The following is a 52,372-nucleotide window of genomic DNA, read 5'->3' on the forward strand; positions in this document are numbered from 1 at the left end:
TTCCATGCCAATGCCGATCACAATGCTGCCCTCAATATTCTTCACAGGGGGAACACTCCTGTCGTGGAGCCACAGGTAACTGTGGCGTCGAAGCGAAAACTACACCCGGTCTAACCGGAGAAATCCTCGTCCTTTAGGGCGAGGAAGATGTTAACAAGGATCAGATGTCGTTCGACCGTCATATCTCTGGGAAGCGTGCGGATACCCCGCTTCCTGCTCAGGTCAACGGTGCCGTTAGTCAAGAATGCGGAGGGAAATGCCTCCCTCAGTTCTGCAACAGTCTTGAAATCTCTAACCTGCATTTCACACTCCGATGTTCAGCATCAAGTTGAATCAGAGTAGAAAGCGCTCATGTAAAGCACAAACGACCTTTAGAATGGGTCGGGTGCCGGCATGCTTTTTTGGTTTGTAGGGCGGAGGTCAGGGCAGGGGCCGTAACCATCAAAAGCGTAATGCGGTAAAATCTGCCTGTTCTCGAAATATAGAGCCTCGTCTGGAGTCATGCCCGCTTCCTCGCTTACGCGTGGCCAATTTTCAGCGATAACTTCCACCTGATCGTTTATTATTTTCCGCGCATCGGTCTCCGAAATCGTAAAGGAAGCTGCCGCCTGGAGAGCATTCGTTAGCGTGGAAGCATTATTGCCGGGAGTGATGGCTATTGCCTGCCGTGCCTCATAATTTCCCCGCGCTTGCGGAGCGATGTCGTAAGCCGGAGTGAGCGTTAACGAGCGCCCATCCCAAAATGCTGCATGATTGCGGCAGTGATCATCTGTATTCCCGCACAGAATGTTGAAAGTGAGCCTAGAGAACATTTCTCTTAGGTTCCCCTCAGGATTGGAAAACCGTTCCCTTATGAATTCAGCGAGTTCCGTGTAGGCGACATGGCGTGAGCCAAGTTCATTTTCCTGCGTCCAGGTGAGCGCTGATACCATCGCTTTCCTAGCCCATTTCCCACCTGGTAAAAGGTCACGATCAAACCGCTCAACGAGAAGAACATCACGCCCCAATGTCTGGGCTATTTCAACCGGCGCAACATTGAGGCCTGCGTCGGCCGCCATTCGCATGGTCGCAAATTCACCCTTAACCATACCGAACGGATCATTTGTCGCCGAAAATTTAGCTATCATCTTCCTTGGCCGGCCGGTGCCTGTGCCTGCGTCACTGATCAATGCTTTGGGCCTGGCCCCTCCGATTGAGCTCCCATGGAGTATGGCCTTATCCAGCTCTACGGGGACACTTTTACCGGCCTGCACAAAGTCAGCAAAAGTGAGCAAATCCTGCAATGTCACCTCGTCATTGCCACGGTGAATGTATTCGGAGGAAGATTTTTGGAAATCCAAGGCCCCGATACGATCAGAGCCGGATTCCAGCATAAATGTCATCTCATCGAAGGCGTCTTCTTTAATCCCACGGCCTTTGTCTCCGGTGAGATTGTTCACAATCACTCTACGCCCCCAGTTATCTGGCAATGCGTCCCGTAGACTGGAAGCAAGACCATGATCAGCAGGGGGGCTGAACACACCTCTGCGGAGCGGCAGATCCCCGTCATAGATGGAGATCGATTTTTGATCTTCCCGGTAAGCGCCACGGTATGCGAAGGCATATCTCTCAGTTGCACCCTTTTCCCGCTGGACCTTCCCGGCAACAACTGGCTCCGTTTCCCCAGGAAGCCATATCCACACAAAGCAATCTTCTTTGGGGACCGCGCGGGAATGATATGAGTCAGAATTCATCATCAATCTCCGGTGTATGTGTCTCAATGCGTGTTGGGAAGATTGCGTCTATCTCACGTGCTCGCTCCAAGCGGTTTCTTGCTTCTGAGGCACTTCCGAATACATCCAGACCAACCATATGAGCGGCCTCTAGCACATGCCCCACTGCCACGGTTGGTCTGGCGCGTTCAATGGCAATAATCGTCAGTCGGGAACAGCCAGCACGGATTGCCAACTCTTCCTGCGTCCAACCCTTTTTTTTGCGACCAAGTTTTATTTCTATTGCCAGAGCCTCAATGCCGGCACGCGTGGTTCTGGTTAAATGCCTAAACTCTCGCTTCGGGTTAATGCTGCTCATAATTGTTTCCTATAAGATACCTAAATCACACTTAAGTATCTTATAGCAGACTTTAGTAAAGCATACACTTCCTTTGAGAAAGGTAATTAGAAAAGGTCAGGCGGGTCCACCTCTTCTGTCCACTCGGCGGCGCTTGCCATATCCACCAGCAGAGCGTCAGTCATCAGGCCGGGCACATCCAAGTCGACCTGCGGGTATTCTCCATAGGCGTAGGAGCGAATGACAGCACAAAGGCAAGGGAGCTGCTCAAACTCGCGCACAAGCTCGTCCTGATTAATGCCGGACAGTTCGCAGTCAGCAACACCAATGAGGTTTTCATAAAGCTTATTGGCAGTATCTTTTATATCACCCACAATCTGCAGACGATCGTACAGTTCGGCTTTCCGCTCCATCTCATTGCCAGCCGAAATAGAGGGCAGATCCTCATACCCTGAAACAGCAATCCCAACAGCATCAGGAGCCATCCCGCCAATGGTGGGGCGTTTATCTGCTGGCAAACCATCGACACAGCCTGACAGATAGGCAAGGCTGATGATGTGGCCATCAGCATTTTCGCCGCCTTTACAGAGTGCCGCAAAATCTTTGCAGGCAATCCGCTTCGCTTCGTTTACAAGTTCGCGAGCCTCATGCTCCAGCGCGACAAGATGTGGGTTCAGGTGGTTGTCAGACATGCTCGGATTTCCTCTTTTTCAGCAACAAGAGGGTACCCGGTCCAGATGCAAGGCACTATTACAGAGAGACCTTCACAGGTGAGGTCGCAAGAAATTAAGGGGGGGGCAATGACGAAGGCCACAGTAATACGCCGCTGCCAGAGCAATCGCTGAAAGGCGCGGGTTTCTTCCGTGAGGCACCGCCAGCCGCGCAGTTGTTTCCGGTGGAAGCCGATCCCTGGACCATCTGTCTCGGCGATATCAGAGCTGGTCTGGATCACCCTCCGCATAACCTGACAGAAACCAGATATCCAGTCGGTCTTTCTGCTCGGCGGTCAGACCGGAAAGGGCATTACGCAGAGTGCGCCACATAGGCCCATCATACCGGTCGATCGCGAGCATCCTGCCAGCGTTCTCTTTCTTTGTTGCTGAGCAGGCAAGGCGGGAAGGCGAACCCCGGCTTCTCCGGCCTTTATATGGTCAAGACGTGATAACGTACATTATCGCGTGTTATAAATAGAGGGAAAAATCCATGCTGGAGCGCCTGAGTAGTCCTTGCTTCAGAATTATACGCCAGATCTGACTGGTTGTTTGCTCGTAGGATAGAATGTGGCGCACTTAGATAGTTTAGATCGGGAATTCCTTAAGCATCTCAATGATATCAAGGGCAGTCATCCTCCGATGACTCTTTGTGCGCTAAATGCGATGGCGACCGGACAAAATTCCGGCCGCTCGGAGCAATCCATTTCATTCCACTATGCGCAATTACGGCGCAGGAGATTCAGATACATTTGGCTCTGGAGCCATATCGTGAACAAGAGACTGAATGGTTTCGAGGCAGAATGCGTTGTGGTTATCAGAAAGGATATCTGAGAATTCCTGACGCGACAAAGTCTTCTCAACACTCTGGCCGTCAGCAAATTCTATCGATACCGCCATTTCTCCACGCGCACCCCGTTCAATAGAAAAACCGGATATCACCATTTCCGCAGCCTCAGGGCTTGGCGCGATTGCATCACTATAACGGATGCTGCTTACCCCATCCGTGGCGTGAGGGATTTCTATCCCATATGCTCCCCAATGCGCCACACTCTTGATATCTTTGTAGCCTGTTCGAGTTATTTCTACATTGGGCGGAAATTTCGCGAATTCCTGCTCAGTCGGGTACATCGACCGGACACTTCTCATTAGATGATCACCGCACGGATCCAGAAAAAAGGAGGCGCTGATTCTATAATCCTGCAACAAGGACACAGAAAGCCGGCTTGAATAGACGCAAAGATCTTTTTCTCGTTTTATCAACTCTATTCCTGTGGCAAGCATGGCCTCGCGAACATTTTTAACTCCTTCGGATGAAAGAGTTTCTTTAAGATTTTTTGAGATGTCCGGGCTAGTCACGGGATACGCTCCTGCTTCTTGGTAAACATTCTACTTTCTTCCAAGATAGTAACCGAGGAGCATGCAAGGGATGCGGCCTACTTATACGCACACTAAGGCGCGGTTGGATCTGGTTCATCTGCCGCATGGATTTCAGGTTCGATGGCGGGTAGCGTTGTTACCACCTTGGCCTCCGGCCGTATGTCGATCCATCACCCACCGGCAGAATACATCGCAATCAATTAACCAAGCGTGTGTAAGAACACGTGCGGGACTGCTTCAAATCAAGAATGATCAGGGATTGGGAGATGACGCATCATCGGCCTTAAGGCCAGTGTCACGCTGCTGCCATTCCGGGTAACATTCAGATTGAGCATAATCAAACAACTGCTTCTCCAGATCAGACAGTGAGGTCGTATCACTTGTAATGGTTTCCTCATTCCCGATAAGCAAGTCATAGCGACCGTCTCCAAGTGCCGAGATGTAAAAGCTATCAGCATAAACCAAAAACGTTTGTTCTGGCTCGTCTTCCCACATAGAATCCTTGACAAGCCTTCCGAACTCCCGGTTCGTCATTTCTCTGCGAGACTTCACAAAGTCATCGTACGTCATGTCTGGTGTCCTAAGTAATTGTTGTGACGTTCGGCGCTCTCGCCCTCTCTGGAGACTTAAGACGGAGTTGGGCCTTGGGAGTGTTCTTGATGGATATTTCGTTCCACTGCAATATCTGGCAGAACTTCTGCGAAGAGATCGGCCAGTCGATCCTGGAGAGAATTGTCAGCAATCTCGCGCGCCTCAATGAGGTCGGTATCATAATTGATCTTACGAAAGCCAGCACATTCGGCATGTTCTCTCTTGTTAAACCGTGAAATAAACTTGGCTGGTGGCAGTGGGCCAGAGAAGTCCCAAAGCAGTCCATCCTTCAATACAGCGGCATGATCAGCGAAGCCATTTGGCCGGACTAACACAACCAGATCGCCACCAATAACTGATTGCAGTGCACCGGCCACTATAAGGCATCCACCATCGAATGGCCCGCAACCTACAGTGGTGCCCAGATCGCCATAAACGCTATCACGGATAGAGGATATCCGTTCTTCCCAGTCAGTAATGAGGGCGCCCCCAAGGCATCCCTCCTTCCTTCCTTCGCTTATTAGACTGGCCATCGCGCTTTTCAGCGTTGATTTCAACTTTATCAGCATAGACCAATCCTTTTGACAGAAGGTCATTTATCGAGATCATATGGCAGCGAACACACGCTCTCTGCCTTCATCAGGTGATGAAGATTAAGCTGGCATGATGCAAGAAAAAGTATAAAATCCAAAATTAGCTTCTGGGCGGAGGTTTATAATCTTACTGGCCCCACAATAGTAATCAGTGGTTTAAATGCGCTGTGAGGCACATCTAAATCTCATCCATGTACAGTTCAATTGAGCCTATATTAGCCCTTATGACTAAGTAAAATGGATAATATGGCAATATAAGTCAATTATAGTGCAGTTTTTGTATTGATATGGAATATTACTCCCCCGCCCTACCCTTTTATAGAAGTATCTAAGGTTTTTTGCACACCCTTTACTCATATTATTTTTGTGAAAATAATCTTCTAATTCAGTCACACCTCGGATGACATACTCATCAGTTGACACGATAGAGGTCCATTGGGCGCTTAACTTAGTCACTTGCATATTTCAGATCTAAGGTTTCACCTTAACTGTGATTCATTACCCACTTAAAGGCGGAAAAATGACATCCCAACTGAAAGCCTTAGCTGACGACGAACTTAATTCATTTTTTGATGCAAATCGTGCAGTAACATATAATGGTGATGAGGTGTCCTTTCGTCATCAGGGAGAAGCCCCTAATGATGCCTTATACAATATTAGGCGAATATTGTTTTTGGCTTCCAAACGATACTGCGACTATCTGACAGATTGTGGTGAATCTGTTGCTTCCCCTGCTCAGATGCGTGAAAGCCGTTCTCTTGATTGGCTGGGCGAACTTCCAGCTCAAATTACCCCTGAAGAGGCTGCCCTGCTGCATCTGTATGGTGAACTCGGTGAGAAATTGCATCTAGACAAGCCGGTTGTCGATGCTCTTAGAAGAGTATTTCCAGACAACAGCATGCTCTGTGCTGGAGATGTTCGATTTTCGCAGGAAGCATTTGACCTGCTACGCAAAGCAACTGGAATGGGGCCTGAGATATCTTTGGATCCTGCAGAATGGCCAGAATACGAACTCATTCAAGAAGCAGATTTACCGACCCCCTAGCAAGTAATCCGTTGATGTCTATCCCATTTCGATTTTTTAAAACAAGATCGGAATGGGAACCTAGGGAGCATTATCTTTTAATGCTCCCCAACATCCATTTCTCTTATAGACTACAGTGTGGGTGCATTCTCTGCCTTGACCGCAGGCAGAATATCATAGGTTTTGGGGAATAGTATTCTTGCGTAACCTTCATGGGCGTCAATAAACTCTTGTGGTATTGATATCCCCTCGCATCCTCTCAAATCGACCGACCGACTAACTCGCAAATCCCTTGGGAGTGCTTTTAATCCGGTACAGCCCTTCAGGGATAGCATGTAGACATTCAGGCCTTCTGGCAGATGCGTCAGAGATGTGCACCCATCCAATGCCATGTTCATCAGGTTAGGCATTGATTTAGGAAGCTCTATAAGATTCTGGCAATTCTCAGCGATTAGGATACGCCCGGTGAAATTAAAATCGTCAGGAAAACTGGTTACCCATTGGCAGCCACTTATATCAATTAGGCCGCCCACAGTAAGATTGCGTGGGAAATCTTGGAACTTTGTATCTCTCAAAGAGAGATTGTCAGGGATGTTAAGACCGGCCGGTAAAAAGCGAATGTTGGTGCAATCGTCCAGACAAAGGCTTTTAACATTTATGGTAGCAGGTATGTCTTGTAGAGAATGGCATGATTTGAACGAGGCTTTGCCCCCCACTATCAGATCGCCAGAAATACTTTTTAGGTTAGGACATCTGTCTGCGATTAGATCTCGACCAACCCTGACATGATCTGGAATAGCTGCAATTCTTTCACAATTTCGAATTGTCATTAGCAGCCCAACCTCCAGTCCTTTGGGTAAAACTTCGAGCTGCGGGCAATCATTGGCGTAGAAATTAGATTTTACCTTAAGACCTTCTGGTAGATCGCGCATTGAAAGACAACCCGACAGTAGCAAGTCCCTTTTTATCTCCCTGAGGCTGTTCGGAATTGAGGTGAGTGCGACACACCCTGTTACATCCAGGCTCTCACCAACAAAAAGACCATCACCAAGAGTTGCAAGTGATGTGCAGCCACGTAAAGTGAGGCTTCCGCATATGCGGTTCCGAGCCGATATACTCTTTATATTGACGCAGTTCATGGCATTAATGCTGAATGGGAACACCACTTCATCTGGGAACCCCACAAGCAGCGATCTCATTGTTTCTGGGATCAATATATTACAGGATTCATCCTGCAATCTTTCCATATCTTTTTCTGTAAGTTTTATCATAGGTTATCGCTCTTCCCTTTATGCTTATTGAGATTCAAGATAGCCGCGATGTCGGTTATGCTAAGGCGACGATAACCCGTTTTTATGCAAGATAAGACATGATTTGCTAACATGATTGAATACCGCATCGAACATAATCCAATTCAGGTCAAAGACCTACCTTGTCGCATACAACGTAGGAGAGTGTCGGGTTGGAAAATGCCTCCTAACACTATCTCATGCTGTCGGCCGGGCAGACTTGGAAACCCTTTTGTTTGTGAATCAGATCCTCAGGTCGCGGTTGACGCTTTTAGGAAGCTTGTCACACAAAATGTTGGGCATTTCGAGATTAGTCCTGGGCGCCTTCAGTTCGCAAAGAAAACTCACCCTGACACACTCTCTCCAGATTATGGAAGTTGGCTTAGAGAGCAAGCCATACCCAAGATCAGGACGTTTAATCTTGCTTGCTTCTGCCCCCTAGAAAGACCGTGTCATGTTGATGTACTGCTGGAGCTAGGAAAAAAAAGTCTCATTCAAGACGGGTTATTAATTCCGTGATCATACCTTTTGCCTCGTAGAGGCCTGAAGTGTGTATCGAGTTCATTTCAATGATTTTTATGGCCCCGGATACTCTTAACCTGCAAAAATCAATAACCATCGCATCTGGCCAACAAGGATAGTCTTTGAGCTTGGCTAAAAATGGTTTGATATCATGCGGGGAAATTTCCCCTCTTGCCTCTAAAGGCGTGTCTTTGTGAAAATACCTTGTGCATGCCAATAGAGGATTATCTGAATACGGCATTACGAAGCAACGTGTCTCATCCTGAATGTCCATTACAGGAGAGGCAACACATAGTTCATCAAGCGACAGCTTATAAAGCAAATGTAGTGATGGCAGATCACTCTTTTTGACCACCTGACCAGGAAAAACCTTACAGCCAGAGTTAGGCCTTAGAAACATCGGATCAGGTGCATATGGATGAACAGAGATGACACCGAAAGGTGCGATAAACGCATCTGGATTTAGGAGGTAATCATAACACTCGATTTTAGCCAATGCCTGCGACAAAAAGGCATAATTGAACTGGTATTCGCTGTCAGAGATAAGCGGGTAAAGCCCCAGTTTCTCCAATCTATATCGCATGGCGATAGAGGTTTGAAAAATAAGTTTTCTCTTTCTTAACTCAGGAATTAGAGCCTTAAACTCAAGACTATCAGGAGGGGTTCGGTCAAGACATACCGACAGGATATTGGTGTCGGGAATATCTGTCACGCAATGCTGCCAGAGCAAGGCAAAGTCCATTTTCGTATCCTGAAAACCATTGTAGATTAAATAGTGTTATTCCGGTCAGTCATGCTTATGCTTCTTTTTCATCATCCGCCTTGCGGCCCATGATCTTTTCCGTCCTGCAAGGTCTCTCATTTCTCCCATTTCACTCGCCTTGATACTCAGCCCACTACCCTGTGCTGACCGTTGCACCCTTCTCTCTTTTGGCGTGGAAAAAGTCAGAGGATCGGGCAGTTCTACTTCTATCATTTCTGAATGTGCCGGCCATATTTTAAATGCTTCGCAAAGTATCCTTTGAGCGATCTTATTTGCCGAAAAATTATGGGCATATATCAATGAAAGAGATTCAGATTGTCGACAAGCCAATGGTGATTGGCCATCACATCCGACAAAACCGGCGCTATTTAATGACCATATCCCATATTTTTGTGCCTCTTCCGAGTGGGTAAGCTCTGGTGGGAAAATTAACATCGTTAGAAAGGGGGAATTGTATCCCTCAGGGTTGGTATCCAGATCTTGGATATTAACACCCAGGACAAACTTAGGTCGAACAGGGTTCCTGTCTGTTTCTGCATTGTACCATGAAACAAAATCAGGATATTTTTCAGGTACAAGAAGACCATTCAACAAGTTAACCTTGACAAGTGCTCTCATTTTTTAATTTCCCCAATAAGATTGGCCAGTTTTGTGACAGCAATAGATTGACTAGGCCTTTTCCTGCCTTAAAAAGCCAGATATACCTGTGTAAGAACTCCTGTAAGGTGGAATTTAACCTTACTGCTATCTTTTAAAACCACCCTTTCTGTTAGAAAGGGTCATAAATTGGGCTTCTAAGAAAGAAATCACATCATGTTCTCAATCCTTTCATCCCCACCTGATGCTGAGGAAATCACCAGGCTATATAACAAGGCTCTGCAAAAGCAAAAGGCGAATAATGATTCCACTATTGGTGAATCAATGATTTTATATGCCCCCCCTATTGTCGATCTCTGTCTGCTACCTATCGCTATTCCCATGTCAATTGCAGAGAGTGTCATCACTGCGCCATTCAAAGCAATTGATGAATGGCTAAATGACAGCAATCCTGAGATCTACCAATACGCCAGTAAGAAAGAATCAAATGCTTATGATCCAGAGAATTACGGCCCATGTAAGACATACGTTGAGAATGTCCGTGCTCAAGGAAGAAATCTGACAGTAGGAGAAATCGCCTCCTTGCAACGGTATAAATGGACAGTAGACCAATCTTCACAAGCCCTTAAAGCTGTCACTTCAGTTGCAAAAGAGGCGCTTGGCTCATTTTTTAGGAATACTTAATCATCACTAATTTAGAGAGAAGCGGTTGTTCAGAGCAGAAAGCAGAAGCAAGTCACCTAGTAATTCAATCTAGGGGTATTTAAGATTGATGATTGAGGTTATTTGCTCCACCATTTTGTTCTTTTCGGCATCATCGAGTTTCTCATATGCTGTTTTCATGGCGGGTATGGTTAAAATAGATGAAATTATATCACTAGCTTCTGAAGAAGGCGCTGTCATTGAATGAGCATTATTACTTATGTATTCACACTTGTGGGTAGAATACTCTATAGAATTTAATTTTATCAACTCAACATATTTATAAGCTTCTTTTAATATTTCTTGATCGTCAATTAAAGTGGATCTTTTGACACTTCCTTCTATCTCATCTGTAGAAATAAAGAGAACAATATTATTATAACTTTCACCGCCGTTCTGAACTGCACTACGATATCTAATTCCCCAAACGCTCAATTCCTGACAATCTCTAACGAGTTCAGCTAAAACCTGTGTCGGGATATACTCCAAATGTGTGCGATCATCACCTGTAACCGGACATGAAATATTCGATGAGAAATTATGTAGAAATTTTATAGCCTTTTGGTCATTTATTTCATTGTCAGAAAAAAAGCTGCCAACTTCTGGCAGATTAGTCAAATCCAGAATTCTTATTGGCTTTATGGTTTCAAATACACCTAAAGACCAACTATCTTGATTTGTGGCACGTACTTCTACAAGTGCTCCTTCTCTGGTTTCTGAGGCGTAAAAGCAAGGTATCCCTGGTGGGTTCATTCTATTTGATTGAAGGGAACGGTTGCATGGTGGGGGACCCAATTCATTCACACTTGTATATTTCTCTCCATTTTTACTAATTCGCGACCGGTAGAATATCATTCCTACCGGGATATCCCTTACAAGTCTTTTCATATAAGGGATTAGAAGGTTAAATATTGCTTTCGGACTAAATAGTCGTGCTTTCTCTGCTAGATTTTGTGTGAATAATTTTGGAACTGCATCTAAATTAAATCTGCGATTATATTTTGTAAAGTTACAGAACATCCACCAATATAGGTCTAATTCTTTGTCTAGAGTTACTTTCCCGAAGTCAAGTGAAGCCCATTTTTTATTTTCAAGAGGTATATCGCAAATTGCTCTCAATAACTTCCCATCACTATCTCTCGGAAGTTCTAATTTTAATATGTTTTTTAGGAGGTACGGAGATGTATAACGGCCATGGGGAAATGGAGCATTTTCAGGAGCGTTTGCCACATAATAAAAGCCAACATAATCGCAGCATGTAAAGCTTTTGTTTACATGTTCAGCAATAAACCTAAATATTTCGCTTTGTTTCGCAGATGGGTCTGAAGAAAGACTACAATAATTGCATTTTTTATTTGAATTTCTATAAGTTATAAATTTCTTTATATGTTCATCCCCGAAGCATCCCGAACATATATACAAATCATTATTTGTGTTACCATGCATTATTTAGAATCTCACTAGATTTGGAATTTATAGAATACGAATCCTTTTTATATATCAGTAAAAATTAGTCAAATTTTAATCGTACTTTCATTGCCCCTCCCTAGGGAAAGGGAGGGGCAAATGTCAGGAAGACGCCCTTAATAGCATGAGGCCGCAACCAAAGGATTTAGCCCGACCAAACCCAAAGATTATTTGATTCCAGAGTTTTTTAGGCTCCGTGACGACAAGCAATCCTGTCATATCAATAATCCCAAATTTCGGTGTGCATCTTGGTCCAACTGTAAATCTAGGCAAAACATCAATTTTATAATCCGTTACGGCATTCTGAATGATCTCAAAACCATGCTTTGCCCCTTGGCGTTTGATCCATTCAGTCCCTGCGGACTGAGCGACATCTCTTCTTCTCAATCCCCTCTCTTTCATGGGGTATGACAAAAGATCATAGGTCACGACGTCTAAACGTCTGCTTTTCCCTGTCTCCGCGTTTTCTAAGGATCTGGTTGCATTCGCACGCAACTTAAAAGCCAAACGATCCCCGCTTTTAAGGCAAGGAGCAAATTCTTTTATTACATGAGGCCTGAACAGATCATTCTGCATAGGCGGCCTATGCGAAAGGGCAATGAAACTGCCCTCTCCCTCCTCCCGCCATAGGAAGTCTCGCTCTTGCTCACTATTCCCCTCTTTCGCAAACACTGACCACATGATGTTGTGCTGGGCAGAGCGACGTTGCCCGCTATCAGGAGACCTCCAAAAGCCTGATAAAGCTTGAGCTGTAGGCGAGTTGGAAAACTGCAGGCGACTTAGAAACATTAAACTTGTCCCCCAGGTGCGATATTAACAGCACGCATCCCAACTTCCCGTGTTTTGAAATGCCATCTTTTGCGATCAAAGGGTACATCTGTAATTATTTCCCCTTTCCCGCCCTCCTCAATCAGGACTTCAGCACGATCGTTGTTGCGCCAGACTGGCAGAGTAAGTTGAGACAGTGCTTCTTCTACAGTGTCCGCTTGAACGATCTTCGCTCCTAGGGGTGCGGCAAGGGGGCAAGATTTGCGACCAAGATAAAGGGTAAAATGCGGAGTATGCAGTGACTGGGCAATTTCCGGGAGATTTTCACCGCGTACCGCAATCCCATACAGCGCATCTGTCCGATAATCCCGTATGGAGATTATCGAGTTGAGTTTGCCTTGCCCTTGCTTCAGGGCTTCTGGCCTTGAGTTGGGCTTTCGGGCGGCTGGCGTGGGAATAGTCTGTATCGTGTGAAAATCTCTCATTGCCGTGCCGACATCGAATATGGCGACATCAATCCGCAAGCTGTCCAGTCTGGAGAAATCACCATTCCTTCGAATACCTAAAGCCGCGCCCATCAAGCCAACAATCAATGATCGGCCTGGCCACATGAGAGATCCTCTCCGCTCATGTCCTGCCATCTCCCCCATGGAGGAGATAGAGGCATTCAACGTGAATATCAGGAAGTTCTCCATTACGAGCCCCGAACGGCAGCACCAGCAAAAGCACTGATTTCGTCCAGACTGCCATGTTTACCGACTTCCAAAACGCAATCTTTTTCCCAAGACTGCCCGTAAGCCCGATCGATATCAGCACGAGTTTTTTCGAGCGCCTTTACAGATCTCTCCATGATATCGGTGCCATGGATTGCCTCAAAAAATGCACCAGAAAGATCACGTGGAGCCTGATTTCCATATTCAGCCAAAATAAAATGAGCTCTGGGATGATGAGCAAAGGAATTCTGCTTCCCTTTTGGCGCGGAGATCGCCAAACCCTTCACGAGTGCCTCAATTCCTTTAACAGCAAGATCTTTATCGCCTGCGAGATTTTCAACAAGAAGTTTAGAATCAACGCATACATATTGATAATAAACACCTGAGCCAAATTCTGCTTCACCAATATGGCCAGCGCCAGTATCGCCGAATGAATTATTTAGGTCATCCATGGCGCTAAACCAGTCTTCCTGCGTCTGAGCACGGTGAGTGGTAAAAGCATGGGCAACCTGAACTGCGGCTTCACGATTAAAGCTAGAATCATCGGCAAGCATCCGGCCGAACATGGCAATATCGACTGCACCATCAGCTCGGCGCATCACACTTTTCTTCAGATCCTTTTCTTTTGGTAATTCTTGGCCATTAGCAATTTTCTCGGCCAGATCCTGCGCCAGCTCCCATTCTTCGGGTGAAACAAACGCAAGTGTTGTAAGCACTTTGTCATCTTTTGAACGAGGTGTACTTTCAAGCTTGCCAAATATTGAAGCGACCTGCTCCGCTGCTTTTCGAGCAGTTTCTTCTGGTACGCTAAGCTCCAAAAGATGGTTCATCAGCCTTTCAGAGATACGCTTTGTGCGCATACCAATATGGCCAGCCAAGTCCAAGGCAAAGAATGAACTTTCACGAAGTGCACGCTTGATGGACTGAGAGGACATGCGCAGACGTGGGGATCCCCCTATGATTGCCTGTTTCGGGCGACCCTGATCATCGCGGTTAGGGTTGGACGGGCCAAAGCTTGTCAGAAGGTGGAATTGAACAAATCGTGTCATAGCTTTATTTCTCCGGGATGTAGGTTTTATGAGTATCTGGCGATGATCCAGTTCAGGAGCCGAAATAATCGAAGCACCAACGGGTCTTGACTGCATCGCCCCAATAAATCAGGTCGCCTGCCATGGATTCCACATTGCAGCGCTTGCCAGCCATATCAACGGCACGACGTAGGTAATCAACGAGTTCTTCGTCTTTGAATTCAGCACGGAGTATCTTATGAAAACGAAGAGGAGATAAAAGAGGCGGGTTGCCGCCGATTATCGTAGCCAGCGAACGGGAATCATCCTCTCTGATACAGGAAAGGATTTGAGACAGGCGTATAAGAGATCGCGCATTATGCGGTTGAAATTCAAGATCAGAAGCCAACTTCTGAACTTCTGGTTGAGAAAGTATCGTGACCCCATCACCGCGCCTCAAACAAGCAGCCAGGGACCGCGCGCGAGATTTCGTGTCGCGGGGACGAATATTATGATCCCACCATCTAAACGCGATTTCTGCCTTAGTTTCTGTAAGGGGCTGAGTGGATTTTACTTCAGTCATTGGACATAACCTTCTTCGACTTTTTGGAGGCAGGAATGGGAAGGCCCAATGCGTTGAAAATTGCCTCTCCTTGCTTTCCATACCCGTAAAGAGCCATGCCAAGGAATTTTCTGGCGAGAACGATACCTTTGATAGTTTCCACGTCTCTCAAAGCCATTCCTGGCAAGGCAATTTGATCGAACTGCTTTAATGCATGCTTCCTGAGCACTGTAAGCCAATGCAGGCTTATCTCCGTATCTGACAATGACTTTCTTATCTCTTCGTCATTGCCTCTCATAGCCGAATAGATAAGGAAGAAATCTTTCTCCGTAGCTAGAAAGAATTCTTCTTTTTGAGCTGAACGGTCTTCACCTGTGCCGATAACACTACGAAATGCAGATGTTAGGGCACCCGCTACGGATGAAGCTCCATCAATAAGGCATGTTAATACCTTAAGATCTTCTTTGCTGAGGTTAGATAGCCGCTGTTGCGAATAAATGTAATTTCGTGGTTTGGCATTATCCATAGACCAACCAGCAACAATAATTGACCCACCTCCTCCTCTTTCCCCTACCCATGTCCTTAAGGAAAGTGCGAGTTTAGACAAATCATCACTATCACGCTGGGCTATCGTTCCAAGCCAATTATGGTATCCATATTTCCCAGCCCCAGGATGCTTGGCACGCCAGTCATCTTTGGCATTCAGCTTGTAGTAAGGACTTAGGGGATGCTCCCATCCAACATAGTTGGTGCCATGAGTTTTTTGAATCACGCCGTTAATGCAGACACCATTTGAAACGAGGCGAATGCGGCGCGGCATACCAAAGAAGGCTTCAACGTTAAAGAGTTTACCCTTCGGTGGTGGCACAACGACACCGTCTTGAGAAGTTACCGTCTCACGCATCCAAGGTAATGCGTCAATGTCAGAGGGAGTGCCATATGGCGTGTTGGCCCAGACAAGATCCCATAAACCAACCTCAGGGTTAACAATGGTTGTTAGGGGGCCTCCACCACGCATTGATGTACGATTTCCAGACCCCCCTGAAGCTGCGCTAGATTGTAAGGAATAAAGAGCCATAGCCGCTTCTGGGAGCGTCAAACGATCATATCGGTATCGCCTGACCATGACGTCAGCATTATTTTTGATTGTCTGAGCACCTGCACTATCTAGGAAAAGTATGTCAGGTGAGAGCTGAACACCGTCAAGCTTACTTAAGTCTTGCAGAAACCTTGGGCCATCACCAAGAAGATTGAAGGCTTCTGAGTATTCCTCAAGTTTTTTGCGCAACCTGTCAGGATCTGCGGATTTCCTAGCTTTCCAATCCGAAAGGTTTTTAGGAGGATCAGCAAGATACACCAACCCGATGAGCAGTTCATAACAGGCTATATTGAGGTCAGTTCTAGGCCAATCAGGGCACACAACACCATCTTCGGCCATCTGCCATGGCGCGATAACTCGGTGACTGCCGTCTGAGCATCGCACTGGTATCCATGGATCAGTTATCAGATTAAGGTTCAAACACTTTAGCCTTGATCATTCCACCCAATCCAAGAAAAATTGAGCGTGGTTTGCACTTTCTCTTTGTTATAATCGAGATCAATATATATATGGCCTTCGCGCGTCAATCCTAAGAAAGGTATAATAAGGCCTTTTTTAAGGTCATAATTAGAGTTCGTAAAATGGCCTTATATTTTTTTTGACAAACCTTGAATTAAGTCAGGTTGTATAGTCTTACCATCTCCCCAAGACATCTATAGAATGATGCAACTCAAAATTCAGATAGGATAAAATGAAAAAGACTAAAAATAGAGATATGGTCAAAATCGATAGGGACGAAGCTTTAGCCCTTCTGGATCTTGTTGACGAAAGTATACGCTGGAGTAGTGTATCTATGATGGATTTGGATAGGTACGGTGCGGCATCAAATGCGATGTGGGCGTTAGTTAATATGATCGCAGGGAAACAAGACGTTGCAAAGGACTTATCTAAGAAAGCTAAAAAACATTATGCCGTATATTGCAAAAAACACGAAAAGAAAGCCAAGAAATCTTAGTCACCAAGTTTCACACGACAAGAGCAAACAACCTTGATTAAGAACCAGAATTGCTCCTTGTGCTTCAAAAGATCACACACTTACATACGCCACCCGATCTAGAGTTGTCGCTTTTATCTCAATAGAAAATGTGACTTAAGGGCTTCATAATTTCATTAAAAAACATCTGCAATCTATTGTTTTTATGACTTTTTAGACATTCCTAGACAATCTGAACAATGCGTGGCTTGGGAACTCAAACCCTTGATTGTCAGCGCAAAACAAACTCCAGCCCCATCCTCTAGGGGCTGGAATATCAGTATCATTATGCTGGAATATTTTGCTTTAAAGTGGCTGATTTAATTTTAAGGAAGATCTCCTTAAACGCTTGACGCTCAGCATCTCTCAATTTCGATGCCTCACCTTTAGCGATGATGACACAACCTAAAAAGACAAATTCCGCCGTGACATAATGTCTTGTAGAAGTTGCTAATTGCTCCATAGTTGAACTGACATGAGGTGGTGCAATTTTTGCCTTTACACAGTACTCCAGCACCTTCCCTTTGTAATTCCCATTTGAAGGATCTTCTAAACACGCATTAATGGAGATTTCTTTTTGGCCAGGCTCATTGTCAGAAGCCTTTGAAACTGGATCAGTCAGGATTTTATTGATCCCGATCTCCTCTTGATCACTTTCAGATAACTCAACTTGATAAATTTCAATCAATGCTAGGATAGCAGATCTTTGCTTTGCGAGCGCCTTATTTGAGCCTGTGGCGATCTTCGAAACTGTAAGCCCAGATTTTGTCCGAACAACAAGTTCCTGCGTTAAATTGGTCATATCGGTCGAACGAAACTCAACCGAAGCGATCAACTCACTCGACATGGCCAAAGCAGAGAGCAGTGACACCGCATGTTCCGGGAACCGAGCCAAAATTTCTAACACGAGATGGTGCCAGTCACGGTTCCCATACTCTATCGCCGTTGAGAGAAGAGATAGGGAAGTATTTCGCGTTAGAAGTCTTTTCCTGCACTCATCCATCAATCCTAAAGGTGCCTGATCTAATGTCCCATCAGTCGAAGCAGCCTTTATAACTCGAATGAGAACTCCATCTTCCACTCCGCTAAAGTCCATACCTGCCTTTAAGCTTCTTGCAACAAACCTCTGCATACGAAGCTTATAACCTTCACTAACCTTTTTATTGATTGCGCCTAAACGGCTTTCAATTTCCTCGGCTAGACGCCTCATATCTTCCCCACCGGGATATGGAAAATGCCTATGCCCATCGAGGTAAGCCATTATGTTATGCTGATTAACCATATCAACATAACGCCGTAATGGTGAAGTAAACCAAGAGTATGAAGGGGCTTGCAAAGCCATGTGCCCCTGACAGGTTGCAGAGATAAAAGCCTTACCCATTTCGTGCATCCTGGCGGCGGGTATGATCTTCAACTCAGCAATGAAAGCTTCATCATCATAGTTCTTTGGGATGTGATTTCTGAATAAAATTGGGATGCACTTATTGAGGCACCAACTAGCAACAAGAGAGTTTGTCGCGATCATAATTTCCTGAACAATAATGTATCCCGCAGTATCTGGATCACTTATCTTCAGATCTCGAAATATTCCACTTTCATCAATATAAACATCATTTCGCGAATCAAGACCAAGAGCTGCCATTCTTTGACGCATCAGCCTTATTGCGAGAGTCAAAGCGTCCCTAAGTTCAACGCTTAGTTCTGATTGACCATTTTTAATGGCTGTGGCCGCACCTTTCTGAGTATACCGCCCTAGATGTCTTAACCTTGCTCGTTCGACCTTTAAATCAATGCATTCTTCTGCGTTTGGATTGAGCTTAAATGTCACACCGAGAACGGGGATCAGCGTATTCCTTGGTGTAAGTGATATTCGGCTTACGACGCTTTCATCCGGTATCATAGGCTTTAAAATATTTGCACCGGAATAAACCGTGTGGACATTCTGTCTTGCTGATCTTTCGAGATTACTTCCTACATCAATGGTTGAAATATCCGCTATGCAACACCTAACAGTCCATCCCTCGTTATTCTTTCTGATTGAAAAAGCATCATCCAGATCTGAAGATGAGGCAGAATCAATTGTTATGCATTGATAGATGGGGTAATTTTGATCTTCTGACATATCATTTTTCTTCTAAGATTTAGAATGTCCTGATTATTCCATCATGATTATTCTTAATCAATATCCTTGAAGGTATTATCTTGGGAATAGCTTGATCAAAATCACCATTTAAATTGCTCAACAAACAAGATCAGACGCATGCGAAGAAGGTGTTAATATAGGTTTATCAACTTAAAGCTAAATAGAACCATTCCATTGTTTGATAAGGAATATCAATTTGACACTAAAAATTAACGGTCTTCACCTGTCTTTTATGTCAGAAATTTTGCACAAGGTTCCTGTTCATCTAGACAAATATCCATATCTCCACCCCACACCAGATGATCGTTTTACACCTCAGCAATGGCAGAAATTATGTGATGAACTTGAATACCAGAGCATATTCAGATTGCCATTATCACTTATCGGTCGGACAAGTTTTGAAACCCTCTGTCGTGTTTACTCTGGTAGTAGAGTAATGCTGAATGAACATATTGAAGATCTATTTCAAAGATCGCCTCCTCATAGACTTCTTTCAAAAATAAAGAATTCCATATGGAGGTCTTCCTTAATTCATGCTGGTTGGAACGAAATTGTCGAGGCATGGCAAGGATTGCACCGTTTTGAAATGGGCAATCTAGGTCTAGAGGTGGAAGTCGACCACACCACTGGATTTAATACGCACGGTTATGCCGAATATTCCTACAATACGTACCTAGACGGGAGTATGGCTTTTCTAATTAAATATCGTGGTGCCCACGTTTTAACAATTGGCTTTACGTTTGCAAGCTGCAAGCGGCTTCTCATTCAGCAGATACAATTTACACAGAGAACAGGAAACAGATGGTTGTTCAAGCTGCCTATTCACTATGCGTCTTTTGTCATCAGTAAACTACGGAGCGCATTTCCTAATCATCGATTGTACATTGTGAGCGGTGTTGATCTGGCCGAAAGGTCGATCCAAAATTACAAATCAACTATCGCAAGGATAGAGGCCAAGAGATCCCAAAGTGGGAAACCAATCTCTACATATGACTATGAAAGGATTTTAAAAGCGCAAAGCAGTCTGGATCATATATTGCGGGATAAAGAGAGGATTATAAGTGTTTATAAATCTATCCCCAACTACTCAAACAAACAGTTGTCTTGTCATGGAATGAGGCATTTTCTGTTAACTCCCTCCGCTGATACATAAAACCATGGAAAAGAGGAATTGTCCCAATGACAGACCATCCAATGCGTGATGCTGTGATCAGGATTGTTAAACGATCTGACGATGGTCATGACCACTGCTGCTTCTGCAGAACTGAGACCAACATGCTGTCAGCTTCTCAGGATGTCCCATGCTGTAATGATTGCTCCGCAGATCACCTGGAGCCCCAGATCCCAACCAGACAGCAGTGGCTAGATGAGGAAATGTGGTTAAGATTCCAATCGTCGGAAAAAGATCAGCCGCCGTTGAAGCCAAATTATATATTCAGGACTGGCAAAACCTATTCTGAAATGATCCGGGCTGGGGAAACCTTACCCCCCTACCGAAACTCCCTAAGATGGAAAACTGAACAGTTTTATCTGGAATGGCTCACCGGTTTGAAGGTCGGAGATCATTTTTTCGTATTAAGTGGTTATAATGGAGAAAACCCAGAAATTCTTAAAATAGAAAAAGTCACAAAAAATCAGATAGTGGCTAAAAAGAAGAAGTGGTCTAGATCAACTGGGCTACTTATTGCAAACCCCAACCCTCTCTACCGAATGCAAGAAGTTACAGCCCAGAATATCAAGCTGAAAAACTCATCAGGATCTTCAAGAGCCACTTGATTGACATTCTCCCCCCTGAAGGACGGAGCTTTACGGCTCTTCCGGTAAATTCGTAAGTATTTTCTCCAGACAGCCAGACAGGTCTAGTGGGCGATGGGAGGATTAAGCCCATGCCCACATTATCCCGACCTTAACAAGGTTAGGCAGGATATTTATCGTTTGGCACGCTGGGGAACTTCACGACTACTGTTGTGACATCTGTTACAGCTTCAAAGGAAGTTGCTTCGCCTGGAGGAACCACAATAATATCTCCCTCCGTACATTTCCTTCCCCCCATGATCGCCTCACCCTTTATGATGACGGTTGTTTCCGTTGCGATCTTATGGAAATGGGCAGCCTCAACATCTCCTTTAGAGAAGTGCTGAACGGCAGTCTCAAACTGCTTTGTACGGTTCACCGATGGAGCAAAATCACCAATAAACCACCCTCTGGTCATATCGTCTAAGCGTGAGAACTTCATTAACGGGATCTCCCCCTCTACCCTCTTTGTTGGCCTATTGAGGCGTTACAGAGGCATCTACCTTTGCAGTCTTGCCCGGCTTTCCAGATATTCCGTCAGCCAGCATATCTTCATCGGAGGGCATCTCCAGAACGCAATGCCAGGAGGTATATCTCATTGGGTTGGAGTGATCAGGAGAATGCTCCAGAACAAAGGAGTGGCTATATCCGTATGAGTCAGCCAAAGATTGCTCACAGCTTTGGCCATAGGCCTGGGCAAGTGCTGAAATGCACACCTTTTTTGATGCATCGCAAAGGTCGATGTACAGGTGAGCATGATTGACCATGCCTTCATATAAGGCGTCACCGGGCTGCAGATCCTTGGTGAATTCAGGATTAGGGTGAGACCTTACAACTTTGATCCTGGCAGCAGTTTCAGGATCCACCGAAGTCCCTACAAAACTGTTCGCCTCGTGGCTACTGGAAGCGCCCTCTCCGTCATCAGCCTTAGATTCCAACACGGACCCATTATCCGTATTTAAAGTCACATCACCATTGGCATAGGTGGTGAAATTGAAGTCTTCAGGGCTTGATGTGCCCAGCAAAGCTGGCTGGCTATCATGATCTGAGGCTAAAGCCATAGGGGGCGGCAAAATCAACGTGAGAAGCTGTACGCACACAAAAGGCATTCCCCGGCGAGATACCTTGTTAGTCAATCCATCTATTCTCACCAACACGACCTTTCAGTTTTAATTAAGAGTGTGTGTATCATTGAGATACGGTCAGGCGATCAGGCCGATACCGCCTTTCAGTCGTTCAGATCCTGTTCATTTCCCTGGCCATGGATTAGGGTCTGAATAATTTGGAAGAGTTGTTCTGTTTTTCCTGAAAGAAGCATCTCCTCCAGTTTATTCCAAACAGGCACAAGAGCTGCCCAGTCACGCCCAAGTGCTGTCATTTCATTTAGCCTGAGCCTCCATTCCGGGTAACGCTCTAAAAGCTTGTGACAGCGACTGAAGTCGCCAGCATCACGTGGGGCAGTATTAAAATCCCTCAGAGGTATTCCACACATCTTGAATGCAATAGCTTGAGATGACACACCGGTCTGACCGTCAGCCATCCAAGCCATAGCTTTCAATGCATCTTCCGCATGAGGATGCATCGGAGCTTCTTGCTTGGCGCTCTGCTGGGCAACATGACCCTCCTGTGGAGGATTTTGGATATATACCCTTTTGATGTTACGGACATTCATCCCCGACAGATATATGTCTCGTTCATGGATACACAAATCAGGCTTCCAGCCGATCAAGCAATCTGAAAATTCATAGTACCATCCGACCCTAGTAAATCCCTCAAGGTCACCATTCGTCATGCTGCACAATAATAGGCTTTAGGCCTAATACTCCCACCTCAAATTGGCCTATAATAGCGACCATCCTTTGGAACCGTGTTGAAAATGCTGGATCGATAGAGGGGCATGATCAACCGCAAAAGAAACAATGAGGTTAAAGCCTAAATGTCAAGGCTATTTCTCTTACACACCTCATAAGCATGAAATGAGAAGATCTTGGAAATGGCCTTGTTCTAAATTCTAATCACCTTACCTTTCACGTTAATTCCGTCATGGATTGAATTGAGATTTGGGCAATTTTTGATGATCAAATTGCCATAAATATTAAGGTATCTGGGGAGATCGACTACATGGAGACAGTCCTCAATAATCAAGTCGCCCCGTACAAGACCTAGATTTTCTGGGAACCCCTCGAAATTCCTGCAATGGCGGATAGCAATAGTCCCGCCGACATACATTCTGTGAGGCAACCCAACAAAAGAATGACAAAAAGAAATTAGAAGATTTCTCTGAATTCTCATCCCTTCAGGCAAAATGGATAATGAAGGGCATTTGCTGATTACAAGGTCAGCCGTTGATGTAAGGCATCGCCCACCAAGATAATATGTCTGCCCGTAGGCCTGAAATCCTGCAGGTATGTCGGAAAAGCTGGCACAATCAGTAACGAACAGGGATCCGGTCGTCGTGCCGAAAGGAAGAGATTTGACGCGATGACAGCGTGTTAATTGTAGTTCGGAAACTCGCAAATCATCAGGTATCTCAGTTATTTGGGGAAGATTACGGAGTATCAACCGATCCCGCACCTGCAGGCCAGGAGGAATTGCGCATAAGCTGGGCATTGATGAGAGGGTAACATCACAAGCCTTAAGATTTGGTGGAAGTGTCTCTACCTCTTTGAAGGCCATGTTTGAATCGATGTATATCGATCCCGTTTCCCTATAAAAACCTGAAATTCCAGCATCCCAAACGCACCTTGATGACAGTCGGGCTATATCATCTATCGTTGTCAAAAACATTGGAAAAATTGCCTTTGTCAGCACTCTCTCCAAAGATAGCTAAAATAATCTTAAATCTTAGAAAAAAGACTTTGCAAAGCCTATCCCGCTAAAGCCTTCAAACGCCATGATCTGCAAAAGGGTATTTTGTATTTTTCAAAATCAATTTTAGTGTTCAGTTCTGAGAATGGTAGTGGGGTTGGGTTGGGGTGAGGTTAAATAATAACCGCTCACTAACTACATAAAGAAAACAATTCAAAAACAATCAGATAGATAGAATTTGTCAATTAAGGTAAGTCATCTTTCTCTAATCGGAGATTCCTATGAAAAAAAGCTAACTCAGATAAAAACTTGGGCACAGATTTATCCACAGGCTTACCAACATAAATGTGGATAAGTTCCACGACAGGATAGCCTTGCTATTTTAAAAATATAACGTCATATCCTTGATCAAAAGACACAAAACAAGGATAGAATAATTATTCTGGTTCACCAAAGAAAATGATAAGGCCTATTCAAATTGACGAAGGCGATCAACATCAATCCATCTACCAGTATAGCATGGTCATTTGACGATGAAACCTGCAAGGCATTTGGCTATTTAAATGGGCGCCGTATCGCTGAGCTCATTTCATGGAAAGACCGTGCCTCTGGTCATGAAGGGTTCACTGGGGAAATTGTAAGCCCAGATGGCAGTATCATTGAATTCATGCCCTCTGGCGGCTTTGGCACTCCCCTTAATCAGATAAAAATGGAAATTGAGAAGGAAATCCTCAGTCTCTACGGTACCCCACAACCCGCCCTCACAGAGCTATCCAAAGAGAGCAAAGATTTAACTGCAAGTCCATCACCAGGATTGGCAGGTCACATCCAGGATGTTCAGAAAGTTATCAGAAGCATATTATGTGTATCTGGACTTGATAATGAAGGGAAACTTCAGGCCGTACGAGGTGTACTCGCTGAACTCTCCCCACTCCCCTCCGACCTTGATATTCCTTCACTGAAGAAAATTCCCGGAGGGGTGCAAGATGATATCCCTCCTGCACCATCTTCCAAGCGAAGCGAATGTTTCCGTTTTGGTTAGAGGTTAGAGATCAGAGCTTAATCCCACCGGATCCGGCATGATCTGCAACCTTTTGTTTTAGCATTGTAGTTCATGGATGATTTTTGAGTTCATAAGGGGTTGGATGTGAACAGGCTGTGACATCTAATCCCTCCCTTCCTGATACCCTCGGATAGGTAACAAAACTGATTTGCGTCCTGCCAGATTCAGGATCTGATATTCTATTTAATTGGACGGCACCAAGGAAAGGACCTGTTGCGCTTATGTCGTCATTGGGAAGTTCAGACCTGGAAAGCATTAAAGACAGCCTATAGAGGGCGTCTTTCGGACTTGCTGCATGGATTATACCAACAACCGTCTTCCCTAGCTTAAGTGAACACCTCAGTGCATCCTGTACATTGTCTAGGTAGAGATCATCACAGATAATGAGGCTATTCTCTTTCAGGCTACAGAGACGGAGTAGTTCCTGACTTTGAATTAGGCTCGGATTGATGTGCTTTAGTTTTCCAGAGCACGGAGAATTCTTCCATTCTTTAAAGCGCGATATATAAATACCATGAACTGTTTTATTTGTTTTTAAATATTTCTGGATGGATAAGTTTACAAAATTGGTTCTTCCGGTTCCGGCAGCCCCTGATATTATTATAAGACCTCGATTGGAGAGAAGATTATTAAGATAATATTTTACGTCATCAAATTCATTAGCATCATAAGCCTCACTAGAAGGCGTTTTATATCTCTCATCAACGTGAGAAAGGGCGTTATTTATTTTTGACCCCTTAAATGCTGCGAAGGTTCTGTAACCTCTCTTTTGGCACTCAAGATCTAATGCCTGTGTATATGTTAAATCAGACCGTTGGCTGGCGGATCGTGCAGCTCGCTTGATTTCTGAAAGAGACATGACAGGTCACTCCTCAGCGGATGGCAGTGTCGTGGCTCCATTCGATCACTCTCCGCGAAGAGGATATAGCTCGTTTGTTATTAGAGACTTTTCCGTGTGTGGAGCCGGAAGGCATGCTTGTCTCTTGCCATGGCTACAAGAAATAATCTTGTCATTTGGCCATGTCAAATGCTTACCAGATGTATCGCAAATCCCCGGCCTTCATGGCGTGGATAGAAGGCGCTGTGATAATGGCTTGCCGCAAGCTGCAAGAAAAGTGGGGGCATTCCTGAATGATTGGCCCCCGGATCTGTGATCACCGCGCCTCGTAAACTACCCTGTTAGGCGCCTGGAGCCATTGAGACTTCTTCTCGCGAATGACTGGGGGCATATTCCGGGGCATCGTAAGTGCCGTTCATTAAATCACGGAAACTGACGTTTTCACCTCCTTCAACATCCATCCCTGAGTCAACAGCAGCCTCCTCACGTGACCACAGCGAACCATCTACACAACGGAATGCAGTGTCATTTTCAAGGTAGGCTTCAGGTATGAGATCAGAGAAGTCCCTCTCTCCTTTCTCAAATCGATCCAGACATTCCATATAGAGATCGAGCGCCGCGCTCTGATTGTCGATCGGGATTACTTGAACAATAATATTGGTTGGACATCTCTCTGCATCCTGATCGTAACGAGCTGCAGAGGGATCTGTTATCTCTGTGTCTGCCCGGCTACGGCAATAAAGCTTGAGAGCATCTTCCCAGTCTTTTTTGGTGTAGTTCTGACCCGTTTCCGTCATTTTGGGGTCAAGCGCGCCTCTTGGCATGAGCCCTTCAGGCATCCGCACTTCGGCCATTGTCATTATAATGTCTTTAGTGTCCCTGAGGGTGTCGCCAGGAAGCACAGGCACTGAAAGCAGAAGTTCACCCGTAATTGCAGGGATGCCATTCTTCTCAGCCGCCAGAATGCTTTCCATATTGCTGACATCGTCAATCCTACCAACCGGTCGAATAAACAGTCGTGGCTCACTGGTGGGGCTTGTCATATCTGAATATCCATATCTAACTTGAGTTCCTAGGCTTTCAGCCCTTCAATCCGTCTTTCCCTTTTTATAGGATTTGTATGCAAAGCACTTCAGTCTGCTCTAAAAAGAGCCCTACATTCACCAAACAACAATTAGGTGTATACATTTGATTCATGAGTATTTCTGCTACTCTTGAAGGGTTGGTTATCAGATACGCAAAAACCCCGCCCTTCAGGTCGGAGATAATATCAAAACTGCCGATCAGCTTGTTTGACGCGATTCATCCCTGACCGGCTTTTGAAAGGTGTGAAATGATGAGTTTAGAAGACAACGAAGCCCTAACAGCAAGCGCTTCATGGTCTGCGAATAAGAAGCTCAAGAGTAAGGAACTTGCTCAAGTTGAAGGTGAAGCACGTCCTTGGGCAAGTCGCTCAACGCCATTGATTTTAAGAACGACTGGGCCAACCCCGTTCCATTTCGGGAGGGCACAAGCCTCTAAAGGCTAAGATTTGAGGGCTCATTAAGTCTTGCGGGACAGTTGGGAAGTTGACTGCTGTTCCGGCCTTTCTCGCAAGATTTTTTAGTTTAAGTGGAAATGAACGTAACGTTCACAGTCAAAGAAAAGTCTGAAAGAATGGCATCGGAATCTCCTGACACGACCAATAAGACATACGGAGGAAGTGGGAATCATTATCTTGCCCCCGAAAAGCACATGTTAATAGACCTTCATATTCCAGACTGTTCCAAGTCAATTAGAAGGTCAATTGAGGGGCTTAAAGATGCTATTCGGACAGGCCATTCTTCTTTTTCTGCTATCGGTCATGAAATCCGCAGATCTGAACTACAGATGAATGCCGCCAGAGATAATGCTAGAAACAACCTTGATGTTGAAATCGGAATCCAGCCCTGCCTTCACGCTTCCTGTCCTTCAACGTAAGGTTTGTGTAGATCAGAAGGTTCGGCTTCATGGCCTCGCTCTGCATGCCTCTTGCGTGCGTTAATCAGTTTGGCTTTCAGATCTTCCATCGCATCGATAGTGTTTGGCTTGCCTTCAGACTTCAAACGCAAATTTCTCAAAAGCAACGTTAAACTTCCACTCATAATCCTGCACCTTTCTTCTGGTATAAGGCAGTAATAGACCTTTTGGATATTCTCCCCGCCCAGGAGGACGGGGATTTAAAGCGAATGAGATTATTTTGGTAACCGGTACCAAGAATTTAAACTGAATTTCGATTAGAAAGTCACTCATTCATGGTCATGGATGCAACCGAATTATTACCCTCCGCACAAAATAACATTAAGCATGTTAAATTCGGCTGTAGAGGCCAGATACCGGCTATCGAAAGCTCTTTCTAAGCCCGTAGGAGGCTCCGGCAACGCAGCGACAACGAATGGTTGATGTTCATAGAAAGGTTCGAACGGAGTGTACCACTGGATCCCGACCTTCCCGCTCAGAGCGAAAAGCAGGATGTTTTGCCATTCTGCATCCATTCGGAGTTTATCCGCTCTGGCATCTCCTTCATATTCGACAATCTTCAGGAACCGCGTCCAATCCGCTGGCATCACGACCCATAGACCTCTGGAATTTAAAGTTTTTTGGGTCTTAAATTCCTGCCCAATGATACTTTGGTTATCTCTTTTTAAGAAATTTCTACAAATCTCAGCGTAGAATTTAGTCTCTCGCTCCTCCTTATTGGTATGTCTTTCTTTTAAAATCTTGATTAACCCGTCACATGCCCGGCGGAGTTTGTCTGCTCCAGGCCCTGCTCCGGTCTCCCCGCGGAACCTAAACAATTCAGTAGCGATATCCCTCTCTTCGTCACCAGCTTGCATATCCATGTACATTAGTGGACCTATGAAATAGACATGCTCAGGGATATTCTTAATTAAGCGGAGGGGTTCTGTTTCCTTATCACTTGGAACGAGTGAACGATTTGGGGCTGAGAGGTAAAGACGCAGGTTATTCAAGGGGCTGTCCGTCACCCATTCTGCTATTGTTGTGGTATGAGAAGGAGGTCTAGGACCCTTATGCAATTCCCAATCCAAGTGCACATATCGACAAAACTCTCCAATACCTTTGATAACTTCGCTTGCAATTTTTTTTACTTCTTCGTCATCAGTGCGGCGTCGAAGATCATCACATGCTATTTTAAGCTTTTGAAAATTACCTGAAAGTGTATCTGAAGAATTCGCGACACCTGTGCTTCCTACAGGAACGATAGCCCCATCAAAGCTTCGACTGCGAGCATGCCCTGAAATTCGTGTCATGATGGCACCTCGCAGAATGCTCAGAACAGTCACGACATCGATTTTCTGCCTTCCCCACCGCTGTTCTGACTTCTTGCCATTATCTAACGTCCTGACATAATCATCGATACAGAATATGAGGCGTCTAGGAAGATCGTCACCTGATGCGAAATTGCCCTGTCCATCGATATACCCCCCTCTTCCACGATAAATAACCTGAATAATCTCCATCAGAGCCGTTTCAATACTGAATCTTGGCACCTTGACCATAATTGACGTAGCCAGTGGCAGACTGATCCCTCTGGCCCCGGCTGACGTCATCAAAAAGAGACGGTAAGAATCCCGGCTTCCTCGACCCGTTCGTTTAGGATCAGTAAGGGCACGTTTCTGATCTAGAGAAAGTTCAGAGGTGATGGAGCAGATCTGTTCTGCCTTCAGAATTCCCCTTTCAACAAGTTCGGTCTTTATATCCGCTAGATGCTTACGATCTTGAGCGTAATATATAACCTGCTGATTAATTGGGGTTTTGCTTATTTCCTGATTGATCCGATCAACTGCCACAATGACATCACTATCTGAGAACAGCTTTTTAATCAGTTTGTGAGTCTGCAAATCTGGATTTGTCTGAGCATCCAAATCCCTGACACTCAAATCATAGCAAAGCGTCAGAGAGGTGGCAGGATAGGCATCTGCTGACACCATCGTCACGAAGGGAATTTTCGCCACTGACGCTAGAGATCTTATCCCGTCATTTTTAAGAGAAAATGGCGAAGTGGATGTTCTTGGTGATAGTAATATTCTTGCTGGATTTCTCCCTCCACTTTCTTCGCTTCCTGCAGATGAGAGAAAAGCTTTAAAAGCTTCAGGTGAAGAGAGTGATGCATCAGCCAAAAGAAGAATAACCCTGAAAGGGGAAGATACCTTCTCTCCTTCAAAAGGCTTAATTAGTGCATCGTAAAGACACTGTGCCATAGCTACCGCCATCGGGGCGCCTGCGCCATCGCCTGCCAGCTCATCAATCATTACGACGATGACTGAGCGGGTTTTCGCAAAATTGATTAGATCCTGTCTGATACGGGCACGTAATCCAGGTGTTTCTCGAACTCCGCGCTTGTTTGTCTGTCCGAATATCGCCGCAAGGTTTGCAACAGTCGCTTGTGCCTGATTTGCACTACATCGCATTCCTTGAATAGCCGCGGTGCCGGCAATAATGGGGATGTTCGGGTTCTTGGCAGCCACATCACGACATGCTTGAGCCAATGTTTTCATTACTGACGGTTGCGGCTGTGACTTCATATGCCTTTCTGAAGCAGCATGGTCATATCCCCTATACCCTCCAGGACTTTTATTCTGGCTCATGGCTTCGTCTGCATCTTCCAAGGTTAGATACAAACAAGAAGTTTCACCATCGACTGGTACCGGAGAGGTTGTTGACCCATTTACAGGAAAGGAACAGGTATAGGACACAGCAGAAGATGTCTTCTTACCAACTACACCTCTCCCCTTTTTTCTAGCATAATCTTCTGCAGATCCAATGAGTTTATGACTGGTGTTGAGGGATATGGCAGCAACATTACCTCCGTCCTGAGAATCAGGAGCCTTCGTAACGTCCTGCGTGACGCCCTCATTAATCACTGTTCGTGGACTGAAATACAGGAACAAAGAATTTTCACCGCTAGTCTTGTTCAGATTGCGGAGGGCTTTGATCGTTGAAGTTGTTTTACCGATGCCAGGATGCCCCAAAAGTCCAAGGGCCGTAATCTTTCCTACTGGCGCATTGGTGATCGTACTTTCAATGACGGCCGAATTAAGATCGCGGATAGTGACACCTCCATCTCTGCTGCAGGCCTCTAGCCTATTTTTCAGCGCTTCTGGCCGGAGGTAGTCTTGTAAGGGGATCTTCTTATTATTCTGGCACGAAGTCTCCAACCAATGCGTAGCTTCTGGCACGCTGTACCTTTGCGTTGGCCTTGAATAATCATCAAGGGTCTCTTCGATCTGAGCGGATGCTGTTATTTCTGTGCTTGCCGATAAAAGGAAAGTTTCTAGCGGTTTCCTCAAAGATCTTGGCATTCCGCGCGCGATGGTTTTGAAAACATCAGCCAGAGTACTTTCGAAGTCTTCTTCTTTTTCTGTTTTTGCAGAATAAACACGCCCAATGGACTGCATAAGAGAAAAAGTTCCGGATGACGGTTTCTCCCGATTGAACACACCACTAAGGGATTCCACCCCTTCGTTGGTCATAGCTATCGCGGTTGTATGGATAGTCTTATACTGGGAAAGAAGAAGGGCCATGTTTGTTGCGTAAGATGACCCCTGCATCAGCTTGTAAAGAGGCTTATCACTACGGGTGAACGCTGTCATGAACCGTGTGATGTCTTCTGAAACCGATATATCCACATCCGCGAATTGAGCGCCTAGATCGGAAAATACCCCTCGTTGTGATAGCGAGTAAACGTGGGATTTCACTTCCTCAAGATGCGCATCTTCTTTCTTATAATCCTTCAAAATGTTGGGTGTGTTCAGAGAGAACTCTATACAGACAAGATAAGCCCGGTCAGGCTTCTTTGTGTCTTCCAAAACCAGCATGAAGTCGGCCTGAGCTGGCATGCCTTTCCGAGCCAGTTTTATGGGATCTTCAAGTGTCCCTAGAGGTATACCAAACGCAGCTAGAAAGGATTTAACGCGATGGTCCCGGTTATTAGCAAAAGCTGTAGCCTTCTCAATATCAGTGAGGCCGTCCCCCTTTACAGAACGATCAGGGAATTCCAACGGGCTCCACATCCCCGCGACAGTAATCCTTTTTGCGCGCCCGGCCAGTTCAGATTTATTCCACCATTCGCGCATCACTGTGTAGCCAGTCGTCCAGCCAATAAATGTCAAGTGATCCAGATATGTCTTGCCGATTTGAACTGAATGTTCAAGAGATCTGCTATAAAAGTTAGAGAAATGATCAATAACACGACCATATTTAGTCCCTATCCACTGAGAAAGACCCGGATGCTTCTCATCGGACAGGATACCGGCTTCTTTCAGATAACTTAGAATACCGGACTTGGCCGCATTCTCAAAAACATCACCCCATAGGGAGGCTTCTTTATTAGATCTCTCCTCCATTCCGTTTTTTTTCGATGTATGGCTCTGGCTCTGATCAATCATCATAATTTACCTCGGCATAGCTATTGCCAGTATCAGATCGCTGCCCATCTGATTTTTTAGTTTCATCTGCCTCCAGTACATCGTTAATACGACTGAATAGAGCTGGACCACTGATATGCAAACTGCCCATGTGCATATTACTGTGTGCCTGGGTGATCTCGATTTCTCCCATTTCGGCCGTAGATTTTGCGTTAAACGGATTCAGCAATGGGAGAAAAAGTCGGCTTCCACCATTTTTTTTGGGCGATCGTTCAGTTTCAATATAATGCAGAGATCTTAAAATCAGACATAACGATTTCTGCGCCGCACTACCGTCTATAAGAACCTCACGCGCACGATGCAGAGCGTCTGTATAGTGGCAATTAGGTACGGTTGGCCCCTGTAACCACGAGTAGGTTGTCAGCCCTGATCGTGGGCTCCAATGCTCATCACCAACAACGTGTAGCGTCGCAACAGAGTAAATCGGAGATAGTGATGCGGGTGCGGGTTCCTCACCTAAATAGTTGCCCGAAGTCAACGATGCATGGTCCTGGGCACCGACAATTTCATACGCAATGGGGGTAGAATTTCGCTGGCCTTTAAGGCGCAATACCAATGACCGTTTCCTGACCAGAGGAATAATCCGCACCCGAGGATATGTTGACCGTAGCACTTGCAAAAATTTTTCGGGGTCAGCCTTCCGATGTCGATCTTCAGCTCGACCTATACGCCTGTCACCGTGCTGCCTACCGATCAACAGGACAGTTTCGCAGCCCAATTTATCTATAAGCATGTCGAGAGCTTTTTTGACTGCTGTATTACTCTGTGTGGCGGACAGGTCATCAGTGCGGTCAACGTTAATAAAGTTGCGCCCATGCTCAAGGATAAGGGTAGCATTGCCAGTATTATCCTGAGATCGTTGAGCAATATACGTCCTGACGACGCTCACATAGCTCAGAACTTCTCCGTGAGCGTTAACTTCAGACGGCCTGATTTCGTAGTCAATGATTCCTGTTTTGTTGAATAAAAGAGGAAACGGGATGCCGAGTTCGACACGATAAGCAGCATTTAGAGCATTTAATGTACCTTTCTTTTTATAGAATTTAATGTTCTCGTCACGGTCATCACTAGCGTTAAATCCCTGAGCTTTTATTCGAACTTGAGAGCTGAGGGCGATTTCAATTGCTTTAAACGCCGCATAAAATGTGTCAGCACCGGTTCCAGTCGCACTATCTATGCCATGTGAGGTGATTTTCAACATCTGAAAAATATCAGTAGTGTTTTCTCTCTTTATTTTTGTTTCCTTGAGAGACATGACTAGATGACGAAGAATCATGTAGGATAATACAGTAAAACACATTTTTTTAATTGCAGAAGTAATACTTTGCGATTGATAATTATCAACCGGCTGCTTATCACTCGGCATGTCGAGATCTGAACTATTGTAAATAAGAGCAATGGCCGGAGCTGGACATGGAGATTCTTTTGAATCACATCTCCACTGTGCCACCAACTCCTTATAATCGTCCAAAGAGTTTGGCTTTTTAAGATCGCCAGGGGTGAGAGAAATTAAAACCCTTTCATAAAATTTTGTACTGTCCCCTCTCTTAAGAAATCTGCGATCAGGTGATGGCTTTTTAGAACGAAGAGACCGCTCAGAAATGGCATAATCAATCCGATATGCATATAAAGCGTTAGGGATTTCAGCCGATTTTGAAACAAAAACTGATTTCAGAAGAAAACGTCCCAAATCTGATCTTGTGAGATTCTTTTCTGAAAACGGGTGTTTCGAAGATATCTTGAGACACTGCGGGTCTACTACCGAATCTGTAACATTCACATAAATTGATATTTTTTCATTATCCAGAAAACGATTTAATTGACATCCTTTTGCAGATTTTCGGGATCGATCAGTCCGCAAAAGCGTAAGCAGTTCATCGGCCGCATGCCTAACATATGTCGTAATGCTAGAATCTAATAGTTTGTTAACAACCAGCCCCACGCCCTTCTTAAGGCTATCTTGTCGATTATTTATAGGGGCCTCAGCATCGATGGCATGGCTATTCAGAAGATTAGAAAACTCATCAGCTTGTGCGGTAAAGAACTTTTCCACTTCAACTATGGTTGAGTGAAGTTCGGGATTTCCACTTTCATGTTGATTTGTCAGAACCCACAGCAGAAACAGTCGTGTCAAACGCCATGAATTGTTATGACCTTCCCACTCTTCACCTGTCCTGTGAACCATATTTTCATATGATGATTTTTTATTGATACGGTCTATTCCGTTCAGCCTGGGTATATAACTGATTTCCCTAACGTTCCTCAACACTTCCTGTTGTTCTGCATTAAGATTTTTAGATATGATCTCTGAAATCTGGTCATCCAATTTAAACCAAATTGGAAGTGAGGCATAAAGACTCAGGGAAAGAGAGTTAAATTGAAAATCAAATCCGTCTTCTTCTCTAGTTGGGAAATATATTTTCAATTCATTTCCATACTGACAAAAATACCTATAATAAAGGATAAGTCTTGTCGCATATGAGAGAAAGTTAGAATATTTCTGGGCACAATTCTGCTCTCTGCGAGCCAATGAACAATATGCTTCCAGTATTTCAATAGAAATATGAAGCCGAGCACGTGATGGCGCAATGTCTGACAGTGTTTCAATGAATCCCGACATAATTGAGCCAGGAGATCCGGCTTGGTCACGCCAAGCATCTAGTGCATCCTCGATGTCATCCTGTCCATCCACGTCTCCGTCAGGAAGACTTTCGAGAAGTTTAGCGCGCAGACCATTCAACAAGCCCCGAGTGTGATCGCCAGAAATCATTTCTTTCGCTGTCACCTGCCGAGCAATTTCTGCGGAAAAAGGAGCATGATATGGAGGTGAAAATGCGATTTCCTTTGTCTGATATGCCCCCACATCGGCATATTTCAATCCGTCCCACAGTTCCCTCAGAAATTCATCTTTGACAGAAAACTCGAACAACTTCCTGACCGCGGCGTATAGGCGAAGAATCGCTGTTCGCTCCGATGAAGCCTCTTCTGAGTGAGTTATTCCTCCCCATAACACGCGCTCAGAATTGGCCCCTTTCCAAGCTGGAAGGCGCTTCGCTACGGATCCGTGCAACTTGTCCATCTTTTCTTTCAGACGGTCATCCATGAGCAAAGCTTGTATACGTGAAAGATATATCCTTAGAACAGGCACACCATTTTTTTTGTCTCGGCCGGTTTCTATTATCTTACGGTCCTTGCTTGGATAAGAATCATAAAGCTCTATGACATCGGCCAAGAAATTTGAAATTTCCCTTAATGGCATGGTTGGTGATGATTTACTTACACCCAACGATGCGCCTTTAACTGTATTCATTTGTTATTCCTCGTAATAATCGAATTTAAGCTCCGCAGAAGATCAAAAAATCACAACGTGACAATCTCTGTACCGACAGAAGCCGGCTGTGTATCGCGGTCCGCGCAAAGAAAAGTTGAGGCATTCCCGAATGTGCAGGAACCGACATTTATAGAATGTCTTTGTAATATCTTAACCTTCTTAATTTTTACCTTGCCCGCAAAGACATGTCCAGTCTGACAAGAACCGATAGATAAGGTGAAGTGATCTATTAGGCCTTATATTGGCATTTTCATGGCTTATTTGAGTGACATAACCTTGATGTGAGGTCTACACCATCAACATGTGCAGGGTAATCCCGGCTTCATTGCACTATGACCATGAAGCGAAAGAAATTTTTGAAGGCTATTTTATAAATGTCCCTATCAAATTTATTATTAGGGCCTAACGTTGGAATAAGTGGATAAGGTAGAGCCAGATGACAAAATCATCTGGCTACATTGTAGTGAACTCAAGCGAACCCAAATTCTTTAAGGAGAATTTGCATGGCTTGTGATCTCCCCATCAGATCACGAGACGACTTTCTCATCAGACCAGCCAATTGAACTGACTCTTGCGTTGTTTTCTGTAGTTTTATGGCCTCATGGTGCGTTGATTCTGCACTGGAGGTCTGCTTGTTCATTTCAGAATTTATGTTCGTAACAGCCACCTCTACTAATGAGACGCCATCTTTGATCTTGGCAAGCAGTTCTGCCGTACTGGAAACTGATACAGAGGCCGCCAGGACCAGATCCTTACTTAGTCGTGTTTTCTCCGAAATCTGTTCGGCCGTGTTCTTTGTTGTGTTGGCCAGTGTCCTGATTTCTCCCGCTATAACAGCGAACCCTCCGCCTTCATCCCCTACCCGCGCGGCCTCTACACTCGCATTAAGGGCAAGAAGGTTGGTTTGCGTGGCTATGCCATCGATAGCGCCAACCAGATCATGAATAACCTTCCAGATGGTCTCGATCTGCTCCATACTGGATTGGGCTTTAGTGACGTTAGCATTGCCCTCCATAGTGGCTTTGAGACAACTCCTTACGGCATCTTCCGCTGCCTCTGTCTGTTTAGCCACGCCGGAAATAGAGTTTTTAAGCACACGGGTCAGTTCCGTGATTTCGGAAATTGCGGACACCTGATCCTGAGCACGCTCTTCGGCTTTTGCCACCCCATCACTGATTGTCTCAGAGGATGTTCCCACAAGAGAAGAAGCCCCTTTAATTTCCTCTGCCATGTCTTGCACGCGCTCTTTCAAGCGTTTGAAAGAATTGGCCAGGACTGGCGACCTCTCAATGACAGACGGGTTCAGCGTGACAGTCATGTCGCCCTCAGCCATACGATCGATGGCTTCAGATATAACGATTAGGGCGTCATTTTCCTTCGCGGCCTTCTCTCTCTCTTGCTTTAATATGTTGAGATATGTCGAAATGGCCATATCCATATCAAGGCAAGCCGCCTTAACGACCACACCAATCAGTTCGCCAAGATGCGCCATCTGCTGGGGCGACACCTTTTGAGGCTTTGTCCCACGAACTATGGAATTTGAAATGACATCCTGAATAATCCTTTCAAGGATTACCGCATAACCAGCGATGTACCATTGAGGATCAAGGCCAATCCTTGCATGTGTTTCCCCAATCTTTGTGACGTTTTTCACATAGTGTTCGTCAAATTCACCTGAAAAAAGCTGCCCCCAGTGCTCTTTTTGACGCTGTGAAGCTTTTTCGACTACCTCTTCTGTCTTGAAGAACTCTGACAGTTCTGGTGTTTCTCGAATGCGCTCATAAAATATTTTCAAACTATCGTTTAAAATATTATGGATTGGAGATGATTTGATCTCGCTCAGAACATGCCTTTGGTGATCATCGATCCCCAAGAAGGCCAAGCTATTTGAAATTGATGGCAGTTCACCATCGCCCCCTAATGGAGATATATGTTCCATTCGATGCGCCTCCATTTTGCGCGATATTCCGACTTAGATTGTGTTTCGATGCCTAGGATGAATAGGCTAAGAAGGATTATGTAATTCTATTGAATTATTTTTCATTTTCTTAAATGAAAATAAGCATTACAGCTCCGCCCAATTCTCATTTGGTAGCCATAACCAAACACTTACACGATTATTACAATCGGTCTATTTTATTTTTAAGGATAATGGTTTTGTTTTTGGATAGATAATTCCGATTATTATAATTTTTTTTGTAATAGTGAGCATTAACTTATGATGTGTCTCACTTGGTATTGGATTTTCTACTGATTAACATCCACGGTCAAGAGCGGAACAGATGAGTAATAACGCTTCAACTTCTTCCCCCTCAGAATTACTTTACGATGATCCTAGCATATCTGGGCCGGATATGGCCTTCAATAATGGCCAGGTAGACGGCTACACAGAAGAATTTGACAGTTCCCTGCCTAATTTGACCAGCAATACCGATCCTGACTGGGATATTACCCAATGGACTGCTCCAGGATATTTTGATCCTACAAATCCAGACACCAACGACACAGCAGACAGCGATCCACTGTTAAACGGGGTTCCTATCGCAAAATGGAGCGCTGTCAGTGGCAACGTATCCAGTGGATTGGCCGTTTATAAGTCATCACAGTATGGATACACCTATGCCTTAACTCAGGCCGGAGGTTCCAACACAGACGTATTCCTGCAAACAAAAGAGCAGAATGCGGGTGTGGCTAACACCTTTGACCACCAGTTAACCTTTTCGGCCAATGAGCGGATTACTAACGTCGAGCCAAATGGGGATAATACCACATGGTTCTGTTACAACGCCTTCACCTTCGCTTTTAACCTCAGTGGTAAATACTCTGTACCGGCCGCCAGCTATTTTGCTCAAGCTGTCATGGCCGACAACAGAGGCCAGGAAACTGCCGATTCAGGGAATGGCACCTCTCTCTCTACAGGCGTGTTTAATGTTTCCAACAATGATACATATCAGGACACATCTGGGGCATGGCATATTGACGCCATAGATGCCGTTGATTCCCTACCTTTGGAAGATGACACATCTTTCCATCAGGTAACTATCAATCTAAACGCGATGCTTGATAGCCTTATATCGGCTCTATCTCTGAAATATCCGCAGTACGCGACATATTACCAAGATCTCTCTGATTGGACGCTCACTGGGAGTTATATTGGCCCGGAGGGGGTATCCTCAGGATCCACTGACCCAAGTTATTCAGCCACGATGGAAGTAAACGATATTAAGATCACTTCCGGTGATAGCGCAGATCAGTCATACTCGGCCGCAAACCAAAAGATCGTTCAGGTTAGTGATGGGCAAGCCTCTACCATTAAAGTTTATAATGAGTCATCTGTCATACACCTTCCATCCGATGGCTCATCAGACATTATTCTGAGCTCCTACTCAGGTAGTGGAGTAAAAACAATTACGGTCGATGCTGAAGGGACTGACGATACTATCAATCTTAATGGCTACAATGCGATTATCGATCTTAGCAATATCAATGGATATCTGACGATTACCCCTTCCTCTGGATATGAAAATATCACCCTCAATGGCACGGGCGCCGTGAACATATCCGGCTCATTTAATGGAAGTATAACCGACAATCGGACTGACAAGGGAGATTTCGTTCAAAGCGGTGGCACCGCCAATTCCAGCACAGGAACGGATGGGAACAGCACGTCATCGACATCCAGCAGTTCGAATACATCAAGCACGCCAACCGTTACAGATATAACGATACAGCGCGATGTGACACAGTACCTTAGCCCGACAACAGACAGCTCAACTATCCTCTCTCTTGATGGAGGATTGAACCTAGATGGCGGGAATAATGTCACGATGGTCGGGAGTTATAAGTACTTCAACCTCTTTGGCCTTACCGGGGATACCCAAATTGCCTCAGCATTGTCGGGCACCGGGACTATAGCGGAGGCATCAGGAACACCAGGAATAACACTATCAAGCAGCTAAGCGAGCCTCAATGTAAATGACAGCAATATCAGTGTTTTCAGTTATGGCGGTGAACTGACCCACACTGGCACAGGCAACACAACTGCGTATGGCGATATGGGCCAGATGTATATCTATGGCGGCACAGACAACAATATTGGCGTCTCTCTGGCCGGTGTGGGAGCATTGTATGATGCTACTGGGAATATAGGTGTAAGCCTTGAAGACTCAGCGAGCAATTTGACGCTAGATGGCCCATCATATGATTATATCACGGCTGGCGATGGATCCGTGACTTTTAATAACGGCGCATCTGGCAATATCACGGCAGCTCAAACACATTCTACTGGTCTGTATGTTAACGCCAATGGCGGTCAGGTAGATTATCAAGCAACATCAGATACCAATGCCACGATTACAATCGGAGGTGGCCAGGCCAATCTTACATACGATCAGGGTTACACGGCCAGTGTGTTAGACATGTCCTCCGAGGCCGTTGAAACGATAAAAGGCTTCGATCCTGCGAATGGAGAAATCGTCCTCACGAATCTTGGCTCAGAAGGTATCGGGGGACTATCCATTTCATATGAAAACGGTGATGCGCTGATCTCCTCTGCCGGTCAGGCCGCAAGGCTTGAAATAACCGGCATTGGATCTTCCAGAGTCGAAGCTTTTTCAAGTTTGGGCGGGCAGGATTTTAGCACAACCTACGGTTCAACTTCCGCAATCTTGGCATTAGCTAAATGAGGGAGAGAAGCCACTGCTGTCTGTATACTCATCTTCAACCGAAGGATCTGGAGCATCTGGCTGGGGGGCCTGAATATCAGTTCTGAAGTTCCCGTCAGCCTTTGCTGCCTCAGCACACCCTTCTGAGGTAGCAGCTCTATAGGCAGGTTTAGCCCCAGACGGATCATACATAACCCAGTTTCCTGTCCCACCAATAAGCGGTGGGATCTCCCCATTATGATCCCTGAACCGCTTCTTAGTCTCAAAGTCATAGATGTGGGCAAAATCATAGCCATTAAGCGTTACAAGGTCACGAAACGGTTGCCACTTAACAGAATCTTCGTGTCTTTGCTTTGCCCATTCGTAACAATAGTCAGCCCTGGCGTACCCCAAAGTAACCGTTTCATCTTGTGTGGGAATTGGCACTTCAGAGCCCATCAACGCGAAGTATTTCTGAGCTTCAGATTGGATAATCTCCCTCAGTTCCGCCGGGCAATTTGGCTCAAACCGAGGCTCTAACAATGCAAATGATATCCAACCCATTCGCTCGTACTGACCATTTTTCATCTTCGTTCGGTCAAAATAATCAAAGCAAGGGGTTGACCCCCTCTTCATAAAAAAACGATCAGTAAGATCATATTGCATAGGAACTGACATTGTGGAGCCTATCATGCTGAATGATGTAAAGACATTCCCATCATTCTAGATGATTGGCCTTGCAAAGGACTAACTAATTTGCCGCGGCGGAAATTGACAAGGCTTTGTTAATTTTTAACCTTGCCATATGCAATAGGTTATGCGAAATAGTCCCTGCTCAAACCATATGAGATATAGCAATAAACGAAGAGTGGAATAAACATTGCGGACCAGGGGGCAGTACCCTGCATCTCCACCAAAATCTGCAAGCCTCACTAAGGCTTGGCGTAACGACGTCAACCTCGCATCGCAGAATGGGGATGAAATAGGATCGACGTGATGTGGTAAAGACTTTTCTTTTGCCCGGCATTGTACCGCCGTTATCGGGCTAAACCTATAAGTGCCAACGACAACAAAGTTGCACTCGCTGCCGTCGCTTGACGGCAAGCGCGGTTCGGGGGGCACCGGGCAACAGAAGCCCCCCACTACCATTGAAATTTCACCCCTTCATTCAGCCTTTCAGGCCAGTTCAGGGTTCCGTATCGCAAAAATCATGTGGGGTGCCGGAGAAGATATTTACGGGTTACGGACGGTCTGGCCGTCAATGAAAAATCCCCTCTCCTTCACACAAAAACACGGCTGGACAATATCAAAGATCAAGATGTCACTTCAGGAACTAGCTGTGTCTTGGATAATGATCGTTCCCTTTTATATTCCTTCACAAAATTGAGATATAGCCCCGCCCCATAATCAATACGATACTTGCGCAGTATCGGTTCAACTTCATTACATATATCTGGAACTGTAGACAGGTTTTTGATTATTGCCTTTGATATTTCAAGGACATTATCTACTTTCACGACTTCACCCAAATGACCATTTTGACTAAAAATATCAGATATGGCAGGTGTGCAGTTCGTTGTTACAATAAACCGGCCAGCGGCCAGAGCCTCCAATAAGACTGCTCCATATCCTTCACGGCGAGAAGAAAGGACAAAGATTGAGCTTTCTTCGAGAAGATCCCACACTTCGTCACGATAGCCCAGAAGCGTGATATTTTGCATCAGATCCAGCTCTCTTATCATATTCTCTAGATAAGATCTGAGCTCACCTTCACCGCATATGTTCAGATGTGCGTTTGGCAATCGGTCAACTACCAAACGAAAAGCCTTGATTAGCGTGTCAAAGCCTTTTTGTTCAGTAAGCCTTCCAACTGCTAATGCTTTATAATTGGTCGGAGGTGAAACTGGGCGGGTTACCTGCGCAGACAATGCAGGCAATGGGATAACCTTTGTATCTCTGCGATTAAGGATGAGATCACATTCGCGAGCTGTACTTCCGTCAAGCGCCACAATAATATCGCTTTTCTTAATCAGAAGCTTCATTCTCATATTAAATGCGGCTTGAGAAAAATAACTCCGACCAGGCTTATAGATAAGAGAACTGATCTGGGTAACGAGTATCGGGCGGAATAGCTTGGCCATTCTCGACATTTCATAAGTGACCGGCCAATGATAATTTCCGGGTATGTAGCAGAAATCAACATTGCACTTGCTAAAGAAAGAGCGTGCCGCGATCCCCACTTCTCTTGGGGATCCTCGGCGTCTGGCAATGGCGGGAACTGCGCAGACTATCTGGACGTTTGGGCTCAGTAGTTCACGCATTTCACCAGTACGCGAACCGCAAAAAACTATGACCTTATGACCCTGACTATGCCAATAATTCGCCAGCCTAATTGCGATCCTCTCGGATCCGCCCAGCTTAAAATCATGAATAACAATGCCTATCTTAAACATCTGAAATTTCGTCCATCCAATTTGATATTTAACTCAATGATTTTCCAGCATTTGCTGCCATTTGTTCAGAATGGCAGGCTGGGCAAATTTCAGAGCGCTTTCCTTTGCATTGTGTGAAAAAGTTTCTCTCAGGTTGTCGCTGCCCATCAAGTTGAGCAATCGTTCTGCGAACCCATCCATATCGCAAAAATTAACCAGATATCCGGTTCTATTGTTTTCAACGATTTCACTGGGGCCTGTTTCGCAATCATAAGCCACAATGGGGATGCCCACACTGGCAGCTTCAAGCAACACCATGGGCAACCCTTCATATCGTGAAGTGAGTGCTATGATGCCGGCTTCTTGATATATGGGCCTCACGTCTTTCTGGGGCGGCAAAAACTCCACATCAGGAATTCTCAATGAATCACACTGCAGGTCATGAGCATCAGGCCCATCTCCCACAATTTTTAGTGTCCAATCTTTAGCCCGGACGTCCTTTTTAAGGGTGTCCCAGATATTGAGTAGATGATCGAACCCCTTTTGAAAGGTTAATCTTCCAATAGCGACTACAGTTTTAGCATTTTTATTGTAACGAATATCACCTAGATCTGGCACTGCATTGGGGATTGTCACAATTCGAGCATGCGTATCAGTTTTCTCTTTCCAGATTTGGCGATCTCGGTTTGTGAGAACAACGATATCATCAGCATATTTTGCAGCGATATTTCTTGCGATGCGTCTTTTCTTTTTTCCAAGATCAACATTAAAGTTGAAATGCTCCCAGACGACACATCTCACGCCGGCTAATTTGGCTGCGGGCACTCCGTAAAGGGCATGCTTACTCTCGACAATCACCAGAACATCCAATTGGAGACTTGAAATAGCCTTATAGAGTTTATGCACAAATGGAATATATGAGGAGATCAAAGACTTTTCCGATTTGAAAAGGCCAACCTTCTCAATGGAGGGGTTGAGCTCAAATGCGGGTTCACCTTTTGGACAGACTTCAATTAGGTAAACACGATCATCCTTAGCCAATCCATTCATGATAATTGAAGCGCTACGCTCGGTACCGCCTAATTTCGCCATATCCTGTATTAAAAAGCCAATTTTTAACACTTTGCACCTAATTCAATGAATCCTAAGGGAATTATCAATTTCTAAACCCAAATTTAGAATGGGGGTATCTCATGCCAATTGATCAGTCAATTCTCAAAAAAAGGCATATAGCCATGACTATTCTACACCCCTCAGATTGAAGCGTACAAGAGGATAGTGACTTATGAACTGCGAAAGCTATCTGGCTTTTACCAGCAAACAACCAGTGAAACTTATACGCTGTTAAAAAGAGGATATTTTGGGAAAAAACCGTTAAAACTGCTCAAAAATGATTATGAAATGGGTTTCCTGCCTAAAAATAATTAAATTTCATATCAGGAGAAGGCATGTATAGCAGTCCATCTGCACGCGATTAAATCTAGATATGATAGTGACCTTTCTCTTTGCGCCCCCCTAAAATCTTGACAGAAAAGCAATTAAACTGCATTTGACAGGCTAATTTTCATGTGATGCCCAGATTGTTTGTAATCACGCTACCTCGCGAGACCAGATGACCTCTACCTCTTCAGTATTTTCGCGCATTATGGGCAATACAGCCTTATTGATAAGTAGCCGTATAATCAACGCAATCTGCAGTTTTATCTATGTTGCCTGGGCAGCCCAGACATTGGGGCTTGCCAACTTTGGTTATCTTCTACTTGTCACCACATTTGTTTCTCTAATATGCGATGTGACCCATCTTCAATCGTGGCAATGCCTGCTCCACTATGGCACCTCATTTTTCGAGAAAAAAGAATTCTCAAAGTTCCATGATATTCTCGGTTTTTGCATTAGATCAGATTTTATCAGTGGTCTGATCGGTTTTCTGGTGAGCATTACCCTGGTTTATTTTCTTGGCAGCAGTGTTTTGCACTGGTCGCCTGATATCCAGATGAAAGCTTTCTTATGTAGCGTGACCATTCTCTGTATGAACACTGGATGGTCAACGGGCATTCTGCGCCTGTGCAACAAATTCAAATATGTAACATGCTATGAATTGATAACAACAACTGTAAGAACAACTGCAACATATATTGGATTTGTCCGGCATTACACACTCGACTATTTTTTGTTTGTTTGGTGCCTTACACAATTAACCATGTTTGTGTCGTGTACTTTTTTTGGTGTTTATTTGACCAAGAAATTTACAGGAAGCCTGCCAGCGCCGAGGCTGATTTTCTCTCTAAAAACGCCTCTAAAGGGGATGTGGAAATATAACGTCAACACAAGCATCAATCAGATACTCGAAGCTGTTTTTCTTCAGGGTGCAACCCTTGCCATCGGATCGTATCTGGGGCCAAAAGACGCGGCTGTGTACCGGGTAGCCAGGCAAATAGGCAATGGATTGGTCAAACCGGCCCAACTCATGATCCCAAGTCTTTATCCTGAATTCATCAAAATGAGAGATAAAGAGGACTGGCCGGGCGTTAAGCACATCATCAACAAAACATTTGGCGTTGTGCTGGGCGTATCAGCCCTCGTGCTGCTCATCGTCTATTTCTTTGGCCAAGACATCATCAGTTATATGCTCCATCAGAAAACGACATATGGGTTCAGCGTGCTGTTTATTCTGTGCTGCAACTCCATAATAAATATCCTAATGGTGCCTCTTGAGCCTTACATCATTATGATCGGTAAAGTGAGCAATCTTCTCAAAATAAGAATATCCGTCATTTTTCTATATTTCTCACTTCTGGGTGTATTTATGAGCACATGGGGGGTAATCGGATCTTCTGTAGAAATACTTCTCTCATCAATAATATTATTTGCTTTTTGTTTTCACGCATTCAATTCCGACTTGAAGAAAAGACTTCCAAAATAACAATATTCCCCTCCCTGTTTTTTATAGGGAGGGGAAATACTTATGTCTTAGCACCCAAATTTAAAGCCAAACAGACACAACTTTCTAATGATTTCATTGATAGGGTAGAAAATACTCTGCATTTTTATCAGCCAAGTGATGCCCTTTGCTACCATCGAACCATGTGGATAGTAAGTGGCTACTGAATTGGCCATGGTATGATAAAGACTTGTGTCGACCACTGCATTTGGTCTCATACCAATTAAGAAAGCTATAGAGGCTAATGAACCAATCAAGAGGGTACGCTGGAGGGGAATGCCAGGCTTCAACCATTTCAGGAGGTAATTTAGGCTTTTGAAGATATGGACAAGAGCACCGAGGACGGAAAAGAACAACGCAAGAGGAGGTGCAACGAGGGCTTCCATCGCCTGACGTCCAATGTATGATCGTATCTCACCATCTTTATAGCTATCCGGGCCATGATCCAATTTGCTTCTAAATTCATAGTCTGTTCGACAATTGATAAGCTCTGGCCATAGTTGCGTGGCAAATTCTGCGCCCGAAAGCTTTGGAGATATGGGAAATGAACAATCAGTGTTTATCAATGCCTGCTTGGCTTTATCCTGTATCGCTGGCGACATAAAAAAATCACTGAAATAAGTGTATTCTCGATCTGGAATACCTCCGAACAGTGAGTACATAAATGACTTATATTGCTCTCTATTCAAGAAAATAGAATGCTTTTTCCGCTCAATGTCGCTATATTTTTTATATGAATCATGCATGCTATTCACAAATGGCATGTAAATGTCTTCAAACATCTTTTGTGAATTCATACCTTGATCAATAAGGCTATTTCTTATGGCTGTTTTAATGCCGCCAGAGATCTTTAGATCTACGTCTTTTATCGACAAGACATAAAAAGGCAGTATCGCCATCATCTGCTTTTCTGATGGTGAGGCATCAGATCCAGTCTTCAGGGGAAGTCCAGCAAGATTGATTGTCCCCTGCTGGACGCCATGGGAAATGAAGTTAATAGCAACGGCTTCTTTACGCTGCTCGCCAGTGGAAATATCAACGAAATGCGTCACAAGTCTTTTTTCTAGGTTGTAAACGCAACTGACACACAGAACAGCGGTTACGACCATAGCTACAAGCCGGCCGAAGACAGACCAATTGTAGCGGGGCATAATGAATACGCCCCAGATAAAGATCGTGACTGCCATACCAGATAGAATACGGCCCCAGTTTTCGATGCTATGGACATTATCTGATGTGCCACCTCCGCCGACAACATCAAGAAGTCGAGCATTAAATGACAACTCAAATATTAGATAAATAATGGTTATTATGGTGATATAAGGCAAATAGCCTCTACCATTTGTATATGACATCTCTTAGCTCAACTTAATTTTCTCAAAAATTAGTCCTGGAGGTTAATCTGCCCCGTTGATTGGGAAGTATTGTTAACCCCCTTCCCTTCAACACGACTTACATCATCGACAAAGCCTTGATTTGAAGGTGCGTTAGACGAGGAACCGAAGCGGGTCGGCCGAACCCGATCGGTCTTACGGTAAGAGGTTTGTTGAGAGCGCTGATGATAACCAGAAGATGCGGCCCTGCGTTCAAGAGTTGCCTTGTGACGATAATAGTCAGCCAGAGAATAAAACTTGCCGGCGCGATAGAATACACCGCCACCAAGTTGCGAATTCCCGCCTTCTGCAGAAACATCCCGAATTTCCAGCCCATCTTCATTAAACGTGAAAGAATACGGCTCGCTTGACACCCCAGTTGGGGCCAGAGGTATCCGATAGATGCTCATACCATCCTGTCTGGTAGAGACAATCTCCCATGTGGGAGCGTAATCACCAGAATATTTGGTGCCTGCAATCACGACGATGCTCTCACCCTGGATGACTTTTTGAGCAACGATCCTTACTTTACTCAGCTTGGTATCGATGGACTTCGTGCCGCCTCGGATCACGATACGATCAGTGCTCCCAAGTGTAGGAACAATATCAAACGTATGCCCATAAAACATGTATGAGGCTTCTGCTGATCCAGTTGGGACAAACTTCCCGTTAACCATAACGCCTGAACAGCCCGACACTGACAATGCTGCGGCAATCATGAAAGATGAGAAAGCAGGACGCCAGGCGATGCTAAGAAATTTGCTGATTATTTCTTTGGAACCCGCAGATTTCTGATGCTTAATTCCATCATTCCCAAAATTACCTTCAAAATGAGGATTGTCAAAAATGTGATGTAACATGTATCCGTTTGCTTTCCTTACTAATTTCTAGAGTCATTCTAAATGCGCACATTGCTTAGCGCAATAGCTTTCACTACATATAGGGAAAGCTTAATCAGCTAAAAAGGTACGCTCAATGATGAATATCTACTTCGGGAAAGAGGGAGGGCCTCACATCGCCGTCTCTCTTACAATCCATCCTGACCTACCAGACTTAACACTCCAAACCGGAGGAGCCAGATCGTTCCTGCTTGCCACTGGCCATCAAACGGCGATGTATCACAGGTTGAACAGTTATTGCGATGATGTGTCTAATGTAAGAACCACAAACTGGAGCAAACATCTCCAAAATCGCGCTTTTCTGATTGAGGATTTGAAGCGTGAATCTCGTATGTCAGGGAATCTAAATCATGTAAAACAGCCTTATAATGGAATAAGCCCGGATATTTTTATAGTGTATTTCCGCTCGCCTTTATGCGTTGGCTTTAGCCAGATTCACCTATTGGAAACTGTCAAATCGATCTGGAAAGCTGGAGGGTATGTATATATCCAAACCTTAGGCATTCTCTTGAGGGAAGGAGACAATCTTGATGTAGTTATCAATGATATGTTGAGAGAGAAAAAGAACTCTGAAATGCGCCGGTATCGGAAAAAGGTTGGCAATCCCGAATAGATCATTCATTCATCAGCGTGTAAGCATTTTTGGGCACCCGGAGGAATGGACATGAAATGGTCAGAACGGCGGAAAGACGGGTTTAACCTTTCTCAGGAATACCAAAAAGATGCTGACGCAGAAAATACAATTCGTGCATACGAAACCGATTGGAAGGCATTTGAAGATTGGTGCGAAAAAAATAGCCTCCAAGCATTGCCCGCATCAGGTGAAACCGTAGGTGCCTATCTGGCTGAAGCAGGTGAGTCATACGCAATGGCTACCCTCAGACGCCGTGTTGCGGCGATAGCAAGAAGGCATAGGCATGAAGGCATGCCTATGGACGTGAGACAGCCTGCAATACGTGAAACGCTTCGAGGTATAGCTCGCAATCACGCGGCACCGCCCAAACAGTCTGCAGCTCTGGCAACAGAAGAAATTAGAAAGCTGATTGAAGTTTGTGACACTTCAGATCTTGCTGGATTAAGAGACAAATCTATTATTCTAATGGGCTTCGCGGGAGCAATGCGCAGATCCGAAATCGTCGCTCTAGATGTATCGAACGTGCGTTACATTGAAGATGGTATGCAGATCATTATTGAGCGATCTAAGACTGATGCTGAAGCAGAAGGCACTGTGTTGACCATCGCTTCGGGATCCTCCCCTGAGACATGCCCAGTACAAGCTTTGAAAGACTGGCTTAAAGAGGCCCGCATCTCTTACGGCCCACTGTATCGCAAAGTGGACAGATGGGGTCGAGTGCATGAGACGCCCCTGGTGCCAGACGCAATTAGGCAAATTCTCAAAAAACGATCTGATATGGCCGGTCTTAAGGGGTCTCTCATGGAGCCGATATCACCTCATGGTCTACGTGCAGGATTTGTAACCACAGCATATCGCGGAGGGGCTCTTGACGAAGAAATCATGGGTCATACTCGGCATAAAAGCCTAAGCACTATGAGAAGATATGTTCGGAGGTCGAAACTTGGAACCAAAAGCGTTTCAAAGAAAATAGGGCTTTGAAAATCCTGTTTTTTAATATCACTTTATTGATTGTGGAGATATCCATATCTTCCATTTAAGATTGATGAGGTTGCGCCACTGAGTGTGTATAGTTGGAACATGAAGGTCACGAATATGAGTGACACTAAAACGATGCGAAGGAAGGCCATAATCAGTTCGCTGACCTTTTTCCTTGTTGCACCTCTGATGGGGGGCTTTGCTCTTGTCATGGGGACACTGCCTATGGCGATGTATGTTGGCCCCGATTTCCGGCAATTCGACCCCGCAACAGAGGCGGTATTGCGCATCTTCGGCATGGCTGTTCTTGGGATCGTTGGCATCATTCTGGCAGCCCAGCGATTTGCTACTCCGATTAGGCAGGAGAACACTGGTGGGATATCCGTTCAATCCTGAACCAGACCGGGTGGTTTCAGGTGGTTTATGCAGATCTTCTAACTCAAACTCAGGTTAGAGATCGGGTGTTCCAACTTCCCTCGACTATCCAACCAATAACCCTGCAGTCCAAAAAATGGCCTACAAAAGGTCAATGGAGAGCGTCTTGAGTAAGAGATTTCATGACAGATTCATCGTTTTAGAAGGAATTGATGGGGCTGGCAAAACCACTCAGTCAAAAATGCTTTCTAAAGCATTGAGCGATAGAGGAATGGATGTGCTTGGCACAAGAGATCCTGGAGGAACCAAGGCGGCCGAAGATATCAGAAAAATCCTTCTTGGCGATAACTCCCCAGAATCTGCCAAAACTCAAGCCCTGCTATTCACTGCCGCGCGGATGGATAATCTAGAAATGAATATCCTTCCCCATCTAAAAAATGATGGCGTGGTAATTATGGACAGGTTTTTGACAAGTACGATTTCCATGCAGGGCTACGGCGCCAAATTCCTTGCAGGCGAAGGATCTGAAGATCCCACCCCTTTCGCTTCCCAGATGGTACATTTGATTGCTGATCTGCCAAGACACACATTTCTCATAGATCTCAACCCTGAAGCTGTAAAACAAAGAGTTGGAAGCCGCGAAGGCCAGGCTTTGGATGTCTTTGATAGAAAGCCTGCGGCCTATCATTCAGTAGTGCGCGAAGCGATGCTTCGTGAAGCCAAAAATTTTACCGAAATCCTGACAATCATTCCTGGGCATGAAGGCCCCGAAGCTATTCATAAAATGATTATGGAAGAGCTTTCAGATGATAAGGTCTTTTGCCTCCCTCAGGCTTCCGCCTAATCTTAGCGCGACTAATTTTTTCTTAAGCCTAATGTCAACTAGCAAGGCCATTTTATGGGTTTTTGGCTTTTTTGGGAGTTGATAATAAAACATAGGCCATTATGCTATGAAATATCCTTATGAGATGGGATGGCAAAACCATTCTAACTCAGTTTATGCAATTCTTTAATTTGCTAACGGGAACGATAATCTGTGAAAAAGCCATCCTTTTTGGGTGGCTTTTTTGCGTTTGAAGGCATGATCCTTGCCTCTCGGAATGCTTTCGCGTCCCATTACCATAGCGTCTTATCGATATTGACATGAATTGGGAATTACTCGCTTGCATGGCACTCTCCTAAACTTCTCTCAATCAGTAAAATTAGGTGGGACGTAGTTGTGATGAATGGAATGAGCGATGATCAGTCAATCTGCATGGTCTCAATTGATGGAGGTTGGAGTGTCCCACAGAGCAGTATGCCTCAATTGGCCAAAGCGATGGAAATGGCATTCAATAATTGCGTAACGAGATCACAAGAAAGAGCAAACCGTGCATTGGAGGCATTTTCTCAGACTGATTTTTTCAAGAAAAACCTTTCTTCCTCCCTCCAGAACTTCCCGACAGAAATCGTGTGCCTGGCATTTATGGAGTTCTGCCTTTCAGATGCCGGATCTCGTGCGATAGGAATAGACAATACCCCTTCTCACCCTTTAGCCACGCCAAACCAATGGAGCATGTCTGATCACGCTTATCTAGCCAGCGCCGTGGCCAGAGAGGCACTTAAACATGGGCTTTGTAAAGGTGGTGAAACGCAATTATCTTTAGAACAGGTGGCAGAAATTCTTGGGAGCTCGACTATTATGCGCAACCTCGAAGGTGGCGAAATAGAGATCAGCCCTTTAGAATGCACTGTACGTCTGCATTATGACAGTGAAACAGGCAAATCCTCGCTCAATGCTTGGGGGCCTTACAAGACCCTGATATTCTGCATGCAGTCGATCAATTGGGATGCACATCCTGATCACGGAGGGCATCTGAAAGAGGCGGTTCAGAAGTTAAGCGGGAATAAGCAGAGCCTTGAACACAATGTGCACTCATCATTCGGTAATCCAGTCGCATTGGAAAACAGAGACGCTGCTGTCGAGAGTTCTAACGTTTATGAGGAAACCCCACCAAATCCTTGATAGTAAAAGAAATTCCGTTAAATAAAATATGTCACACAGGAAGATGCTTTGAATTCAAATCGCATCTTCCCCTGATCCTTTAAAGGTGATTCAAACGTTGGCTCGAAATCCGATTGAGTGCAAGAGATCCACTGCAGTCCCCCCCTCCAGAGCGTTCAAAAAGATAGAGCGAGGCTTGAAGGAGGCCTTGCAAATTGCGCTTGCTGAACAGGCGGATGATACTGCTCAATTCACCCGGCCCACCTCAAGTCGAAGCAAACATCTGCCGCGGGAATAGAAGTGTTCCGGGACATTCCGAGCCAAACCGCCCCCTAAATGTCGAGGGTTTTGCTTATTTGAGACCTGCCTTGCATCTATCTGAAGCAATATACCATCTCATGTAGAACATTTCTAAGACATCGGGAGAACTTCCGATCATGAAATTCAAAACGGTTGAGGATCTTAGGGAAGCTTATCCCAATGCCTTCAATAAAGATGGTTCTGTAGATCTAACAGGGAAATCCGAGATCGAGGAACTGCCGAATGACTGGCACGTACCTGGCACACTATCTCTCAGACAGTGCACGGGTCTCACTCGTTTGCCGGAGAGACTGAATATTGATGGCGCCCTGGACATGAGGCGCTGTGAAAGCGTGTCGCATATCCCAGATGACCCGTTTTTCAGGCCCGCAAGCTCCGGCGTTCAGGCCGGAGATGGGGCCGTTCTGGCGTTTCAGTCAGGTGTTCTTTGCTGTTCGATATACTGCCGGATGATAGAAAGCGGCGCGCCAGCGTTGGATGCATCTGCCGCAACCTGCGGCTAGAGACCCCTTTGAGGCTGTTCACGAGAACCGACAAAG

At 45.1% G+C, this 52,372-nt stretch carries 48 protein-coding genes, 1 other RNA gene and 1 pseudogene; 16 read left to right on the forward strand and 34 right to left on the reverse strand.

The window, feature by feature from the left end; all coding sequences use genetic code 11:
• Positions 1-110: 110 nt before the first annotated feature.
• The 8 genes from CSR02_RS12820 to CSR02_RS12850 all read right to left on the reverse strand — a co-directional run bounded on the left by CSR02_RS12820 (position 111) and on the right by CSR02_RS12850 (position 5,299).
• A complete protein-coding gene (locus CSR02_RS12820) occupies positions 111-302 on the reverse strand; it encodes a hypothetical protein (RefSeq protein ID WP_099541903.1) in 192 nt (63 codons plus the stop codon).
• Positions 303-371: 69 nt separating this feature from the next.
• Positions 372-1,736 (reverse strand): type II toxin-antitoxin system HipA family toxin, encoded by a 1,365-nt coding sequence (locus CSR02_RS12825; protein WP_244177008.1) that lies wholly within the window; start codon positions 1,734-1,736, stop codon positions 372-374.
• Positions 1,723-2,070, reverse strand: a complete 348-nt coding sequence (locus CSR02_RS12830; protein WP_099541905.1) for a helix-turn-helix domain-containing protein — start codon at positions 2,068-2,070, stop codon at positions 1,723-1,725. The genes CSR02_RS12825 and CSR02_RS12830 overlap by 14 nt, the downstream gene beginning before the upstream one ends.
• An 86-nt stretch (positions 2,071-2,156) precedes the next feature.
• Positions 2,157-2,741, reverse strand: a complete 585-nt coding sequence (locus CSR02_RS12835) for a hypothetical protein (protein WP_099541906.1) — start codon at positions 2,739-2,741, stop codon at positions 2,157-2,159.
• A 240-nt stretch (positions 2,742-2,981) separates the two neighbouring features.
• On the reverse strand, positions 2,982-3,122 hold the full coding sequence (locus CSR02_RS16655) for a hypothetical protein (protein WP_167384146.1): 141 nt from the start codon (positions 3,120-3,122) through the stop codon (positions 2,982-2,984).
• A 363-nt stretch (positions 3,123-3,485) separates the two neighbouring features.
• Positions 3,486-4,118, reverse strand: a complete 633-nt coding sequence (locus CSR02_RS12840; RefSeq protein ID WP_099541907.1) for a hypothetical protein — start codon at positions 4,116-4,118, stop codon at positions 3,486-3,488.
• A gap of 273 nt (positions 4,119-4,391) precedes the next feature.
• A complete protein-coding gene (locus CSR02_RS12845; protein WP_124296426.1) occupies positions 4,392-4,709 on the reverse strand; it encodes a hypothetical protein in 318 nt (105 codons plus the stop codon).
• Between the two features lie 56 nt (positions 4,710-4,765).
• The gene (locus CSR02_RS12850; protein ID WP_099541909.1) at positions 4,766-5,299 is read right to left on the reverse strand and encodes a hypothetical protein; all 534 of its coding nucleotides are present in this window, start codon (positions 5,297-5,299) and stop codon (positions 4,766-4,768) included.
• A 544-nt stretch (positions 5,300-5,843) separates the two neighbouring features.
• Between CSR02_RS12850 and CSR02_RS12855 the strand changes: the two genes are divergently transcribed.
• On the forward strand, positions 5,844-6,368 hold the full coding sequence (locus CSR02_RS12855) for a hypothetical protein (protein WP_099541910.1): 525 nt from the start codon (positions 5,844-5,846) through the stop codon (positions 6,366-6,368).
• A 110-nt stretch (positions 6,369-6,478) separates the two neighbouring features.
• Here CSR02_RS12855 and CSR02_RS12860 read toward each other — a convergent pair whose 3' ends face one another.
• Positions 6,479-7,618 (reverse strand): hypothetical protein, encoded by a 1,140-nt coding sequence (locus CSR02_RS12860; RefSeq protein WP_099541911.1) that lies wholly within the window; start codon positions 7,616-7,618, stop codon positions 6,479-6,481.
• A gap of 111 nt (positions 7,619-7,729) precedes the next feature.
• Here CSR02_RS12860 and CSR02_RS17305 point away from each other — a divergent pair, with 111 nt between their 5' ends.
• The gene (locus tag CSR02_RS17305) at positions 7,730-8,155 is read left to right on the forward strand and encodes a DUF4326 domain-containing protein (RefSeq protein WP_099541912.1); all 426 of its coding nucleotides are present in this window, start codon (positions 7,730-7,732) and stop codon (positions 8,153-8,155) included.
• Here CSR02_RS17305 and CSR02_RS12870 read toward each other — a convergent pair.
• Both CSR02_RS12870 and CSR02_RS12875 read right to left on the reverse strand, forming a co-directional pair.
• The gene (locus tag CSR02_RS12870; RefSeq protein WP_099541913.1) at positions 8,127-8,900 is read right to left on the reverse strand and encodes an ATP-grasp domain-containing protein; all 774 of its coding nucleotides are present in this window, start codon (positions 8,898-8,900) and stop codon (positions 8,127-8,129) included. The genes CSR02_RS17305 and CSR02_RS12870 overlap by 29 nt on opposite strands.
• A gap of 45 nt (positions 8,901-8,945) precedes the next feature.
• A complete protein-coding gene (locus CSR02_RS12875; RefSeq protein WP_099541914.1) occupies positions 8,946-9,539 on the reverse strand; it encodes a hypothetical protein in 594 nt (197 codons plus the stop codon).
• Between the two features lie 195 nt (positions 9,540-9,734).
• Between CSR02_RS12875 and CSR02_RS12880 the strand changes: the two genes are divergently transcribed.
• Entirely contained in the window at positions 9,735-10,202 is a 468-nt protein-coding gene (locus tag CSR02_RS12880; protein WP_099541915.1) for a hypothetical protein, read from the forward strand.
• A 69-nt stretch (positions 10,203-10,271) separates the two neighbouring features.
• Here CSR02_RS12880 and CSR02_RS12885 read toward each other — a convergent pair whose 3' ends face one another.
• The 6 genes from CSR02_RS12885 to casA all read right to left on the reverse strand — a co-directional run bounded on the left by CSR02_RS12885 (position 10,272) and on the right by casA (position 16,256).
• Entirely contained in the window at positions 10,272-11,666 is a 1,395-nt protein-coding gene (locus tag CSR02_RS12885; protein ID WP_099541916.1) for an RES domain-containing protein, read from the reverse strand.
• Positions 11,667-11,789: 123 nt separating this feature from the next.
• Positions 11,790-12,476, reverse strand: coding sequence for a type I-E CRISPR-associated protein Cas6/Cse3/CasE (gene cas6e, locus CSR02_RS12890; RefSeq protein ID WP_099541917.1), 687 nt, complete (start codon positions 12,474-12,476; stop codon positions 11,790-11,792).
• A complete protein-coding gene (cas5e, locus tag CSR02_RS12895; protein ID WP_099541918.1) occupies positions 12,476-13,150 on the reverse strand; it encodes a type I-E CRISPR-associated protein Cas5/CasD in 675 nt (224 codons plus the stop codon). Before cas5e ends, cas6e begins: the two co-directional genes overlap by 1 nt.
• Complete coding sequence (cas7e, locus tag CSR02_RS12900) at positions 13,150-14,217, reverse strand: type I-E CRISPR-associated protein Cas7/Cse4/CasC (RefSeq protein ID WP_099541919.1); 1,068 nt, start codon at positions 14,215-14,217, stop codon at positions 13,150-13,152. The genes cas5e and cas7e overlap by 1 nt, the downstream gene beginning before the upstream one ends.
• 52 nt (positions 14,218-14,269) lie before the next feature.
• The gene (gene casB / locus CSR02_RS12905; RefSeq protein WP_160256060.1) at positions 14,270-14,758 is read right to left on the reverse strand and encodes a type I-E CRISPR-associated protein Cse2/CasB; all 489 of its coding nucleotides are present in this window, start codon (positions 14,756-14,758) and stop codon (positions 14,270-14,272) included.
• A complete protein-coding gene (casA, locus tag CSR02_RS12910; RefSeq protein WP_099541921.1) occupies positions 14,751-16,256 on the reverse strand; it encodes a type I-E CRISPR-associated protein Cse1/CasA in 1,506 nt (501 codons plus the stop codon). Before casA ends, casB begins: the two co-directional genes overlap by 8 nt.
• 271 nt (positions 16,257-16,527) lie before the next feature.
• Between casA and CSR02_RS12915 the strand changes: the two genes are divergently transcribed.
• Positions 16,528-16,791, forward strand: coding sequence for a hypothetical protein (locus tag CSR02_RS12915; protein ID WP_099541922.1), 264 nt, complete (start codon positions 16,528-16,530; stop codon positions 16,789-16,791).
• Positions 16,792-17,095: 304 nt separating this feature from the next.
• Here the strand turns inward: CSR02_RS12915 and CSR02_RS12920 are convergent, their stop codons facing one another.
• Positions 17,096-18,931, reverse strand: a complete 1,836-nt coding sequence (locus CSR02_RS12920) for an RNB domain-containing ribonuclease (protein ID WP_099541923.1) — start codon at positions 18,929-18,931, stop codon at positions 17,096-17,098.
• A 217-nt stretch (positions 18,932-19,148) separates the two neighbouring features.
• Here CSR02_RS12920 and CSR02_RS16350 point away from each other — a divergent pair, with 217 nt between their 5' ends.
• The gene (locus tag CSR02_RS16350; protein ID WP_143225586.1) at positions 19,149-20,105 is read left to right on the forward strand and encodes a hypothetical protein; all 957 of its coding nucleotides are present in this window, start codon (positions 19,149-19,151) and stop codon (positions 20,103-20,105) included.
• A 26-nt stretch (positions 20,106-20,131) separates the two neighbouring features.
• A complete protein-coding gene (locus CSR02_RS12930; protein ID WP_143225587.1) occupies positions 20,132-20,728 on the forward strand; it encodes a hypothetical protein in 597 nt (198 codons plus the stop codon).
• Between the two features lie 139 nt (positions 20,729-20,867).
• Here the strand turns inward: CSR02_RS12930 and CSR02_RS12935 are convergent, their stop codons facing one another.
• From CSR02_RS12935 to CSR02_RS16355, 4 genes are all read right to left on the reverse strand, one after another.
• Positions 20,868-21,188: a hypothetical protein gene (locus CSR02_RS12935; protein WP_099541926.1), complete on the reverse strand. Its 321-nt coding sequence runs from the start codon at positions 21,186-21,188 to the stop codon at positions 20,868-20,870.
• A 34-nt stretch (positions 21,189-21,222) separates the two neighbouring features.
• Positions 21,223-21,771: a hypothetical protein gene (locus CSR02_RS12940; protein WP_124296422.1), complete on the reverse strand. Its 549-nt coding sequence runs from the start codon at positions 21,769-21,771 to the stop codon at positions 21,223-21,225.
• Between the two features lie 203 nt (positions 21,772-21,974).
• On the reverse strand, positions 21,975-22,538 hold the full coding sequence (locus CSR02_RS12945; RefSeq protein WP_099541928.1) for a hypothetical protein: 564 nt from the start codon (positions 22,536-22,538) through the stop codon (positions 21,975-21,977).
• 212 nt (positions 22,539-22,750) lie between these two features.
• Positions 22,751-23,533 (reverse strand): hypothetical protein, encoded by a 783-nt coding sequence (locus tag CSR02_RS16355; protein ID WP_124297486.1) that lies wholly within the window; start codon positions 23,531-23,533, stop codon positions 22,751-22,753.
• Between the two features lie 499 nt (positions 23,534-24,032).
• On the opposite strand from CSR02_RS16355, the gene CSR02_RS12950 reads away from it, so the two are divergent.
• Complete coding sequence (locus CSR02_RS12950) at positions 24,033-24,596, forward strand: hypothetical protein (protein ID WP_099541929.1); 564 nt, start codon at positions 24,033-24,035, stop codon at positions 24,594-24,596.
• A 70-nt stretch (positions 24,597-24,666) separates the two neighbouring features.
• On the opposite strand, the gene CSR02_RS12955 is transcribed toward CSR02_RS12950, so the two are convergent.
• The 6 genes from CSR02_RS12955 to CSR02_RS12980 form a co-directional block, all read right to left on the reverse strand.
• Complete coding sequence (locus CSR02_RS12955; protein ID WP_099541930.1) at positions 24,667-25,476, reverse strand: hypothetical protein; 810 nt, start codon at positions 25,474-25,476, stop codon at positions 24,667-24,669.
• 320 nt (positions 25,477-25,796) lie between these two features.
• Positions 25,797-26,498, reverse strand: a complete 702-nt coding sequence (locus CSR02_RS12960) for a hypothetical protein (RefSeq protein WP_099541931.1) — start codon at positions 26,496-26,498, stop codon at positions 25,797-25,799.
• A gap of 891 nt (positions 26,499-27,389) precedes the next feature.
• On the reverse strand, positions 27,390-27,578 hold the full coding sequence (locus CSR02_RS12965) for a hypothetical protein (protein ID WP_099541932.1): 189 nt from the start codon (positions 27,576-27,578) through the stop codon (positions 27,390-27,392).
• Between the two features lie 174 nt (positions 27,579-27,752).
• Positions 27,753-31,886, reverse strand: a complete 4,134-nt coding sequence (locus CSR02_RS12970; protein WP_099541933.1) for a hypothetical protein — start codon at positions 31,884-31,886, stop codon at positions 27,753-27,755.
• Positions 31,876-35,232: a hypothetical protein gene (locus CSR02_RS12975; protein WP_143225588.1), complete on the reverse strand. Its 3,357-nt coding sequence runs from the start codon at positions 35,230-35,232 to the stop codon at positions 31,876-31,878. Before CSR02_RS12975 ends, CSR02_RS12970 begins: the two co-directional genes overlap by 11 nt.
• A 490-nt stretch (positions 35,233-35,722) precedes the next feature.
• Positions 35,723-37,192: a protoglobin domain-containing protein gene (locus CSR02_RS12980; RefSeq protein WP_167384147.1), complete on the reverse strand. Its 1,470-nt coding sequence runs from the start codon at positions 37,190-37,192 to the stop codon at positions 35,723-35,725.
• A gap of 343 nt (positions 37,193-37,535) precedes the next feature.
• On the opposite strand from CSR02_RS12980, the gene CSR02_RS12985 reads away from it, so the two are divergent.
• Together CSR02_RS12985 and CSR02_RS12990 are read left to right on the forward strand one after the other, a co-directional pair.
• Positions 37,536-39,212: a hypothetical protein gene (locus CSR02_RS12985; RefSeq protein WP_143225589.1), complete on the forward strand. Its 1,677-nt coding sequence runs from the start codon at positions 37,536-37,538 to the stop codon at positions 39,210-39,212.
• A 105-nt stretch (positions 39,213-39,317) separates the two neighbouring features.
• The gene (locus tag CSR02_RS12990; RefSeq protein ID WP_143225590.1) at positions 39,318-39,938 is read left to right on the forward strand and encodes a hypothetical protein; all 621 of its coding nucleotides are present in this window, start codon (positions 39,318-39,320) and stop codon (positions 39,936-39,938) included.
• Here the strand turns inward: CSR02_RS12990 and CSR02_RS12995 are convergent.
• The gene (locus CSR02_RS12995; RefSeq protein ID WP_099541938.1) at positions 39,927-40,574 is read right to left on the reverse strand and encodes a hypothetical protein; all 648 of its coding nucleotides are present in this window, start codon (positions 40,572-40,574) and stop codon (positions 39,927-39,929) included. The two genes, CSR02_RS12990 and CSR02_RS12995, sit on opposite strands and share 12 nt — an antisense overlap.
• Positions 40,575-40,690: 116 nt before the next feature.
• Between CSR02_RS12995 and ssrA the strand changes: the two genes are divergently transcribed.
• Positions 40,691-41,040: a transfer-messenger RNA gene (gene ssrA, locus CSR02_RS13000) on the forward strand.
• A gap of 169 nt (positions 41,041-41,209) precedes the next feature.
• Here ssrA and CSR02_RS13005 read toward each other — a convergent pair.
• Positions 41,210-42,349 (reverse strand): glycosyltransferase, encoded by a 1,140-nt coding sequence (locus CSR02_RS13005; protein WP_099541939.1) that lies wholly within the window; start codon positions 42,347-42,349, stop codon positions 41,210-41,212.
• A 33-nt stretch (positions 42,350-42,382) separates the two neighbouring features.
• A complete protein-coding gene (locus CSR02_RS13010) occupies positions 42,383-43,420 on the reverse strand; it encodes a glycosyltransferase family 4 protein (protein WP_099541940.1) in 1,038 nt (345 codons plus the stop codon).
• Positions 43,421-43,940: 520 nt separating this feature from the next.
• Here CSR02_RS13010 and CSR02_RS13015 point away from each other — a divergent pair.
• Positions 43,941-45,251, forward strand: a complete 1,311-nt coding sequence (locus CSR02_RS13015) for a lipopolysaccharide biosynthesis protein (protein WP_099541941.1) — start codon at positions 43,941-43,943, stop codon at positions 45,249-45,251.
• A 47-nt stretch (positions 45,252-45,298) separates the two neighbouring features.
• Here CSR02_RS13015 and CSR02_RS13020 read toward each other — a convergent pair whose 3' ends face one another.
• Both CSR02_RS13020 and CSR02_RS13025 read right to left on the reverse strand, forming a co-directional pair.
• The gene (locus tag CSR02_RS13020; RefSeq protein ID WP_099541942.1) at positions 45,299-46,624 is read right to left on the reverse strand and encodes a hypothetical protein; all 1,326 of its coding nucleotides are present in this window, start codon (positions 46,622-46,624) and stop codon (positions 45,299-45,301) included.
• A 29-nt stretch (positions 46,625-46,653) separates the two neighbouring features.
• Entirely contained in the window at positions 46,654-47,502 is an 849-nt protein-coding gene (locus CSR02_RS13025; protein ID WP_124296412.1) for a hypothetical protein, read from the reverse strand.
• A gap of 115 nt (positions 47,503-47,617) precedes the next feature.
• On the opposite strand from CSR02_RS13025, the gene CSR02_RS13030 reads away from it, so the two are divergent.
• The 5 genes from CSR02_RS13030 (at position 47,618) to CSR02_RS13050 (ending at position 51,533) form a co-directional block, all read left to right on the forward strand.
• Entirely contained in the window at positions 47,618-48,154 is a 537-nt protein-coding gene (locus tag CSR02_RS13030; protein ID WP_099541944.1) for a hypothetical protein, read from the forward strand.
• 51 nt (positions 48,155-48,205) lie between these two features.
• Positions 48,206-49,156, forward strand: a complete 951-nt coding sequence (locus tag CSR02_RS13035; protein WP_160256076.1) for a site-specific integrase — start codon at positions 48,206-48,208, stop codon at positions 49,154-49,156.
• Between the two features lie 114 nt (positions 49,157-49,270).
• Positions 49,271-49,549 (forward strand): hypothetical protein, encoded by a 279-nt coding sequence (locus CSR02_RS13040; RefSeq protein ID WP_099541946.1) that lies wholly within the window; start codon positions 49,271-49,273, stop codon positions 49,547-49,549.
• Between the two features lie 145 nt (positions 49,550-49,694).
• The gene (gene tmk, locus CSR02_RS13045) at positions 49,695-50,372 is read left to right on the forward strand and encodes a dTMP kinase (RefSeq protein WP_167384148.1); all 678 of its coding nucleotides are present in this window, start codon (positions 49,695-49,697) and stop codon (positions 50,370-50,372) included.
• A 387-nt stretch (positions 50,373-50,759) separates the two neighbouring features.
• Entirely contained in the window at positions 50,760-51,533 is a 774-nt protein-coding gene (locus CSR02_RS13050; protein ID WP_143225592.1) for a hypothetical protein, read from the forward strand.
• Positions 51,534-52,245: 712 nt separating this feature from the next.
• Here CSR02_RS13050 and CSR02_RS13055 read toward each other — a convergent pair.
• A pseudogene (locus CSR02_RS13055) lies at positions 52,246-52,372 on the reverse strand (IS200/IS605 family transposase); the annotation flags it as partial.

This window comes from Acetobacter pomorum, assembly GCF_002738225.1.
GTDB classification, from domain to species: Bacteria; Pseudomonadota; Alphaproteobacteria; order Acetobacterales; family Acetobacteraceae; genus Acetobacter; species Acetobacter pomorum.

Bases quoted from the DNA above. Each gene is read 5' to 3' on its own strand.
- CSR02_RS12930 (WP_143225587.1), top strand. From the start codon at position 20,132: ATGACAGACCATCCAATGCGTGATGCTGTGATCAGGATTGTTAAACGA.
- CSR02_RS12845 (WP_124296426.1), bottom strand. From the start codon at position 4,709: ATGACGTACGATGACTTTGTGAAGTCTCGCAGAGAAATGACGAACCGG.
- CSR02_RS12920 (WP_099541923.1), bottom strand. From the start codon at position 18,931: ATGTCAGAAGATCAAAATTACCCCATCTATCAATGCATAACAATTGAT.
- CSR02_RS13005 (WP_099541939.1), bottom strand. From the start codon at position 42,349: ATGTTTAAGATAGGCATTGTTATTCATGATTTTAAGCTGGGCGGATCC.
- CSR02_RS12915 (WP_099541922.1), top strand. From the start codon at position 16,528: ATGAAAAAGACTAAAAATAGAGATATGGTCAAAATCGATAGGGACGAA.
- CSR02_RS12990 (WP_143225590.1), top strand. From the start codon at position 39,318: ATGTATATCTATGGCGGCACAGACAACAATATTGGCGTCTCTCTGGCC.
- CSR02_RS13040 (WP_099541946.1), top strand. From the start codon at position 49,271: ATGAGTGACACTAAAACGATGCGAAGGAAGGCCATAATCAGTTCGCTG.
- CSR02_RS13025 (WP_124296412.1), bottom strand. From the start codon at position 47,502: ATGTTACATCACATTTTTGACAATCCTCATTTTGAAGGTAATTTTGGG.
- CSR02_RS12855 (WP_099541910.1), top strand. From the start codon at position 5,844: ATGACATCCCAACTGAAAGCCTTAGCTGACGACGAACTTAATTCATTT.
- CSR02_RS12960 (WP_099541931.1), bottom strand. From the start codon at position 26,498: ATGACAAGCCCCACCAGTGAGCCACGACTGTTTATTCGACCGGTTGGT.
- CSR02_RS13020 (WP_099541942.1), bottom strand. From the start codon at position 46,624: ATGTCATATACAAATGGTAGAGGCTATTTGCCTTATATCACCATAATA.
- CSR02_RS13035 (WP_160256076.1), top strand. From the start codon at position 48,206: ATGAAATGGTCAGAACGGCGGAAAGACGGGTTTAACCTTTCTCAGGAA.
- CSR02_RS12870 (WP_099541913.1), bottom strand. From the start codon at position 8,900: ATGGACTTTGCCTTGCTCTGGCAGCATTGCGTGACAGATATTCCCGAC.
- CSR02_RS12975 (WP_143225588.1), bottom strand. From the start codon at position 35,232: ATGAATACAGTTAAAGGCGCATCGTTGGGTGTAAGTAAATCATCACCA.
- CSR02_RS12965 (WP_099541932.1), bottom strand. From the start codon at position 27,578: ATGAGTGGAAGTTTAACGTTGCTTTTGAGAAATTTGCGTTTGAAGTCT.
- CSR02_RS16655 (WP_167384146.1), bottom strand. From the start codon at position 3,122: ATGCTCGCGATCGACCGGTATGATGGGCCTATGTGGCGCACTCTGCGT.
- CSR02_RS12985 (WP_143225589.1), top strand. From the start codon at position 37,536: ATGAGTAATAACGCTTCAACTTCTTCCCCCTCAGAATTACTTTACGAT.
- CSR02_RS12935 (WP_099541926.1), bottom strand. From the start codon at position 21,188: ATGAAGTTCTCACGCTTAGACGATATGACCAGAGGGTGGTTTATTGGT.
- CSR02_RS17305 (WP_099541912.1), top strand. From the start codon at position 7,730: ATGATTGAATACCGCATCGAACATAATCCAATTCAGGTCAAAGACCTA.
- cas5e (WP_099541918.1), bottom strand. From the start codon at position 13,150: ATGGAGAACTTCCTGATATTCACGTTGAATGCCTCTATCTCCTCCATG.
- CSR02_RS12955 (WP_099541930.1), bottom strand. From the start codon at position 25,476: ATGTCTCTTTCAGAAATCAAGCGAGCTGCACGATCCGCCAGCCAACGG.
- CSR02_RS12860 (WP_099541911.1), bottom strand. From the start codon at position 7,618: ATGATAAAACTTACAGAAAAAGATATGGAAAGATTGCAGGATGAATCC.
- CSR02_RS16355 (WP_124297486.1), bottom strand. From the start codon at position 23,533: ATGTTTTTGACAACGATAGATGATATAGCCCGACTGTCATCAAGGTGC.
- CSR02_RS12830 (WP_099541905.1), bottom strand. From the start codon at position 2,070: ATGAGCAGCATTAACCCGAAGCGAGAGTTTAGGCATTTAACCAGAACC.
- cas6e (WP_099541917.1), bottom strand. From the start codon at position 12,476: ATGTTTCTAAGTCGCCTGCAGTTTTCCAACTCGCCTACAGCTCAAGCT.
- casB (WP_160256060.1), bottom strand. From the start codon at position 14,758: ATGACTGAAGTAAAATCCACTCAGCCCCTTACAGAAACTAAGGCAGAA.
- CSR02_RS13015 (WP_099541941.1), top strand. From the start codon at position 43,941: ATGACCTCTACCTCTTCAGTATTTTCGCGCATTATGGGCAATACAGCC.
- CSR02_RS13030 (WP_099541944.1), top strand. From the start codon at position 47,618: ATGATGAATATCTACTTCGGGAAAGAGGGAGGGCCTCACATCGCCGTC.
- CSR02_RS12820 (WP_099541903.1), bottom strand. From the start codon at position 302: ATGCAGGTTAGAGATTTCAAGACTGTTGCAGAACTGAGGGAGGCATTT.
- cas7e (WP_099541919.1), bottom strand. From the start codon at position 14,217: ATGACACGATTTGTTCAATTCCACCTTCTGACAAGCTTTGGCCCGTCC.
- CSR02_RS13050 (WP_143225592.1), top strand. From the start codon at position 50,760: ATGAGCGATGATCAGTCAATCTGCATGGTCTCAATTGATGGAGGTTGG.
- CSR02_RS12825 (WP_244177008.1), bottom strand. From the start codon at position 1,736: ATGATGAATTCTGACTCATATCATTCCCGCGCGGTCCCCAAAGAAGAT.
- CSR02_RS12995 (WP_099541938.1), bottom strand. From the start codon at position 40,574: ATGTCAGTTCCTATGCAATATGATCTTACTGATCGTTTTTTTATGAAG.
- CSR02_RS12850 (WP_099541909.1), bottom strand. From the start codon at position 5,299: ATGCTGATAAAGTTGAAATCAACGCTGAAAAGCGCGATGGCCAGTCTA.
- CSR02_RS12885 (WP_099541916.1), bottom strand. From the start codon at position 11,666: ATGCATGGTAACACAAATAATGATTTGTATATATGTTCGGGATGCTTC.
- CSR02_RS12980 (WP_167384147.1), bottom strand. From the start codon at position 37,192: ATGGAACATATATCTCCATTAGGGGGCGATGGTGAACTGCCATCAATT.
- CSR02_RS12875 (WP_099541914.1), bottom strand. From the start codon at position 9,539: ATGAGAGCACTTGTCAAGGTTAACTTGTTGAATGGTCTTCTTGTACCT.
- CSR02_RS12835 (WP_099541906.1), bottom strand. From the start codon at position 2,741: ATGTCTGACAACCACCTGAACCCACATCTTGTCGCGCTGGAGCATGAG.
- CSR02_RS12945 (WP_099541928.1), bottom strand. From the start codon at position 22,538: ATGACGAATGGTGACCTTGAGGGATTTACTAGGGTCGGATGGTACTAT.
- CSR02_RS13010 (WP_099541940.1), bottom strand. From the start codon at position 43,420: ATGGCGAAATTAGGCGGTACCGAGCGTAGCGCTTCAATTATCATGAAT.
- CSR02_RS12880 (WP_099541915.1), top strand. From the start codon at position 9,735: ATGTTCTCAATCCTTTCATCCCCACCTGATGCTGAGGAAATCACCAGG.
- CSR02_RS12970 (WP_099541933.1), bottom strand. From the start codon at position 31,886: ATGATGATTGATCAGAGCCAGAGCCATACATCGAAAAAAAACGGAATG.